The following is a 57,227-nucleotide window of genomic DNA, read 5'->3' as shown; positions in this document are numbered from 1 at the left end:
AATAGACGGGCGCGGCGCGCTCGACCGGTTTTCCCAGGGTGAGGCGCGTGGCGGCGTCGACCGCGCTGACCAGCGGGGCGACTTTGCCGGCATCGGCCTCGAAACCATGGCGGACGACGACGGGTTCGACATCGAACTCGCCGATCTTTGCCGCGCGCAGGTATTGTTCCAGGCTGCGGTGGACGGCGCCGATTTCCTGATTGGGGGCGAGGCCGACTTCCAGATAGAGCGCGCAGACTTCCGTGCCCGCACCAAAGGCATGGGGCACCCCGCCGCGCACGGCGGAGATCTGTGCCTTGGGATGGGCGGCGCCGCCTGCGGTCTCGTAGCGGCTCTCGGCCTCGAATTTGAGGCTCCAGTCAAGGATCGGCTGGATAGCCGCGCCCATGCGATAGATGGGGTTGGGATGCTGGGCGGCTTTCTTCGGAGATGTGAGGAGGGGCGTGAAGATCGCCTCGCCGTAGAGGCGTATACGGAAGACGGCGTAGCCGCAGCCGACCCAGGTGAGCCCATAATCGCAGCCTTCGGCGGCGATGGCATAATCGGGCGAGACGCCGCCATGGTTGAACACGTAATGCGTGCCGATATCCTTGCCCATGAAGTCGATGCCGCGCGCTTCCTCAATCGGCTCGGGGCCGATTTCGCCGGGGGAAGCGGTGAGATAGAGCCGGCCGGCAAGGTCGAAGCCGCATTGTTTCAGCGCCTTGGCCGCAAAGAGGAAGCACGTCATGGGGCCGCGATCATTCGCGATGGGGAAGCCGTGGAAGGCGCCGTCTTCCAGCCAGCATTCGTTCCATTCGCGCACGTCCAGGGTTTCCGGCCGGAATTTGTAGGCGTCTTCGTCCGGGTTCCAGGTCGGGCTTTCGGTATCCAGATGCGCCGTGTAGAGAAGGCTTTTTCCATCGCCCTTGCCGCCATAGGTGGCGATGATGTTCGGGCGCTCGGGCGTGGCGCCGACCTTGCGGGGCCGGAAGCCTTCCTTTGCCATCCACTGATAGACATATTCGGCGGCCTGCGCCTCTCCGCGCGCGGGGCTGGGGATGTTGCCCAGCTCCAGCGCCACCCGGGTCATCTCTTCCTTGTCGATGGCGGCGGCGAGGGCAGTGGCGTCTTCCTCCGTGACGAGATAGTTCGCCTCTGGCAGATTCGGGAACACGTTACTCATTGGGATACTTTCTTGTTTTTATTCGGCCCAGGCGGCGCAGATTTCGTCAGTGGAGACGAGCGTGGCGCAGTTCAGTGCCAGCGATTGCAGCGCGCTTTCATGGATGCCGGGATCGTAGGCCGCGCAGGCGTCTGTGGGCACGTAGACGAAATAATCGAGATGGAACGCGTCGCGCACGCTGCAATCGACGCAGCATTCGGTGGTCAGGCCGCAGACGATCACGGTATCAATGCCGCGGGCACGCAGGGCGGCGTCAAGGCTTGTGCCGAAGAAGCCACTGTAACGCAGTTTCCAGATGACGGTTTCGCCTGGCTGAGGCGTCGGGCCGACGAAAGCCGAGCCCGGCGCTCCGGCCCGGCAGATCGCCCCGCCGCTGTCTTCGCCGTCGCGGCGGCGGCGCCACTCGCCCCAGACCGGGGAGTCTGTGGCGGGCGTGGTGGCCAGGCCCACAAAGATCACCGGCGTGCCGGCGGCGCGGGCGGCATCCACCAGCCGCGTGGCAGCGCCGACGGCGGGCGCAGTGACGCTCATGTCCAGCCCCGCCTGGCCGAGCACGCCCTCGGGCGAGGCGAAATCGACCTGCATGTCCACCACGAGGACCGCCGTGCGTTCGGGCGCGATCCAGCCAGCGAGGGTGTCAGGATAGGCGGGTTTCGGTTTCACAGGCATTCCTCATCGCAAACACTCCCTTTTCTTCTCCTCTGCCGAGTACCGGTCCTGCAAGCCCAGCGGGAGGGCATTGGGGGAGGCAGCAGGACCGGTTCCCGGCAGGGAGCTCAATTTATCCGTTCTCAGAACTTCTTCTTGAAGGTGACGCGGTATTCCCGGCCGCGCCCCGGCAGGACAGCCATATCGGAATAGCTGTCGGTAACCGGCTGGAAGTAGAGTTCGTCAAAGACGTTGTCGACATTGAAGGCGACTTCATAGCCGTCGAATGCATAGAAGGCAGAGAGGTTTACGGTTTCATAGGCTGGCAGGATGATCGGATCGCGCAGCTTGCCGGCGGTTTCGGAGACGCTGGTGATGCCGCCGGTGACGCCGAACTGGCCCCACTCATAAGCGTCCGACACATAGGAGCCAAAGAGGCTGACCACGGTTTGCGGGACGAGGCGGTATTCGTAATCGCCGGGCTGGCCGATGGGCGAGGTGGCTAGGTTGTAGACGGCATAGGCTGCGCCATAGCCATCGATGGGGTTGAGGCCGGTGGCCCAGACGGGGACATAGCCGAAGCTGGCATCGGGGCCTTTTACGGTGGTTTTCTGGGTGTTGCCGGCGAAGGTGAAGGAGAGATTGTCGGTGGCGAGCCAGCGGGCTTCGAGCTCAATGCCCTTGGCCTCTGTGGCGACGACATTGTTGAACATCGAGAGGCGGGTGCGCGATTGTTCGTAGCCGGAGAGGCTGCCGACGAGCGTTCCGTTCAGAAGCTCGAACTTGACGCCGGCCTCGGTCAACTCGGAGTCGGAGATCCACTGATTGCTGCTGACAAGGCCGGGGGCGATGTCACCGGCCTGGCCAATTTCAAGGGCGGCGGTTTCGGCATAGGTGACATAGGGGAAGAGGCCGAAGGGCGCGTTCAGGCTGAGACTTGCGCTGTAGCTGAACTCTTCCTGCGTCGCATCGAACTCAATGTTGGCAGGGCAATAGCAGAGGGCGCCGGTGTCGATGGTGGTGACATCATACCAGTCATAGCGGCCGCCCAGCAGAAGGTTCACATGTTTGCCGAAGCTGATGTCGGTGAGGCCAAAGAGGCTCTTGTCGGTCCAGCTGGAGTCGACGGTCATGTCCCAGCCGATACCGATATTGCCGGGCTCTACCGAGAACGGATCATCCATGATGTCGTTGGGTGTGGCGCCATAGATGATGTCGCGGCGGTCAAGGGAGATGTAGCCGGAGTTGTAGGTTTCCTTCTTGACCGCGTCCTGGCGGCGATATCCGAAGCCGACCTTGTTGGTGGAGCGGATGAAGCTGTCTTCCGTGCCGGTGGAGAAGTCATAGCTGATGCGGCCTTCTGCGGCCCAGGCGTCATAATCGGCCGGGAAGCCGTAGCTGACGAAGCGCTGGTTTTCCATGTCGTCATAGAACAGCTCGACATTCAGCGCGCTCTCGCCGATTTCCTGTTTGGCCTTGAAATAGAGCGTGTTGGTCGTCGTCTTCGAGAAGTCGGCGTCCGAGATGAAAACCGTGCGGGGGCTGAGCTTTGCCGTGCCGACGCCTTCGGTGAGCTGGAAGCGGGGATTGACGGAAGGCGTGAAGCCGAAATAGCCGACCACGAAGCTGCCGCCGGCCTCGTCGGGCGTGATCCGGCCGTTTCCATCGGTATCAACGACAGTCGTGTTGCGGCCGGTGATATAGGTCTGGTTGTCGATCAGATCCTGGGTGACACGGTTCCAGCCCGGCGTCTGGACGTAGCCGTCCGAGTCGAAATACTGGCCGCTCATGGTGACGGTGAGCGTGTCGGTGACATCATATTCGCCCGACAGCTGGATCATCAGGTGTTCGGGGGAAATGCCTTTATAATAGGAGTCTGAATCTTCGTATTCGACATAGCCATAGACCCCGCCGCGCGTGCCAACAGGAATACCGACCTGGCCATTGGCATTGAACTTTCCATACGAACCGACGGTGACTTCAGCCTGGCCGGTGACTTCATCGCTGCCATTGGCGCGGCCAGTTTTGGGAATGATGTTGATCAGGCCGCCGACCTTGCCGGGGCCGAAAGCGGGCGTGGGCGGTCCACGGACGATGTCTACCTGGGACGCCGCGCCCAGAAGCGTCGGATAGGTGCCCCGGTTCTCGATCCGCTTGAAGCCATTGAAATAGCTTTCTGCCAGTGTGCCGCGCGCGTTCACAGCGCCTTTGACGCCGTAATAGCTGCCGGTGAAGGTGCCCGGCGCGATGGCGATCAGGTCGTCGACCTCCTCGATGCCATAGCGTTCCAGCGTCAGATCGCTGACAAGCGTGGCCGAGCGCGGCGTTTCCAGGAGGGACTTGCCCATGCCGAAGACGCTTTCGCTATTGGATTTCTCCAGGAGACCTACACGGTCGCTGACGACGACAACCGTGTCGAGAACAGCGGTTTCGTCGCCCACATCCTCCGTAGCCGGAGCAGGTCCATCTTCAGCCCAGGCACTGTTGGCAAGGGCAATGGCAGTCAGAACGCTTGTCAGGTAATACAGTGCTCGCATGTCTTGGACCCCTCATAGGCTGCGGCGGGTTGGCTATGAGGTCAGTTCAGGGAGGCGGGGGCGGAAAAACAGCCGCATCTGATATTTGAACTAACATTTCAGTTAACATGTTCAAAATATCGGCACGTCCGGCGCGGCGTCGCCCAGCAATCGTGCGGTGCAGCAATCTGCGGGACTATGGTTTCCGGCAAAGCACAAGGCCTGGCGGCGCTGCAGGAGCCCGCAAAGCCTCCCTCCGGAGACATACTTATAAAGGGCAATGCTCTGCGCACGGCAAAAGCGCTTCACCTGATTGGATATCAATCAAGTAAGTGACTGCCCGAAACCTGTGCGGTTTCTGCAGGCGGGCGCCCGAATTGCGGAAGGATCAGTCGGCGGTCTTGTCGCCCATCACCACGAGCATCGCCTTCATGGCGGCCGAGCCATCGCCCTTGGCAATGGCTTTGGCGGCGATGCGGTGGTTGGCGATGTCTTCCAGCCGGTCTTCATCCGGCCGCGTGGTCATTGAGTAGTACCAGTAGCGGGCGGCCTTGTTGTGGAGGTTGATGACGATCCGCGCGAGGCTGAGATTGTGGCTGGCAATGGCGACGGCGCGGTGGAATTTCTGGTCCATGGCGATGATGGCGCGAAAATCCCGGCGCTTGGCGGCGGCCTCGGCGCCGTCAAAGGCGGTGAGGATCTCCTCGATTTCGGCGCGGGAGGCGTGCTGGGCGGCGAGGAAGGCGGCCTGGGGCTCCAGCAGGCAGCGGACTTCGTAGGCCTGCTGCACTTCCTGCACATCAATGGAGGCAACGATGGTGCCTGAACGGGGGCGGCGCAGCACCATGCCTTCCAGGGACAGCCGGGCGAGCGCGTCGCGCACACCGGCGACGCCGAGATTGTATTGTTTGGCGAGACCGAGTTCGTCCAGCCGCGCGCTGGGGGGGAGGACACCGAGGATGATATCCAGCAGGATCTGTTCATACGCTTTCGACTTCTGAAGGTCCGGCGCCCAGTCCTCAGTGTGGCGGACGTCGCTGAATCCCTGCTGGTGAAACGGAACCATATCTTCCCTGGGCCTTGTTTTTGTTTGTGTGCCCATGTCGTCTGCTCCCTGGTGCCTGCGCATTATTTATGTTGGCAGGCTTTGTTATCGCATTGGTTGTGGCAAGCCCATCCTCAAATTGAGCGGTTTGGGCGTGTCTTATTCTGGGGAGATGCCTAGCTGCTGCGCAGAGACTTCGCCTGATGGCAACTTGGCGCACAGGGGGCAAAAGTCAAACATATCAGCTAACATCTCAGTGTTGCGTATCCCGTGTAAGGCTTGCAGCCTGCTGCCTGAAACCTCACGCGCCGGAGCGACCTGATGACACAAACCCCGACAAAAAACAGAAGCAATACAGGGATCAGCCGGCGCGAGGCGCTGCTGGGGCTGGGGGGTGGGTTTACGCTTCTGGGCGGCTGCGCGGCGACGCGGAAGGCGCCTGATATTGATGCAGTGTTCACCTCCGGCGTGGCGAGCGGCGACCCCACGGCGACCTCGATGGTGATCTGGACGCGGGCCTACAACCCGGATGTGGCGGCGATTCCGGTGGGATTTGAGGTGGCCGAAGACACCGGATTCCGCCGGATAGTGCGCAAGGGAACGGGGCTGGCGACCACAGCACGGGACTACACGCTGAAGGTGGATGTCGAATCACTCGCGCCCGGCAATCGCTACTTTTACCGCTTCCGCGCCGGACAGGCGGTGTCAGGCATTGGACAATTCCGGACACTTCCGGACAAATCCGGACAGAAAGTGCACCTGGCGGTCGCCTCCTGCGCCAATTTCGGCTCCGGCTTCTACAACGCCTACCGGACCATCGCGGAGACGCCCGGCATCGACGCCGTGATCCATCTGGGGGACTACATCTACGAATACGGGCCGGATGGGTATGACGGGGAGACCGGCCGCGCGCTGGGGCGGTTTGCCGAGCCCGCGCATGACGCCGTGACGCTGGAGGACTACCGCGCACGCTTTGCCGCCTACCGGCGCGACCCCGACCTTCAGGCCGCCCATGCCGCCGCCGCGTTCATCACCATCTGGGACGATCACGAGACGGCCAACAACAGCTGGATGGGCGGGGCGGCCAATCACAAGGAAGACACGCAGGGGAGCTGGGCGGCGCGCTGCGAGGCGGCGCTGCAGGCCTACTTCGAGTGGATGCCGATGCGCGATCCAACGCCCGGCGAGGCGGCCAGGTCGCTGACGCGGACCTATGAGTTTGGCGAGATCGCCTCGCTGATCCTGATCGAGTCGCGGCTGACGGGCCGGGGCGAGGCGCTGAGCCTCAGCGGGGTGAGCGATCCGGAGGCCTTCGAGGCCGGGCCGCTGGCAGACCCGGCCCGCACGATGCTGGGGGCGCCGCAGGAAGCGTGGCTGGCTGGCGAGCTGAAGCGCTCGGCCGCTGCCGGCACGGCCTGGCAGGTGCTGGGCAATCAGACCGTGATGGCGCCGATGCGGACACCCGACTACACCGCGCTCCTGCCGGAGGACATTCTGGAGGCCGTGCGCGAGAAGGGCGGCTATTCGGCCCGCTGGGTGGAGCGCTCGAAGCTCGGCCTGCCGGTGAACCTGGATTCCTGGGACGGGTATCCGGCGGCGCGCGAGCGGCTGCTCTCCTGCGCCATCGCGGCGCAGGCCAATCTGGTGGTGCTGTCGGGGGACAGCCATATGTTCTGGGCAAGCGACCTCTACCGGCAGAGCGACGGGGCGTTGGCGGGCGTTGAGTTTGCCACCGGCAGCATCACCTCACCGGGGGGATATGAGAATATCACCAGCGATCCGCGCATCTTCGAGATCGCGGCGCGCGCCATCCCCGAGAAGAACCGGGGCGTGCGCTTTGCCAATGTGAAGGACAAGGGCTTCGTGCTGCTGACGCTGACGCGGGAGCGCGCGCAGGCCGACTATATCGGGATGAGCACGGTGCGCTCGCGCGACTTTGAAGCACGCACCCTGGTGGTGGCGCGCGCAGAGCGCGGCGAAGACGGGCGGGCCGGCGAGCTGACACTTTCCGCAGGCTGATGACCCCGGCGCAGACTGCAGACAAAAAAAGAACCGGCCGCAGCGGTGTGAAGCTGCGGCCGGTTTACAGGAAGAAACCCCGTTAGAAGCGGTAGGTCAGGGCCGCGCCATAGGTGCGCGGCTTGCTGCCATAGCGCACGACGACGTTGGCGTTCGTCGTGACCTGCTGGGTGTAATACTCGTCCGTGAGGTTCTGACCCCAGATGGAGAATTCCCAGGTATCGTTCAGCGTGTAGAGGCCTATCGAACCATTGAGGACGCCGTAGGAGTCGATGTCATAGAGCGGATCATCCGGATCGCCGGCTGTGGACTCGCTCTGCCAGCGGCCGCTGAGCGAGCCGCGCACGCCATAGCGATCCGTAACCGGACGGTTGTACAGCAGGGCCAGGCTGAGGCTCGTCTCCGGGCTGTAGAGGAAGGGATCGCCCGCGCGGCTGGTCGGCAGACCGAAGCTGTCGGAGGTGTCGAATTCCTTGATCTCGGTTTGCAGCAGCGTGAGGCCGCCCATTGCGGTGAGGTTTTCGTTGATGAGCCAGGTCAGCTCCGTCTCGAAACCATAGGCTTCCGATTTGGGCACGTTCTGCAGACGCGAGAGGGCGCGGTAAATCGGGTCCGGGAAGAAGGAGGCTACCTGCTTGTCTTCATAGTCATAGAAGAAGAACGAGCTGTTGGCCTGGAGGCGCTGGTTGAAGAACTGGGCCTTCATGCCGACTTCATAGGCCAGCAGGCCTTCCTGGGTGGCCGGGGCGTTCTGCTCTGATTTGGAGGCGGCGTTCACCGGCGTGGAGGCCGACTTGTAGCCCTGGGTGACCGAGGCGAACAGCAGCATGTTGTCGCGCGGCGTCCAGTTGCCGACGATCCGCCAGCTGACATTATCTTCCTTGGTGCTGGAGGTGACCGGACCGAAGGTGTTGGAGGCAACGTCATAGGTGTTGCAGCCATTTTCCTGCAGCGCTGCCGGCGGAGCCGCAAGGCCGTAGATGCCGGTGAAGAAGACGCGGTTGAACACGTTGACGTTGGGCTGCATGGAGCCGTTCACGTCTGCCGAGCAGCCGGTATAGTTCTGCTTGTCTTCTGTGTAGCGCAGGCCCGTGGTGAGCGAGAATTCGGGCGAAATTTCCCAGTCGATATTGGCGAAGATGCTCTGCGTGGTCGTTTCAAAGTCGCCGCTGTCGCGGTAGGTCTGGAACGAGTTGAGCAGTTCGGCGGCCGTGTAGGGCAGGCCGGTTTCCGGATCGCGGTTCACGAAGGCAACGAGCGGACCAACAGTGGCCGGATCAAAGCCGAGCGCGGCGGGGTTGACGGTGAGGAGATAGGCCGCCGTCGAAATGAAGTTCGAGTTGGCGTTATCGCGCAGCATCGTGCGGTTGGTGTCGAGCGTCTCGTCCTTGCCGTAATAGGCGCCGACGAGCCAGTTGATGCGGTCGGTCTGGCCTTCAAGGCGCAGTTCCTGGCTGAACGACTTGATTTCGCCATCGATATCCTGGTTCAGGATCTGATAGGGCGCGCCGGAGAAGTCGAGGATCGCTTCCCGCTCCAGCTTGTTGTAGCCGGTGAGCGAGACCAGCGTCAGGTCGTTGTCGAAGGTGTAGTTGATGCCGGCCCGGAAGGCGTGGAAGGTGGAGTCTTCCTTGTTGTCATCCGTCATACCCGGAACGCCGGCAATGGTTGCTGCACGGACATTGTAAGGCACCCAGTCCGCATCCCTGGAGCTGCTGGGGCGGTTGTTCTGGAGGAAGGCGATCAGGCCCGGCGCGTTGAAGGCCGAAGTGGCCGATGGGCCGGTTGTGCCCGGCACGATGAAGGTCGGGTTGGTGCTGGGGGTGAGGCCGATGCCCTGAGCGGCAATCGTGTCGGACTTGTTGATCCAGCCATTGTAGCTGAGGTTCACGTCCAGCTTGTCCGTCGGCTGAAGGGCGAGAGCCGCGCGGAAGCCGAGCTTGTCGACGGTGCCGCGGTCTTCATCCGGGCGGGACATCGAGCGCTGCCAGCCCTTGTCGCTGTTCTCGCTGCGGATGGCAAAGCGGGCCTGGACGGTCTCGGAGATCGGCAGGTTGACCATGCCTTCGAGGTTCCAGGTGTCGTAATTGCCGATTTCGGCTTTCGCCATGGCCTGGAATTCGTCGACCGGCTTGTTGGTGACGACGTTGATCAGGCCGGCGGTGGTGTTGCGGCCGAAGAGGGTGCCCTGCGGGCCTTTCAGGACTTCGACGCGGGAAACGTCAAACACCGGGCCGGAGTTCATGAACGGGTAGGGGTAGGCGACCTCATCGACATAGGTGCCGACGGTGGAGGTGGCCGAGAGGTTGATCGTGTTGAAGCCGATGCCGCGCAGCGTGTAGGTCGGCACGCCCTGATAGGACTGGGATACCGAGAAGCCGGGCACGACGGTGGTGAGGTCTTCCACCGAATTGATGTTGAGCTGGTTCAGCGTGTCTTCGCTGAAGGCCTGGATCGCCATCGGAACGTCCTGGGCGGACTCTTCGCGGCGGGTGGCCGTGACGGTGATGGAGCCGAGTTTCAGGTCGGAGTCCGAGCTTGCCGGCTGGGCAGCGGCCGGAGGCGCGGCCTCGGGCGTGGCTTCCTGGGCAAGGGCAGGGGCCGACAGGGTGATCGCCAGCGCCGAGGCACCGCCGAATACAATACGACTAAAGGGTTTTTGACGTTTCATGGATTTCCTCCGCAACGTCTGCTCTGGGAGGGCGGCAGACTTCTGTAATGCTGCACGGTTCCCGTAAGGCGGGGCGGGATACAAGCTATCGAAAGTGATAGTGTGGCAGGGACCTCACACTCGCCTGAGGCGCGCGCGGAAGGCCCCCCTGTTCCGGGGGGAGACGGCAAGGCGCGCATCGGCTGGTGGGGGAGCGGTTTACTTCGGCAGCAGGGCAGCCTCTATGGCAGGGGTGGAAGAGGGACGCGTCCAGGCATGAGAGTGCAGGATCTGAATACGCCGCTGGTGCGGTTTGCCGTGCCGGCGGTGCTGGTGGTGGTGGTGACGGGGATGATGGCGGTGGCGGCGCTGCAACCGGCCACCGGCTGGAGTGACCATGTGCAGCAGTGGCGATCCCCCTTCGCGGTGGGGGCCGGGGTCTGGGTGTCGCTGCTGGTGGGCTTTGGCGCGTGCATGGTGTCGGCCTGGGTGTGGGCGCTGAAGCCGGCAGACCCTGCGGCGATCCTCTTTGCGGTGAGCGGGCTGACGACGCTGATGTTCTCGGCGGCGGCGGTGGTGTGGCTGTTTGCGATGCCCCTGAGTGATGCGGGCTATCTGCTGGCGGGGATCATCAACTGTATCGGCGCATCGGGCTTTGGCATCGTGATGATGTGCCTGTTCATGATCTATCCGGTGAAGCTGCCGGGCTGGCGCTGGATGATGGCGGCCACCGTGCTGGGCTTTGGCGGGGTGACCTATTGGGTGATGTTCGGGCCCTCGCCGGATTTCATGCTGGTGCATCCGATCACCTTCTGGGAGATGGTGGGCATCTTCGCGCTCGTGGGCTGGCAGATCTTTGCGACGCGGGATGATCCGGTGCAGCGCTCGATTGCGCTGTGGCTGGGCGCGGCGGTGGTGCTGGGGGCGGGCGGGTTTATCTCGACCGTGGCGTTTCCGCATACGTTCGGGTTTACGCCGCTGCTGGACGAGAACATCGCCTTTGGCTTTTTCCTGCTGATCTATGTGGCGCTGACGGTGGGGCTGATGCGGTTCCGCGTGTTCGGGCTGGGCGGCTGGGCGTTCCAGCTGATGTTCCACTTCCTGGCCGCGCTGGCGGTGCTGGCGCTGGATCTGGCGCTGATCGGCATCCTTTCCTTCGAGCCGGGGGCGGCGTTCTCCGTGGCGCTGCTGGCGGCGGCGGCGGTGTATCTGCCGATGCGCAGCCTTGCCTGGCGCAAGCTGACCGGGCAGGCACGCCCGGATGAGGCCGAGCTTTTCCGCGCGGTGATCGACATTGCGCTGCGCCCGAGCGGTGAGGAGCGGGCCGGGCGCTGGCGCAAGCTGATGCGGGACATTTTCGGGCCTCTGGAAGTGAAGCCGGTGGAAGAGGCAGTGGCGCGCGTGCGGGTGGAGGATGAGGGCACGCTGATGGTGTTGCCGGGTGTTGCCGACTCTCCGCCCCTGAGCCTGCGCTACAAGAATGGCGGGCGCGGGCTTTATTCGCCCAAGGATGTGACGCTGGCGGCGCAGATCGTGAAGCTGATGCGCTATGCCGAGGAGAACCGGAACGCCTATGACCGCGGCGTTTCGGAGGAACGCGCGCGGATTGCGCGGGACATTCATGACAATATTGGCGCGCAGCTGCTGCGGGCGCTGCACTCGCGCGAGACCGGGCGCAAGGACGCGATGATCCGCGAGACGCTGACCGACATTCGCGACGTGATCAACAATGCCCAGGGCGCCGAGGCACCGATGGAAGATGTGCTGGCCGACCTGCGGGCAGAAACGGCAGACCGGCTGGAGCCGCATGGCATCACGCTTGGCTGGACGCTGCAGGCGGCGCCGGGCGCGCTGCTTTCGCGGCAGAAGGTTCACGCCCTGCGGGCGCTGATCCGCGAGGCAGTGAGCAACACGATCAAGCATGCCGGGGCGCGCGCTGTGGATGTGACGATCCGGCTGGATGCGGACTGGTTGCACCTGAAGGTGGCCGATGACGGCAAGGGCCTGCCCACGCAGACAGCCTCGCTGGGCAATGGCCTTGGCAACATGAAGATCCGTGTGGAGAGCTTCGGGGGCGAAATGACGCTGGAGAGCGAGACGGGAACTTGCCTGGCGGCGCGCATTCCGGTGTTCGAGATGGTGGCGGAGTAGGCAGTCAGCTCCGGTCGGTCGTCAGGCCCATGCGGGTGGCATGCCAGGAGGCTTCGGCGCGGGAGGATATGCCGAGCTTGCGGTAGATGCCCTTGATATAGCTGGCCACCGTATTCTCGCTGAGGTCCAGCGCGCGGGCGACTTCGCCATTGCGCATGCCGCGCCCGATCAGGGCCAGCACATCGCGCTCGCGGGCGGTGAGATCATCATCGGGGGCGGCCGGGCCGGTAAGGCGGAAATGATCCATGATGCGCCGGGCAATCGACGGCGACAGCGCCGGGACCCCATCTGCAATCTGACGAAGCTGACGCACCAGCGTATCCTGCGGCTGGTCTTTGAGGAGATAACCGTTTGCCCCGGCAGACAGCGCGCCGACAATCCAGGCGTCATCGCCCATGACGGTGGTGACCACGCAGATCGTCTCGGGGCTTTCCTGCTTCACCTTGCGCAGCACATCGAGGCCGGAACCATCGGGGAGGCCCAGGTCCAGCATCGCAAGGTCAAACCGTGCCCCGGTGGCGGCGGTGATGCCGCCGCGCACGCTGCCTTCCTCATGCAGGGAGCAGCCGGGAAAGGCCTCGCGCGCGATCTCGCAAAGCCAGGTGCGGGTCTCCGCAACGTCTTCAAGGATCAGGAGGCTTTTCAAGGGTTCGTCCTTTCCTCGCCGTGTGGGGCATTCGTTCTGTTATGGGGCGCTGAGGAGATAGTGTCATATTATCTTCAATACGCCGCGTTGCCGACCCACCGGAACAGGGGGGCGGACATTTCCCGCCGAAGCGTGGCATTTCCCGGCATCTGGTAACAGGAAAGCCGGGCATGACCGATGTGAGAGAAAACAGCCGTCTGGGGCACCTTTTCCGGTCAAGCCCCTTCAGCCGCGACCGGGCCTGTTGGCTGGACGGGCATGTGCTGCGCTGGCGCAGCGGCGTGGAGAGCGGGGCGCTGAACCTGAGCGAGGTGGCCAGTGTGCAGCTGATCCTGCCGCCGGCGGGGCAGGGCACGGCGCGCTGCATCCTTCGCACGGCGGAGGGTGCCTGGCATCGCTTCTCGGATGATTACTGGTTTGGCTGGAACAGGGTGGAGCGCCATCGCTGGGGCACACGGGAGCACCGGCGGGGGAGTTTTCTGGGGCTTGTGGCGGCGCTGGCAAGGCGGGCGCGGAAGGCCAATGCGGCTGTGGCGCTGACATGCGGGCCTGGCCGGGGGCGCCCATTTGCGCCGGAGGAACTGGACCGGATGCGCGGATTTGCAGGTGAGCCGCATGGTCCTCCCCCCGAACAGGGGGAAGACGGAAAACCCAGCGCTGCCTAGACCTTATCCTGGTCCACAGGTCCGGGGGGACGCACGTGGCCCGAGTTGACGCCTGCTTCAGATGACACTCTGCCTTCTGCGGGGCTTGGGGGACGCCTCTCTCGGACCCTTGGCTCCGCAGGTTTTTCGCAGCGAGGGGTGGGATAAGGGCGCGTCAGTTCAGCGCGCAGGGGCTGTTTCCGATTCCCGGATTTGACGCAGGTGCCGGGCTCTGAGAGACAGGCGCCATGCGCGGCATGGGGTTTCTCTCGGGCGGATTGCGGGCACTGGCGGGGATGCTGCTGGTGCTGGCGGTGGCCATGCGCGTGGCGGTGCCGGCGGGGTACATGCTGGCGGAGGACGCCTCCGGGCAGATCCGCATCGAGCTTTGCACGGAGCAGGGTGTGGTGAGCCGCACGCTGGACCTGGCCACTGGAAACTATGTGGAGCCCGGCGAGGACACTCCCTCAGATGACGCGCAGAACGGGCCGAAGGCCTGCGTTTTTGCCGCCGGGGCGCAGATCGCCGTGCCGGCGGTAGACATGCCGGACCTGCAGCAGCTGCGGGTGATCCGCCAGGCGGGGCTGCATCATCCGGCAGCGTTTGAGCTGGCGAGCCGGCTGGCGGCGCCGCCGCCTTATCCGACCGGGCCACCGGTTTTTCTCTGAGCTGATCCGCAGCTGCGCGCGCTCCCGCTGGCGGCGCAGCAAGACCTTGCGCGCGTGCCTGCGCGCGGCCTGACTTCAGAGACAAACCAAGTGAAAACTGAAATGAAAACAAAGCGCCCGGCGACGGCGCGGATGCGCCACCGGCAGATTGGCTGGGTGGCGGCCTTTGTGGCGATGGCCTGGGCGCTGACCGGCTTTCTGCATCCTGTGATGAGCTGGACGGCGCCGCGCCCGGCCGTGCAGACCCCGCCCAGCGGCGGACAAATCCGGACACTTCCGGACATTCCCGGACAGTTCCTGGACAAATCCGGACAGATCCGGACAGTTCAGGTCAGGTTGGTGACCATTGGCGGACGCCCCTACTGGATGGCGACCGACCCTGAGGTGGCGCGCAAGATGGTGGCTGATGCCGTCACGGGAGATCCGGCCCCGGAGGCCGAGGAGGCCCATGCGATTGCCCTGGCCCGGCACTATGCTGCCTTGCCGGAGGCGGGGGTCCGGTCCGTGGAGATCATCGACCGGTTCAACACCGAGTATCCGCAGATCAACCGGCTGCTGCCGGTGTGGCGGGTGGCGTTTGATACGCCCGAGGGGCTGGCGGTGTATGTCGACACCGGGGCCGACCGGCTGGCGGCGGTGACCGATGGGCGGCGGCGGGCCCTGCTCTTTGTGTTCCAGAATGTGCATACGCTGAAGTTCCTGAGCTTTGCCGAGCCGTTGCGGGTGGCGGTGCTGGCAGGCCTGATCCTCAGCGTGATCGCGACGAGCCTGATCGGGGCGGCGCTGCTGCTGAAGGCGAAGGGGCGGGGCCTGCGCAAGGCGCACACGCTGGCGGCCTGGGCGGCGCTGCCGCTGATCCTCATGTTCACGCTGTCGGGGATGTTTCACCTGCTGGTGACGATGGGGCCAGGTCAGGCGCTGCCGCCGCCGGGGGTGTTCAGCCTGGCCGAACTGGAAGCGCCAAGGCCGGGGGCGGGATCGCTCTACGGGCTGACGGCGACGGCGGGGGCGGATGGCAAGCCGCTCTGGCGGATCGAGACGGGCGGGGGCATTGCGTATCAGGGGCAGGCGGAAGGCTATACCGACGCGGACCGGGCACGGGCGATTGCCGGGGCGGGGCCGGAGGCGGCGGTGTCTCTGGTGACGCGGTTTGGCCGGGACTACAGCTTTGCCAACAAGCGCCTGCCGGTGATGCGGGTGGAGGGCGCAGACGGGCCGGTGTTTGTGGATGTGCGCGAGGGGCTGGTGGCGGCGGCGCCGCGCAGGAGCGCGCTGCAGAAGGCCGAGGGCTGGAGTTTCGACACGCTGCACAAATGGGAATTCCTGCGGCCGATCGGCACGCGCAACCGGGACTATCTGCTGATGGCGGCGGTGGGGGTGATTTTCCTGACGGCGGGCCTCGGCCTGGCGCTTCTGCCGAGGCGGCGGCGGAAGCAGCCCAGCGGTTGATTTTGCTTGCTTGCCTCTGGGTCATCTAGGGCCGATTACGTATTCACCTGCCTTCCTCCCAGGGCAAAATTTGCACGTGATTTGATGGCTCCGCGGCAAGTGGACGGGGCCCAGGGAGGAATGCATGGCGGATACGGCGGCAGTCAAAGAACGCAAACCCAAGGCTAAGACCGAACATTTCGATGTGCTGATCGTCGGCGCGGGGATTTCCGGCGTCGGGGCGGCGTACCATCTCAAAACGCAGATGCCGAAGAAGAAGTTCGTGGTGCTCGAAGCGTATGAGACCTTTGGCGGCACCTGGCATATGCACCGCTATCCCGGCATTCGTTCGGACTCGGATCTTTATACCTTCGGCTACCGCTTCAAGCCCTGGGTGGGCCCGCCGATTGCCAGCCGGGAAGAGATCCTGAAATACATGCAGGAAGTGATCGAAGAGAACGATCTGGCCCAGCATATCCGCTATCGCCACAAGATCCGCTCGGCCAGCTGGTCGACCGCGAAGAAAAAGTGGACGGTGAAGGCGGAGAATCTCGAGACCGGGGACGTGCTGACCTTCACGGCAAACTTCCTGTGGATGTGCCAGGGCTATTACAACCACGCGCAGGGCTATACGCCCGAATGGCCGGGCATGGCCGATTTCAAGGGGCAGATCATTCACCCGCAGACCTGGCCGGAAGACCTGGACCTGACGGGCAAGAAGGTGATCTGCATCGGCTCTGGCGCGACGGCGGCGACCGTGGTGCCGGCGATTGCGGGCCAGTGTGAGCATGTGACGCTGCTGCAGCGCTCGCCCACCTATTTCATCCCGGCACGGAATGAAAACGTGCTGGCCGACGAGCTGCGGATGCTGGGCGTGGACGAGGCATGGATCCATGAGATCGTGCGCCGGAAATACAATCACGATCAGGCCGAGTTTACCCGCCGCTCCTTCGAGGACGCCGAAGCGCTGCGCCAGGAATTGCTGGACGGGGTGAAGGCGTGCCTGCCGGAAGACTTCGACATGAGCCATTTCACCCCGGCCTACCGGCCCTGGCAGCAGCGCATCGCGTTCGTTCCGGAGGCGGACCTTTTTGAAGGGATCAAGGCGGGCAAGGCGAGCGTAGTGACCGACCATATCGACCGGTTCACCGAGAAGGGCATCCTGCTGAAATCCGGCACGGAGCTGGAAGCGGATGTCATCATCACGGCGACGGGCTTTGATCTTTCCGTTCTGGGCAACATTCCGTTCGAGGTGGACGGCAAGCCGGTGAACTGGTCTGACACGATCACCTATCGCGGGATGATGTTTACCGGCGTGCCCAACCTTGTGTGGGTGTTCGGCTATTTCCGGGCGAGCTGGACGCTGCGGGTGGACATGATGGGCGATCTTGTCTGCCGCCTGCTGAAGCATATGGACGAGAAGAAGGTGAAGCAGGTGGAGGTGGCCCTGCGGCCGCAGGACCATAATATGGAAATCCTGCCCTGGATCGACGGTGACAACTTCAACCCCGGCTATCTGACCCGCTCGATGCATCTGATGCCGAAACGCGGCACCGCGCGCGAGTGGCAGCACACGCAGGACTACTGGCGCGAGAAGGACGAGTTTCCCAAGATCGACCTCGACGGAGAAGAATTCCGTTACAGTTGAAGTCAGTGCAGGGATGAAACCGCGACCGGCCAGCCTGATCGATTCAGAGTAGAAATTACCTTTAACTTAAGGTAATGATCCTTCCGGTGGGAGGGACGCTATGACTGTGGGCGACTACTACGCGCTGGCGTGTATCGGGCTGGGGGCGTTCCTCTGTATCGTCGGTGCCTTTGCCATTCTGAACAAGATGGGAATTGCCGGAAGATTCTCGGCAAAGGTTCCGTGGCTCGGGGAGATGAGCGCGCCCGCATCCTCGATGATATTGGTCGCGGGTATATTCGTTCTGATCGTGCCGCCGCATTTGAACCCGCAGCTCTTTGTCTCCGACAAAGAAACTTATGAACTGTCTGAGTTCACACCAGGAGAAGGGGATGCAGGGGATATCAATCCCTCCCTCGTCATTGATGCATTCTGGGCATTGCCTGACGAAATAGCCAACTTCCCCGTGTCCGCTAATGTGCTCAGCCGGGGAGAGATGGGGGGCACATTGAGCTCTTTTCTGGATTCCGAATTGCAGGGCCGCTTCGGGAAATTCCAATCAACAGAAACGGGCTCAGTCAGTCTACCACTCTCGCGGAGTTGCGGGATTTGGACAACCGATTGGTACTCCAGCGGCGCAAACGTACGAAATCCCTGTCCAGAAGATTGCACGAGCGGTGTACCGGTCGCCAGCGATTTTCGCTTGAGCGGCTACCCTCCACATCTGGAAAGGCAGATCACCTTCCAATGCTTTAAATCCCAAACCAATTTAACGGTGCCAGTGCGCGCTTTGCAGCGAGCGTTGCAGACAGAAGGACCTTGAACCAGTCCGACACCACCTCTGAGCACACCTGCTCTTGCCGGGGAGCGCCAACCCCGGCATGACAGGCGCAAATGACCGATACCAGCGTCCCTTCCCAGCAGGAGTCTGACGGGCTTGATCCCGTGCTGCTCAAGGATCTCATCGATGCCATCGATGAGCGCGATACGCGCTGGCTGTCGCGCACGCTCAAGCGGATGCACCCGGCGGACGCCGCCGACGCGCTGGAAACGCTGCCCTATGACACGTTCGAGGAGGCCGTGGGCCTGCTCGGCGAGGATCTGCCGTCTGAAATCCTGATCGAGCTGCGCGATGCCTATCGTGAGGGCGCCGTCGACGTGCTGCCCGACGAGGCGGTGGCGCAGGCGCTGGATGAACTCGATTCCGATGACGCGACGACCATCCTTGAGGACCTTGAGGAAGACCGCCGCGAGCGCATTCTGGAAGACCTGGCGCCGGTGGACCGGGCCGAACTGGAGCGCAGCCTTGCCTATGAGGAGGAGTCGGCCGGGCGCCTGATGCAGACCGAATTCGTGGCGGTGCCCGAATTCTGGACCGTGGGCGAGACCATCGATTATGCCCGCGGGCGCGGCGAGGAATTGCCCGAAACCTTCTACGAAATCTATGTGATCGACCCGGCGCACCGGCTTCTGGGGATCGTGCAGCTCGCCGCGCTGCTGCGCCAGCCGCGCGAGACGGCGATGGAAGACATCATGGATGACCCCATGACGACCCTGACGCCGGACCTTGACCAGGAAGAAGTAGCGTTCCGCTTCCAGAAATACTCGCTGGCGTCTGCGCCGGTGACCGATAGTGCCGGGCGGCTGGTGGGCATGATCACCGTGGATGACATGGTGGATGTCATTCAGGAAGAACATGCCGAAGACCTGCTGGCGCTGTCCAACGTGTCGTCGGCGGACTCCTCCGATACCGTGTTCGATACGGTGCGCGCGCGCTTGCCCTGGCTGGGGGTGAACCTTGCCACGGCCTTTGTGTCTGCGTCTGTCATCTCGGTGTTCGAGGCGACCATCGAGGAGATCGTCGCCCTTGCCATCCTGATGCCGGTTGTGGCGTCGACTGCCGGTAATGCCGGCAGCCAGGGGCTGGCCGTGGCGGTGCGTGCCATTGCGACCCGCCAGCTGGAAGGCGACGCGGCCCGGCGGGCGGTGCTGCGCGAAGTGCTGACGGCGATCTTCAACGGGTTGATGATCGGCAGCAGTGTCGGGCTGATCTCGTTCATCTGGTTCCGGGACGTGCAGCTGGGCATTGTGATTGCCACCGCGATGCTGGGCACCTTCCTGTGGTCGGGGCTGGCGGGGACGCTGGTGCCGCTGACGCTGAAACGGTTGGGGGCAGATCCGGCGGTGGCGTCGTCCGTCTTCGTGCTGACCACGACGGATGTGATGGCTTTCTTCACCTTCCTGGGCCTTGCCAGCATCGTCCTCCTGTAAATTGGCCATAATCACGCCGAATCTCACCTTTCAGGCGAAAAGGCGCGCCTTTTGCAGGGCGCCCCTGTAGGCATTTTGCCAGTTGTACCAGAATGGGAGCAACGGACTTTGGGTGGTCCGCTTCGCACATCTGCCAGAGGACTCGGGCTGATCAAGGGCTTCGAGGGCTTCCGGCCGCGCGCCAGCCGGCTGCCGGATGGGCGCTGGATCGTGGGCTATGGCCACACGCGCACGGCGCGGCCTGGCCTGACCGTGAGCCCGAGGGACGCCGAACTGGTGCTGGCCCATTTCGATCTGCCGCCCATCGAGCAGCTTATCCAGGATGAAGTGCTCGCCCCGCTGACCCAGAATGAATTCGACGCGCTGGTGTCCTTTGCCTGGAATATCGGGCCGGGGGCGTTCCAGTCGTCCAGCGTCCTGTCAAACCTCAATGAGGGCGACCGGCTGGCAGCGGCCTCCGACATGTGGCTGTGGCGCCGGGGGCGGGTGAACGGCGAGGTGAAGACCATCGACGCGCTGGTACGCCGGCGGGCGGCGGAGATTTCGCTGTTCCTGACACATCCTTCCGGGCCGGCAGCGGTGCCGGGCGCGCTGATCCGGCCGATACCGGAAGATGGTGGGCAGCCTTTCCCCCATCCGCCGGAGCGGGCCGTGATCATCGAAGCGCGGGCAGAGGATGAGCGCGCGCCCGCGCGGGCGCGCGGAACGCAGTCCGGGCCGCAAGCCGCCGCGCGGGCGGTGAGCGAGCGGATTGCGCGGATCCTGGGCGAGAGCCCGCTGCCACCGCCCTCGCGGCCAACCCGGCCGCTGGAGCCAGGCGAAGAAGGCCCGAGCGTGGAAGAGATTACCCGTGCCATTGCCGATCTGGCAGGGCCGGCGGAGGACGAGCCGCTGCCGCAGCCGCCCGGCGTGGTCAAAGGACCGCCGGATGGCATCGAGCGGCGGCGCGCGGCGCGGCCTGCGCCTGCCGCGCCTCTGCCAGAGGTGCCCGCGAGCCCGCCGCCCGTCATTCCGCCGCCACCGCCACCCGCGCCGGAGTCGCCGCTGCCCCCGGCGGAGGGCGTGATCGTCGACGATCTGGCGCCTGTGGAAATCGATCCGAATGGCATCCAGCGGGCGCTGGAAGAGAATGGCGGCGCGCCCCGCCGGACCGGCGCCGAGGCGCTGGGCCGGTGGGTGCCGTATGCGCTGCTGTCGGGCCTCGGCCTGGTGAGCCTGGTGCTGGGCGTGCGGGAGCTGGTGGATATGGCCGCCGAGCCGGCGCTGTATGAAGGCGAGACCTGGCTGGGGCCGCTGCTCTCGCTGGGCGGCGGGTTCCTGTTCGTGGTGGCCACGTATTACCTTTACCGGGCGATGACGCAGGACGACTGAACCGGTGACAGGCGGGCAGGCCCTTGCTAGGAAAGGGCCATGCTGACGAACACATATCCCACTCTGAACTTCGATCTCGGTGAAACTGCGGACATGATCCGCGAGACCGTGAAAAACTTTGCCCAGAATGAAATCGCGCCGCGCGCCGCCGAAATCGACCGGACGGACAAGTTTCCGCGCGACCTTCTGCCGAAGATGGGGGAGCTTGGCCTCCTCGGCATCACGGTGGAGGAGGAATGGGGCGGCACTGGGCTTGGCTATCTCGAGCATGTCGTGGCGATGGAGGAAATCTCCCGCGCCTCGGCCTCGGTGGGGCTCTCCTATGGGGCGCACTCAAACCTCTGCGTCAACCAGCTGCGCCGCTGGGGCAATGACAGCCAGAAGGCCCGCTACCTGCCCAAGCTGATCTCCGGCGAGCATCTCGGCAGCCTCGCGATGAGCGAGAGCGGGGCGGGATCGGATGTCGTCTCGATGAAGCTGCGCGCCGACAAGAAGGGTGACCGCTATGTGCTCAACGGCACCAAGATGTGGATCACCAATGCTCCGGATGCGGACACTCTGGTGGTCTATGCCAAGACCGATCCCAATGGCGGCTCGAAGGGCATCACGGCGTTCCTGATCGAGCGCGGCTTCAAGGGATTTTCGGTGGCGCAGAAGCTCGACAAGCTGGGCATGCGCGGCTCGGAAACCGGTGAGCTGGTGTTTGAAGATTGCGAAGTGCCCGAAGAGAATGTGATGGGGCCGGTGGGCGCCGGGGCGCGCATCCTGATGAGCGGGCTCGACTATGAGCGCGCGGTGCTCTCGGCCGGGCCGACGGGCATCATGCAGGCGTGCCTGGATGTCGTGATCCCCTACATTCACGATCGCAAACAGTTTGGCCAGTCGATCGGTGAGTTCCAGCTGGTGCAGGGCAAGCTGGCGGACATGTATGTGCAGATGAATGCGGCCAAGGCTTATGTCTATGCCGTCGCCAAGGCGTGTGACCGGGGCGAGACGGCGCGGAAGGACGCGGCCGGCGCTATTCTGTATGCGGCGGAAACCGCAACGAAGCTGGCGCTCGACGCGATCCAGCTGCTTGGCGGGAACGGCTATATCAACGAATACCCGACCGGCCGCCTCCTGCGCGATGCCAAGCTCTACGAGATCGGCGCGGGCACCAGCGAGATCCGCCGCTGGCTGATCGGCCGGGAGCTCTTTTCGGAGACGGCGTGAGGCGCGCGCGCCCTGGCGCGTTCAGCGTGGCGGGCATTGCCGCCGCCATTCTTGTTGTCCTGATGGGCGCGGCGCTGACGCTGGCGCGGACCGAGGCGATGGAGCGGGCCGGCGAGCTGGCCGGGCAGAGCGAGCTGGCGCGCACGCCGCAGGGCGCGGTGGAATATGCCATCCGGGGCGAGGGGCCGCCGGTGCTGGTGATCCATGGCGCGGGCGGCGGGTTTGATCAGGGGCTGCTCTTGGCAGAGGCCGTGGGCGGGCCGGGGCGTCGCTGGATTTCCGTGTCGCGCTTTGGGTATCTGAGAAGTCCGTTGCCGGAGGATGCTTCGACTGCGGCGCAGGCCGATGCGTTGGCAGCCCTGCTGACAGAGCTGAAGATTGAGCGGGTGGACGTGCTGGCAATGTCGGGCGGGGCGCCGCCGGCGCTGCAACTGGCGGCGCGGCATCCCGAACGAGTGGGCGCTATGGTGCTGCTGTCGCCTGCGCCGTTTACGCCCTTTGGCGGTGATGTGGAGGGGCGGCCTGTTCCGGCGGCTGTCTATACCGCGATTGCGGGCAGCGATGTTGGATTCTGGGTGATGAAGCGGCTGGCGCCGGGCATGCTGCGATCTGCCTTCGATGCGCGGCCCGAGCTGCTGGAGGCGGCGCCGGAGGATACCGGTTTCGTTGGCCGGCTGGTCGAAGGGTTTCAGCCTGCGTCCGGCAGGCTGGCAGGGCTGCGCAACGAGATAGCCGCCGTCGATCCGCAGGCGGCGTATGATCTGGAAACGATTCGCGCGCCGGTGCTGGTGGTGCATGCGGCCGATGACCGGCTCAACCCTGTGGCCATCAGCGAGACGATTGCGGCGCGCATCAGCGGCGCGGAGTTCATCCGCTACGACACCGGCGGGCATCTGCTGCTTGGCCATCATGGCGATCTGCGGGAGGCGATTCCGGAATTTCTGGCGGGGGCCGCCGGGGAATGAGGGGGCGGCCATGGAGGGGGCGGGGATGAACTACCTGGCGGCATTTCTGGGCCTTCTGCTGGCGGGCTGCGCCCATCCGGCGGAGGCTCTACCCATTGCCGAAGGAGACCCCCAATGTGTGACAGATCGCGCCGCGTTGATGGCGCTGGACTATTGGGAATTCGATCAGGGGGCAGACGGTATCCGGGCGGTTTTGGCAAAGCCGGGGTGTGAGCTTGCGGCGGCTGATCTTTACCGGGACTATCACGCGGCGCTGCGTGCCAGGGGCGCGCCTGTGATGATCACCCTGCCGAATGGCGAGGAATGGCCGATGAGTGAGACCGGGGAGATGTCCATTCTTTACTGGCATGAGGGCCAGCTGAGGGCGTTTGCGGGGGATGCGGCAGGCGCAGCTTCGCTGTTCGAGCAGTCGCTGAAAACGCCTGAGGTGAGCCATTCTGGATGGGATGAGTATGTGCGCGGCAGCATAGCCTTCCTGCGCGGTGATCTGCAGGCGCTTATGGCGGCACGCGAGACGATGGCGGGCAAGGTGGCGCCCGGCTATGGCGACATAAATCTGGGCGTGCTGGATGGGCTGATCGCCTGTTTCGGGCGCAGCTATAAGGAGGCTTACGGCGCGCCGGAGTGTAACCGGCGGCCGGCAGCGGCGGCGCCTTGAAGCCCTATTTGTATTTGTCCGGATTGGCGGCGATGATCTGTTCCAGCTTGGGCTGTCCTTCGACGATGCCCTTGGTGAGCTGTCCGGTGATGACGCCGCCCAGGAAAAGCGGCGCGCTGGCCTTGCCGGACCAGCGCATTTCGCAGCCGCCTTCGGCGGGCACGATGCGGTAATCCTCCACAGCGGCGGAGACGGGCAGGGTGGAGCGCTCAAACCGGAAGGCCATGCGGCGGCCTTCTTCCCAGGCGAAGAAGGTTTCCTCCACCTTTTGCGGGCCGATCTCGACCGTGCGGGTGGTGCCGGGGCCCCAGGGTTTGGGGCTGGTCCAGGTAACTTTTGTGATGGGCAGCCAGAGTGTCCATGTCTCGGCATCGAGCAGGGCGTTCCAGACCATTTCCGGCGGGAAGGGATAGCGGTGCACCGCGCTGCCCTGTTTGGCAGTGGCGAGGTATTCCTCGCCGACGGATTTATGGACTTTCAGCGGCTTGGCCATGGCTTGCTCTCCGGGTGTTGCCGGGATGAGTATAGGCGCGCTGGTCTGGCCGTCTACGGACGGGCGGGCCGTTTGGCAGGGTCACGCCGCGTCACGCCGCAGCGTCAGCCTGCCGCCAGGAGCGCCTCTGTCTCCTCCGCCGGGACAGAAAGGATCTGGCTGATGACAGTGATCATCGTGCGCTCATCGATCGGCTTGGAGACATAGCCGTCAAAGCCCTTGGAGAGGTATTTCTCGCGGTCGCCATGCATCGAGTCAGCGGTCAGGGCGATGACCGGCACGAGGCGGTTGAGGCTGCCCGAGGTGCGCAGCCGTTTCAGGGCTTCGTCGCCATCGAGGCCCGGCATATGGATGTCCATCAGCACGATGTCGAAGGTTTCGCGGTTCATGATCTCGAGGGCTTCATTGCCGTCGCAGGCTTCGCGGATGACGATGCCATAATACTCCAGGAAGGAGCGGGCGACGCGGCGGTTGATGCCGTTATCGTCGACCACCAGCGCGCGGCAGCCCGTCAGCCCGGTGCGCGGGGTGCGCACGGGCATGTGGACCATGTTGGTGGTGTCGCCGACGCTCATGGTGGAGGCCTGCGCCATGAATTTCAGTGTAAAGACGGACCCGCGGCCGACCTGGCTGACGGCGGTGACATCCCCGCCCATCATGCGGGCAAGGCGGCGGGTGATCGAGAGGCCGAGGCCCGTGCCGCCGAACTTGCGGGTGGTGGAGCCGTCTTCCTGGGCGAAGCTTTCAAAGATGCGGTCGAGCTTGTCGGCCGCAATGCCGACGCCGGTATCGGAGACGTGGATGACGACGCGGTGGGCGCCCTCTTCCTGCGGCTCGGTCGTGACCACGACCATCACTTCGCCTTCGCTGGTGAACTTCACCGCGTTGGAAATGAGATTGCCGACACATTGGCGCACACGCACCGGATCGAAGATCAGGCGCGAGGGTACGCTGGGGTCGACGAAGAGGCGGATAGTGATGCCTTTTTCCTGCGCGGTGGCTTCGTGCAGCTTGAACAGGCCGCTGAGCTTGTGGCGCAGATCGCCGGGCACGGGGGAGAGGTCCATCCGGCCGGCTTCGATCTTGGAGAGGTCGAGAATGTCGTTCAGCAGCACCATCAGCGTGTTGCCACTGTCGAGGATGACCCCGACCTGTTCGGCCTGTGTGGTGGTCAGCTTGCTGTGGGCGAGCACCTGCGCCATGCCCAGAACACCGTTCAGCGGTGTACGGATCTCATGGCTCATATTGGCGAGGAATTCGGATTTGAGGCGCGTGGCCTGTTCGGCGCGGTGGAGGGCATCGCGCAGCTCATGGGCCCGGCGGCGTTCCTCGCGCACATCGCGGATATAGGTGATGAACACCATCGTATCTTCGCTGCCCCAACGGGCGCTGGATGTGGAGGCCTGGACACGGATCTTTTCGCCGCTCTGCGTGAAGGCTTCGGCATCGGACACATGGCGGATCAGCTTGCCGTTTTCGATGTCGGTGACGACCTTGTTGCCAAGGGATTTCTGCGGCTCGAATGACTTCACGCCGAACAGGATGCCGACATCCTTGCCGAGCAGTTCTTCCTCGGTATAGCCGAGCAGTTCGCAGATGGCGCGGTTGACATAATGAATGCGGCTGACGCGGTCCGTGATGACGATGCCATGGATGGCATAGTCACAGGCGGCGCGGGCGAGTTCGAAACGCTTCTGTGCGGCGTCGCGCTCCTCGGCGAGGTCGGTCACTTCATGGGAGCAGGCGAGGGCGCCGTTTTCCGTCGGGGTGATGACGGTTTTCATCACCTTGCCGAGCATCTTCGCGGCCCGGCCCAGACCTGTCATGTAGGTGATCGGCTCGCCGGTCTCGATGACCTTGATGACGTTCTTCGACATTTCCGACTCCCGATAGGCGGGGTCGAACTCGAAGACGCGCATGCCCACGATGCTGCCGCCACCGGGCAGGATCGACTCGTTCATGAGGCGGTTGGCGTCGATCCATTCCAGATCAACGATTGCGCCATTCTCGTCCCGCACGGGAGCAATTTCACAGACGACAACTGGCAGCAGGTCGAACAGACGTGCATCCATTGAGCGAATCCTTGAACCATCCATTTTGTTGGAGGACGATCCGCCCACAAGCTTAACGGAGCGTTGATATTTCACGCTTTTGGGCCGCGTTGTTTGCCTCAGGCAGGACAGCACAGGTTGAGAATTTCGTGGCCCTTCAGGGCCTCCATCGCCGCCTTGTAGCCCGCCTCGACGGAGGCGTCATAGGCTTTCCAGTCCCGCAATTCGATGTCGGGCAGTTCGGGCAGGATCAGGATGTCGGCCTTGTCGCGCGGGGTGAGGCGGTCGTCGCGGATGGTGGCGGCGCGCATCAGGAGGCCGGCAATCGGGGGCGGAGACGAGAAGCCGCGCTTGAACACCCACTGCCAGAAGCTTTCGGGGTGGACGAATTCTTCCCGGTTCAGGCCATCGCGGATGGCCGAGACATCCGAGCCGATGACGAAGCCCTGGTGCAGTTCCCGCATCGGTTCGACCGGGAAATTGTCGAGCACGGCGCCGTCGACAAGGATGTCTTCCCCATCGACCAGAGGCGGCAGGATGCCGGGCAGGGAGATGGTGGCGCGCAGGGCCGTGCGCAGCAGGCCGCAGCGGTGCAGCTTGGCCTGGCCATCGGTTAGGTTGGTGGAGAGGGCGAAGAAGGGGATCTGCAGATCGCCGATGTCGATCTCGCCGAAATGTTCCTGCAGGCGCTGGTTGACGCGCTTGCCCTTCACCATGCCGACCACCGGCAGGGTGTAGTCACCCAGCGGATTGGTTTCCACGAAGGCCTTGCGGATGCGCCAGTCGATCTCCTCGTCGCTCCAGCCGATGGCCACGCAGGCGGCGACCACGGCGCCCATGGAGGCCCCGCCGGCAAAGTCGATCGGAATGCCCAGTTCACGGATGGCGCGGATGGCGCCGATATGGCTGTAGGCGCGGGCGCCGCCGCCGGAGAGGACAAGGCCGACAGAGCGGCCCGTCATGATGCGGGCCAGGCGCATGGCATCGGCGCCATTGTCGCCCTGCCAGTGGAAGAGGCGCTTGGCGCCGGCCGCCTGCAGCCATTCCTGCGGACGGGAGGCGCGGCGCTCGGCGCCCGGATGGATCAGGACCACGTCAATCAGTTTGAGGCGCTGGGCGGGGGAGGTGTCCTCCGGCATCAGCGGGGTAGACGGGCGCGCATCGGAGCGGGCGAGCACCCAGATCCGGTCTGCCTGGCGCGTGGACAGGCGGAACCAGGGCGTGTCGCCGATGGCGGCGGTCAGGATGACGGCGTCATACTCGATTTCGAGATTGTCGAAGAAGGCTGCGGGTTTTTCACTGCCCTGGGCCTCGTCCACGATCACGGCGCGTTTGCCGAACCGGGCGAGGGCGGTTTTCAGCGCGCGGGCGCGCAGGCCAAGGTCGATGGTCGGCGAGGTGGAGAGGAGGGTGTAGACTTTCGGCGCGGCCTCTCCGGTGCGCTGATCGCCCCGGCCAAGACGGCGCAGGATGATGCGGATCATGCCTTCCAGCAGTTCGGGCTCGGACTTTACCAGCAGCTTCCAGCCCGCCCGCGACAGGGCGATGACTTCAGAATCGCGCAGGGCATAGACTGAGCCCGAATGGGGCTTGTCATGGCCTTCGCCGTCTCCATTGGTCCCGACTCCGCCGAGGAACAGCGCCATCTCGCCGACAGGCTCGCCGGGGCGGATATGGCCGACGAACTCGCCCTTCGCCCCGAAGGCGCCGAGCGCGCCGGAAAGCACGAAATAGATGGAATCAGCCGGTTCCCCCGCCAGGAACAGGGGCTGGCCGGCGGGCAGGGCAAACCAGCGGGCCTCCTTGCCGGCAGAGCGCATAGCCCGCTGGGAGACGTCCTTCAGAAGAGGGATCGTCTTCAGATCGGGGGTGATTTCCTTGCGTAGGAGGCCGAACATGCCGGTGTTACCTGATCCCTCGAGAGGTGAGCTGCAAGACCTCTAGCACAAAAGAGTTTACCAACGGGTGACAGCCGGAAGCCGGGCGGTTAATCCTGCCGCAACGAAAAGTAAGGGAGGGCCCATGCCGGTCCTAAAGTCTGCGCTGGATGTTTCCGGCGCCAAATTCGCTGCAAATCGCGCCGCCATGGAAAAACTGGTCGCCGAATTGCGGGCAAAGACGGCAGAGGCTGCCCTGGGCGGCCCGGAAGAGAGCCGCCGGCGCCACACCGAGCGTGGCAAGCTGCTGCCCCGGGAACGGGTGGAGCGGCTGATCGACCCCGGCAGCGCGTTTCTGGAGATCGGCGCGCTGGCGGCCAATGGGATGTATGAGGGCGAGGCGCCGGGCGCGGGCCTGATCACGGGCATTGGCCGGGTCGAAGGGTGGGAATGCCTGATCGTCTGCAATGACGCGACCGTGAAGGGCGGGGCCTATTTCCCCATCACCGTGAAGAAACACCTGCGGGCGCAGGAAGTGGCAATGGAAAACCATCTGCCCTGCATCTACCTCGTTGATAGCGGCGGGGCGAACCTGCCCCACCAGTCTGAAGTGTTTCCGGACCGGGAGCATTTCGGCCGCATCTTCTACAATCAGGCGCAGATGAGCGCGAAGGGCATTCCCCAGATCGCCGCCGTGATGGGCAGCTGCACGGCGGGGGGCGCTTATGTGCCCGCGATGAGCGATGAAACCGTGATCGTGCGCAAGCAGGGGACGATCTTCCTGGGCGGCCCGCCCCTGGTGAAGGCGGCGACGGGGGAGGAGATTTCAGCCGAAGATCTGGGCGGGGCCGATGTGCACGCCCGCCGCTCCGGCGTGGCGGACCATTACGCGGCGCACGACGCCCATGCGCTGTCGATCGTGCGCTCGATTGTCCGCACACTGGCAAAGCCGAAGCCGCAGCCGTTTGAAATTCAGGCTCCCGCAGAGCCGCTGTATGATCCGCGCGAGATGCATGGCCTTGTGCCGCAGGATGTGCGCGAGCCCTATGACGCGCGCGAGGTGATTGCGCGCACGGTGGACGGGTCGGAGTTTCACGAGTTCAAGAAGCTCTATGGGGAAACCCTCGTCTGCGGCTTTGCGCATATCTATGGCATGCCGGTGGCGATCCTGGCCAATAACGGCATCCTGTTCTCGGAGAGTGCGCAGAAGGCAGCCCATTTCATCGAGCTGGCCGACCAGCGCCGCATTCCGCTCGTCTTCCTGCAGAATATCACCGGCTTCATGGTCGGCTCCAAATACGAGGCAGGCGGCATCGCCAAGGACGGCGCCAAGATGGTGACGGCGGTGGCGACCGCGAGTGTGCCGAAATTCACCGTGGTGACTGGCGGCAGCTTTGGCGCGGGCAATTATGGCATGTGCGGGCGGGCCTATTCCCCGCGCTTCCTCTTCATGTGGCCGAATGCGCGCATTTCCGTCATGGGCGGCGAGCAGGCAGCCAGCGTGCTCGCCACCGTCAAGCGCGACGGCATCGAGCGGCGCGGCGGCCAGTGGAGCGCGGAGGAAGAGCAGGGCTTCAAACAGCCGATCCGCGATCTCTATGAGGCCGAAGGGAACCCGTATTTCTCCACCGCGCGCCTCTGGGATGATGGCATCATCGACCCGGCCGACACACGCCGCGTGCTGGGCCTGGCGCTATCGGCGAGCCTCAATGCGCCGTTTGGCGAGCGCGGGTTTGGCGTGTTCCGGATGTAAGCAAACCCCTCGCCGCATGGCTGCGGGAGGGGCGCTTGGGATGGGGCGGGTGTCTGCTGGGCTCAGAGCTGTACGTGCTTGCTCTTGCCGAGATCGGGCTGCTCGTCCTTGATATTTGCCTTGGCGACTTCGAAGAATACGCCGAGGGCGGACTTGTCCGATGCCCAGAGGGCGGCGTCATGCGGCACGAATTTCAGCATCATGAGTTTGGGGTCTTCCATGCCACCGGGATACCAGGCGTCGACCATCGGCCCCCAGAATTTTTCGATGGTGGCTTTGTCATGGTGCGGAAGAAGTTCACCGCGTACGCAGGCCTGATAGTCGCTGTCGATGTGGCACATATGGACGATGCCGGGCGATTTCAGCACGGTTTGACCAAGCTCGCTGGTGTTGTCCGAATAGAAGTAGATGATGCCGGCTTCTTCATCCACCTGCGGCGCCATGGGCTGCATGTGCTGATCGTGTTCGGGCGAGCCGAGCATGACACAACGCGAGCCCTTGATCTCTTCCAGCAGCTGGCGCTGCGGGTTCTGTTCGAATTTTTTCAGATTGGCCATGTCATTCTCCTTGGGGTCTGCCAGCCCAACGCGGAGCGGGGGCGCATGTTCCCTTGGGCGTGCGGCGGGGGCGAATGCGCCGGGCTCCGGAAACCCGTATAGGGACACCTACCTATCAACCTGCGCGGATTTTGAGGGTAGCCATGGAGACCAGAGGAGGCGCAGTCATGACCCAGACCATCTGCATCATCGACGGACATCCTGATCCAGACCCGGCCCGCCTTTGCCGCGCGCTGGCGGACTCCTATGCCGAAGGCGCCATTTCGGCAGGATATGATGTGACCCGGATCAACATCTGGGAACTGAAGATCCCGCATCTGGAAAAGAACGAGGATTTCCGCACCCCGCCTTCTGAGCCCATCCTGAGCGAGCGGCAGAAGATCACGGCCGCCGATCATATTGTCATCCTGTTTCCGCTCTGGCTGGGCGGGATGCCGTCAAAGCTGCGCTCTTTCTTCGAGCAGGCTGCGCGCGGCGGGTTTTTCGTGGCGGATCCGGAGAAGGAGGGTAGCTGGCCGCGCAAGATGATGGCAGGCAAATCGGCGCGCGTGGTGATCACCATGGGGATGCCGGGATCGGTCTACCGCGTGCTCATGGATGCCGGCAGCCTGAAAGCGCTGGAACGTGGCATTCTCGGCCTTTCCGGCTTCCGCCCGGTGCACCATACGATCCTGGGCGGGGCAGGCGATATCTCGTCCGAACGCTTTCACGCCTGGAAAAGCCAGATGTGGGAACTGGGCCATTCGGCCGCCTAGGCCGCACATGTGTTAAGCCTGCCACAAAATGGCCTTGAGACTGACAGGCTTTTAACGGATCGATATCCCCGTTCACGCGTCCTTCAGACAAGGCGCCGGCCAACCCGGCGTCAGTCAAAGGAGTGCAACACATGATCCGCGTAACCCTGATTTCCGCTGCCGCTCTTGTTGGTGCCATGGGCGCCTATGCCGGTGAAAAGTCGACATTTGCTGATGTCGACACCAATGCCGACGGCGTGATCAGCGCTTCGGAGTTCATCGCTCACAAGACCGCTGATGGCAAATACACTGAAGTTGAAGCTGCTGCGAAGTTTGAAGAAGCCGCCGGCATGGATGGCCAGATCACCGAAGCCGACTGGGAAGCCATGAAGGCTGAGCGCAAGGCTGAGAAAACCGACACCACCGGCGATACCAGCTGGTAACTCCGGACCAGTCTGAAGATCCCATCCGTCTCGATCTTCAGGCCAGGCATGACCTTTCCGCGTCATGACAGGGCCTGCCTCCTCCGCGAGGCAGGCCTTCGGCGTGGGCGGGGCGCAGATTCTCCCCAGTAAAACACTGGTTGTTCCCGGCAGGCACTGGACATTTCCCATTGTCTGAAGTCGATGGGGGCAGCGGCCTCCTGCGCCGCCGGTATGCTGCGCAAGAGTTTGTTGAATATGCCAGAGACGGCGAACCGATTTGATTTGATCCGGCTGGCCTTCGCCGCCGGGGTTTTTGTCTATCATGGGGTCGCCATAGGCGCGGCGCTGCCCTTCGGGCCGCTGGAGCGCGCCCTTTCCCATTTCGCCGAGCTGTCGATCCAGGGGTTTTTCATCGTCTCTGGCCTGCTGGTGGCCGGATCGCTTGAGCGTTCCTCCAGCCTGCGCGACTATGCCGGCAAGCGGGCCCGCCGTCTCTATCCGGCCTATGCGGCGGTGATCCTGGTGCCGGCTGTGATCAGCCTGGCGATGACGCAGGATGTTCAGGGCGTAGGCAGTTATCTCGGCGCCAATCTGGTCTTCCTGAATTTCCTCTCGCCGACGCTTCCGGGACTGTTCGAGGGGAACCGGTTTCCGGAAGTGAACGGGGCGCTGTGGACGCTGAAGATAGAAGTGATGTTCTATATCGCCTTGCCGGTTATCCTCCTTGTGCTGAAGAGATTTGGCGCCTTCTGGTGGGTTCTGATCTTGGCACTGTATGCGGCGGGCGAGGCCTGGGCGTATTATGTGCCGCAGCTGGCGCCGGGTGGGTATGGGCCTGAGCTGGGGCGGCAGCTGCCCGGCCAGATGGCCTTTTTCGCCATGGGTATCGCGCTTTGGAAGGCATCGCCCGGCATACAGCGGCGCTGGGCGGCGCTGGCGCTCTGCGGTACGGCTCTGCTGGGGGCGAGCATTCTCTATCCGCTTCTCGAACCGCTGAGGGCCTTCGCGCTGGCGGGCGTCATTGGCGCGGTCGCCTGGGCGCCGGGGCCGAAGCTCAACGCCGCCCGGTATGGGGATGTCAGCTATGGCCTCTATATCACCCATTTTCCGATCCTTCAGGCCCTCGCCGCAGCCGGGCTGGCGGCGAGCCTCGGGCTGGCTGCCTATCTCGCCCTTGCGACAGCGCTGACCCTCGCGGTGAGCTTTGCGCTGTGGCACCTTGTGGAGAAGCCCGCCTTGCGCCCGACAAGCCACTATCGCAGGGTGGCCAAAGATAATTGAAACAGGGAATACCCCATGCGTGACGCAGAATATGATCTGATCCGGTTTGAAGCGACGGAAGAGGGCCTGGCGGTCGTCACGCTGAACCGGCCTGATGTGCACAATGCCTTCAATGCCGAGCTGATTGCCGAGCTGACGGATGTGTTCACGATGATCTCGGAACAGCCGAGCATTCGCATGATGATCCTGCGCGGCGAAGGGCCTTCATTTTCGGCCGGGGCAGACCTCAACTGGATGAAGCGCGCGGCGCTGCATTCGCGCGAGGATAACGAGACCGATGCCATCCGTTTGGCTGAAATGCTGCGCCGCCTCTATGAGATGCCGCAGATGACGCTGGCGCTGGTGCATGGCGCGGCCATGGGCGGGGGCGCGGGCCTTGTGGCGGCGTGCGATGTGGCGATTGCCAAGGCGGGCACGCAGTTCCGTTTTTCCGAAGTGCGCCTCGGCCTTACCCCGGCCACCATCAGCCCCTTCGTGGTGCAGGCCATCGGCCCGCGCTGGGCGAAGGCGCTGTTTGTCACGGCCGATGGTTTTGATGCGGCGTATGCGGAGAAAATCGGCCTGGTGCATTATGTGGCCGAAGACGACGTGAAGATGGCCGAGCTGCAGGAGCATATCGCCCGGCTGGTCTTCTCGGCGGCGCCGGGCGCGGTGGCCGATGCCAAGCGCCTTGTAGTGGATGTGACGGGCATGGAAATCGACAACGCCCTGATGCACACCACCGCCAAGCGGATTGCCGCGCGCCGTGTTTCCGAAGAGGGGAAAGAGGGCATTGCCGCTTTCCTTGAAAAGCGCACGCCCTCCTGGAAAAGCTGACGGGGTGGCCGCGTCAGTCCGGAGAGAGGTCTACATTGAGGCCGAAATTGCCCAGGGTGACTTCTACCGCCGTGACCGGATTGACCCCGGTTAATGCTTCTATCTGCCCTCGGAATATATACGCCAGCAGCGCGAACATGATGATGTAGACGATAAACTGCATCACCGATTTCAGAATGAAAGCGCCGGCACTGCCGACGACGAGGCCGATGGCGCCCATGATCAGCGCGCCCTGGACGGGCGAAATGCCTTCCGTGACGAGGCCCTGATTATAGCCGAGATAAGCGCCGATGCCGCCGCCGATGACGCCTGCCAGGCTGGCGAGCCCGGTTCCGGAATTGTAGGCCATGGGGTCCCCTTTGGTTTCAGACTGATTAAGCATTACGCGATTGCGCGGGCCTCACAAAGCCTGAAATTTACCGCCGTCCGGCACCCCGCCGGCCATGTTGCCGCCCCGGTTGGCGGCGAAGGGAGTTGTCATGATCCCAGATGGAACTTCCCATGCCGCGCGGCTTCGCGCCCGCCTTCATGCGGCGCGGGAGGGCCTGCGGGCCCGGTATGTGAAGGGGCCATGGAGCCTGGGCGTCTTCGAATTTGTCAGTTTCGGCATCAAGCAGGCCTGGGCGTGCCTGTTCGGCGGGGCGATGCTGGCACTGCTGCTGGCGACACATTTCTTCTATCCCGAAGGCGCGGCGCTCTCGCGCTATGATTTCCTGGTGATCGCGGCCGTCGTCCTGCAGGCGGGGCTGTTGCTCAGCGGCCTGGAGACATGGGAAGAGGCGCGGGTGATCTTCGTGTTCCATGTGGTCGGCACCATCGTGGAGCTGTTCAAGACCAGCGCCGGCAGCTGGATCTATCCTGAGGAGAGCTTCCTGCGGATTGGCGCGGTGCCGCTGTTTTCCGGCTTCATGTATGCGGCGGTTGGCTCCTATCTGGCGCGCGTCTGGCGCATCTTCGAGTTCCGTTTCACGCGCTTTCCCCCGCTCTGGCTGCAGGGGCTGTTGGCGCTGGCGATCTATGTGAACTTTTTTGCCCATCACTGGACGGTGGACATCCGCTACGGCCTCTTCGCCGCCACGGCGCTGATCTATCTGCGCACGCTGGTCTGGTTCCGGCCGGATGAAATCCACAGGCCGATGCCGCTGCTGATCGGCTTTTTCCTGGTGGCAGTGTTCATCTGGTTTGCGGAGAACCTTGGAACATTTGCCCGCGCATGGGCCTATCCGGGGCAAGAAAATGGCTGGGAAATGGTGTCTTTATCGAAGCTCGGATCATGGTATCTGCTGATGATCATCAGTTTCGTCCTGGTTGCCAGCGTGCACCGGGGCCGGGGGAACAGCGATGCTAGAGGAACTAATTAAAGTACTGCCGTTGCTGGCCACCATACTCGCAGGCTTTTTTGCATTTATGAAATGGCTAGACGTCCGCCAAAGAGAAATTGCCGATAAAGAATTTGAGCGGGTATCACGCTTGGTGATGATCATAACAGGCCAATATCCTGATGGCAGCAAAGCAAGGACTGTAGATCAAATTCTGGCAGTTTGGATGCTCAAGGAGTATCCGCGCTATCATGATGCCATCCGGCGCGCGCTTCAACGAGATTGGGACCCGAGTTGGGTTTCAGAAAACTTTGTGCGCCAAATTGTGCCCGAAATAAATGCGATGTTATCGCAGTTGGAGAAACGGAAGTGACCATTACAAAACTTCTCGTCGCTAACCGGGGCGAGATTGCTGCCCGGATTTTCCGCACCTGCCGGGAGATCGGCATCGAGACCGTCGCCGTCTTCTCCGAGGCTGACCGCGCCGCCAAGCATGTGCGCGAAGCCGATGAGGCTGTCTGTATCGGACCTGCGCCCGCGCCTGAGAGCTATCTGCGCGGCGATGCCATCATCGCGGCCGCCAAAGATACAGGCGCCGACGCCATCCATCCGGGCTATGGCTTCCTCTCCGAGAACGCGGCCTTTGCCGAGGCGGTGGTTGCCGCCGGGCTGATCTGGGTTGGCCCGCCGGCGGCCGCCATCCGCGCGATGGGGCCGAAGGATGAGGCCAAGCGCCTTGCCGAGGAGGCCGGCGTGCCCGTGCTGCCTGGCTATCGCGGCGAGGCGCAGGATATCGGCACACTGAAGAAAGCCGCCGCGAAGATCGGCTATCCGCTGCTCATCAAGGCGGTGGCCGGCGGCGGCGGGCGCGGCATCCGGCAGGTGTCGAAAGAGGCCGAGCTGGAAGCTGAACTCGTCAGCGCCGTGCGCGAAGCCGAGAGCGCCTTTGGCGATGGCCGCGTGATGCTGGAGAAGCTGGTCCAGCAACCGCGCCATATCGAGGTGCAGGTGTTTGGCGACGCGCATGGCAATGTCGTCCACCTGTTCGAGCGCGATTGCTCACTGCAGCGGCGGCGGCAGAAGGTGCTCGAAGAAGCGCCCGCGCCGGACATGCCCGAGGATGTCCGCAAGGCGATGACGGAGGCGTCGGTAAAGCTCGCCAGGGCGGTTGGCTATCAGGGCGCCGGGACGGTGGAATTCATCGTGGACGGATCAAGGCCCCTGGCGCTCGATACATTCTGGTTCCTGGAGATGAACACGCGGCTGCAGGTGGAGCATCCGGTCACGGAGATGGTGACGGGGCAGGATCTGGTGGAGTGGCAACTCATCGTCGCCTCCGGCGGCACGCTGCCGCTGGCGCAGGATGAGATCGAGCTTAACGGCCACGCCATCGAGGCGCGCATCTGCGCCGAAGACCCGGCCGAAGGCTTCCGCCCCGGCGCAGGCGTGATCCTGGAATTCGGCCTTCTGGAAGAGCCCGATGGCGAGATCATCCGCTGGGATACCGGCTTTGAAACCGGCGACCGGGTGCCGTCCAATTACGATTCCATGATCGCCAAGCTGATCGTGTACGGAGAGGACCGGGAAGAGGCGCTTGAGCGTCTGACGGATACGCTCGCGCATACGCAACTGGCGGGCGTTCCGTCGAATGCCGGCTTCCTGCGCCGCTGCGCGCTGTCAGAAGAGTTCCAGACGGGCACACATCATGTGAACTGGATCGGCGAGAATATGGACGCGCTGACAGCGGTGCCGCCGGAGCATCTGGAGGCCTCTCTGAATGCGGTCGCCAGCCTTGTGCTGGATGAAGCGCCGGGGCTGTCGCCCTGGTCGATCCGGGATGGCTTCCGCCTCAACGCCGCGCCGCGCCGCACGGTCATCCTGGCCGCCGATGGCGAGGCCGAGATGGTGGAGGCGGGCATTCCGATGCCGGAGGATGTGCCATTCCCTCTGGTGACGGATCTTTCTCCTCGCCGTTACGCCGTTACCTGCGGGGGAGATACGTTCCTCGTGACCATCCCCGAATACAGCGCGGACGCGGACGCGGCGCTGGGCGGCAATGCCGTCAAGGCGCCGATGCCGGGCAAGGTGCTGACGCTGACGGCGAAGGCAGGGGATGCGGTGACACGCGGCGATACGCTGGCAGTGCTCGAAGCGATGAAGATGGAACACGCCCTCGCCGCGCCGCGTGACGGCGTGATCGAGGCGGTCCATGCGGCAGCGGGCCAGCAGGTGGCGGAGGGTGACCTACTGGTTTCGCTGGTGGAGGAATAGAGCCTAGCTCAGTTCCAGCCCTTCCAGCGCGCCTTTTTCCCGCCAGGCCTTCAGGATACGGAAATAGGCGTTGGGGCCTTCGCCATAGGAATTGTTCTGCGCGGCGCGGTCGCTCGGCTTGCCTTCATTGTTGTAATAGCCCGGCGTGCATTCCTCCAGGAATTGCTGGCGCATCACGGCCTTCTCGACGATCTGCTGCACCCAGGCGGCTTCGCCCTCGGGGCTCGCCTCGAAGGTGCCGGCCTGCCGGGCGGAGACTTCCGAGAGGATATAGGCGATCTGCTCGGCCTGCTCGTCCAGAAGGTGGGGATAGTTGGCGGTGAAGCCCGCCTGGCCGGGGCCCATCAGGAACATGTTGGGGAAGCCATTGACGGCGAGGCCATGCAGGCTGCGCATACCGTCAGCCCAATGATCTTTCAGATGCACACCGCCCTTGCCGACAGGATCATAGCCCGCGCGGCGGGTGTAATCCGTGCCCACTTCAAAGCCGGTGGCATAGACGAGGCAATCGACCTTGTATTCGACGCCATCGACAATAATCGAATCTTCCGTGATCCGCTCAACGCCCCGGCCGCCGGTGTCCACCAGCGTCACATTCGGGCGGTTGAAGGCATTGAGATACGCGTCGTGGAAGCAGGGCCGCTTGCAGAACTGGCGATACCAGGGCTTCAGCTTGGCGGCGGTTTCCGGGTCCTTGATCACCTCATCGACGCGGGCGCGCACCTGTTCCATCTTCTTGAAATCCGCCAGCTCGGCGAGCTCTGCCAGGCGTTCGGGCGAGAGACCCTTCTTGTCGCCGGAACTGGCGATGAAGAGGATGTTGCGGATAATGTCCGTCCACCCATCCTGCACCAGGTCTTCAGGCTCGTAGCCGCCGGAGACGAGGGTGTTGAAATTCTCCATGCGGCGGCGCTGCCAGCCGGGCTGAAGGCTCCCCGCCCAGTCCGGATCGGTCGGCCGGTCATTGCGCACATCGATGGAAGAGGGCGTGCGCTGGAACACGTAGAGATGCTTGGCGCCTTCGGCCAGATGCGGCACGCATTGCACGGCGGTTGCCCCGGTGCCGATGATGCCGACCACCTTGTCTTTCAGCTTCGTCAGGCCGCCCGTGCTGTCTCCGCCCGTATACTGATAATCCCAGCGACTGGTGTGGAAGCTGTGGCCCTTGAAGCTTTCCACGCCCGGAATGCCGGGCAGCTTCGGCCGGTTGAGCGGGCCGTTCGACATGATGACGAACTGCGCGGTGAAGCGGTCATCCCGGTCGGTCAGGATGATCCAGGCCTTGCGGTCCTCGTCCCATTCCATGCCGGTGATGCCGGTGCCGAGGAGGGCGTTTTCATAGAGATTGAAATGCTTGGCAATGCGCGCTGAGTGTTCGAGGATTTCCGGCGCCTTGGTGTATTTCTCCTTCGGCATGTAGCCGGTTTCTTCCAGAAGCGGCAGGTAGATATAGCTCTCGATATCGCAGGCCGCGCCGGGATAGCGGTTCCAGTACCAGGTGCCGCCGAAGTCTCCGCCTTTCTCGATCATGCGGATGTCCTTGAACCCCGCCTTGCGCAGCCGCGCCGCAGACAGGAGCCCGCCAAAGCCCCCGCCGATCACGGCGATCTCGACATGATCTGTCGCCGGCGCGCGCGCCACCCGCTCCGTATACGGGTCTTCCAGATAATGGGCGAACTGGCCGGCAACATTCACATATTGCTCATTCCCGTCCTTGCGCAGGCGCTTGTCGCGCTCGGCGCGATACCGCTCGCGCAGCTGGTTGGGGTCAAATCCCAGATCAAGGGCGGCGTCATCGGCCATGTGCAGTTCCTCCCAGGTACGGATGCGGGATCTCTGCCCGTCATTTCTCGTCCAATGCGGGAAATCTAACCGCGAATTTCAGCCGCTAACAGCCGTCACCCCGCGTCAGCCACCAAAGCCCGTCAGCGCCCGCAGCACCACGAAAATCAGGATGCCTGCGCCGATAAACAGCCAGGTATTGCTGCCATCTGATGTGCCTTTGGGGTTTTCCGGCGTGCGGCCCAGAAGGCGATCAAGCTCGCGCTGCTTGCGCACTTCCTGAGGTGTTTCATGCCAGTCGACGGCCTCGCGCACCCGGCGCAGCCAGGCGTTCATGTGCCGCTCGGCCGGGTGGCTGGAGGGCTGGCGCACCCAGCCGAATTGGGCGTCGAGATCGTCAAACACGCGCAGGGTCAGCCAGGCCGGCAGCTGCACATTTCCCGATTGTGCGTAATAGCCGGTTGCATGGCAGAGATAGTTGCGCACCTGCCATTGCAGGGCGCGGTATTCATCGATGCCTTCCAGGTCGGGCGCATTGAAGAGGGCATCGAGATCGGCGCGGGACGGCGGGCCCCAGGGAGAGACCAGCGCCTCGTGCAGCTTCTGCATGGCCGCGTCGATGCGCCGGTCAAAATCGGAGGGGACGTATTCTTCTTCCTCTTCATCGAAATCGGCGTCGGGGTCGTCTTCAGTGTTCATGGCCGGCGCGGGCGCGCGGGCGTCCGTATCCGCCGGCTGTTCTGTCAGCGTTTCACTTTGTCCGCCCTCTGACGGAGCAGGATGGGCCTCCGGTTCAGCTTCTGTGTCCTCGTCATATTCTTCATACTCGCCCGGATATTCCGCCCGCCACCGCGCCTCCTGCCGCGCGCGCTCGAAGGCTTCGCGCAGCGCCATGAACGCCGCCCGGTCATCCTCCGGCCGGGTGACCTTCAGGCGCTCCGCATACGCCTTGCGGATGTCGGCATCGGTGGCGGTTTTCCGGTCGAGGCCGAGCAGGCTGAAGGGATCAGAAGACATCCTCGCCCTCGAAGCGGCTCAGGATTTCCTCGATCTGGGCGCGGGCGTCCTGGATCTGGCGCTTGTCGTGGGTGTGCAGCACCGCCTCGAACTGGGCAAGGATGTGGCCGACATGCTGGCGCTGGTCACCCAGGCTGTTTTCATAGGCCGCGCGCAGGCGGGCGATGATGGCGGCGTTTTCCTGCTCGTCGCGGGGATGGATCTTCAGTGCGGCAAGTTCCTTGAGCCGCTTGTCGATCTCGGCGCGGGTCAGCGTACCGGGCGTGCCTTCGATCACGAGGCGGAGGGTTTTCTTGGTGGCCACCGGCGTGGCCTCCACCTCCAGGATGCCGGAGGTGTCATAGGTGTAGCGCACCTCCACCGTCTTGTCGGCCTTCAGGTCTGCCGGCAGGGGCACGCGCAGTTGGCCGATGCGGACATTATCGCGCACGAACGGGCTTTCGCCCTGATAGATCATCAGATTGATCTCGCGCTGGTGCTGTTCCAGCGGGCTGATTTCATTGGCGCGGCTGGCGGGCACGACCGTATTGCGTTCGATCAGTGGCGAGAAATGGCCCGCCTCCCACTGGTTCGGCCCCAGCGGCACGGAGACTTCATAGCCGAGCGTGAAGGGGCACACGTCTGTCATCACCACATCGTCCAGCGCGGCATGGCGGGCGGCGAGCCCGGCCTGCACCGCGGCGCCGAGGGCGACAACATGATCGGGATCGATCGAGTGTTCCGGGAAACGCTTGAACAGGCGCGTGATCAGCCCGCGCACGGCCTGCATCCGGGTGGCGCCGCCCACGGTGATGATGCGGTGCAGGTCGTCGGCCCGCAGGCTCGCATCGGAAATGGCGCGCTGGATGGGCATGCGCAACCGCTTCAGCAGCTCATCTGTGATCTCGTCAAACTTCTCGCGCGTGATGGAGACAGGGCGGGCCTCGCCCTTGATGATGTAGTCGCCGGTGGCCTCGGCCTTTTCCGAGAGCTGGTGTTTCAGCCGGTTGGCGAGGGCGCGCAGGCGGGCGCCTTCCTCGCGGCTGACATCCTTGGGCTGGATGCCAAGCTGGCGGCCGAGTTCTGCGGCCAGCGCGTCGGTGAAATCCTCCCCGCCGAGGAAGGCGTCGCCGGCAGAGGCGCGCACTTCCATCACGCCGGAGAACATCTCCAGGATCGACACGTCGAATGTGCCCCCGCCGAGATCGACCACGAGGAAGGTCGATTCGGCTTCGCGGTCCTGCAGGCCGTAGGCGAGGGCGGCCGCCGTCGGCTCGTTGACGAGGCGGTTGACCTTCAGCCCGGCAAATTCGGCAGCCGTGATGGTGGCCTTGCGCTGGATGTCGTTGAAATAGGCGGGCACGGAGATGACGGCTTCTTCCACCTTCTGGCCGAGATGGGCTTCGGCATCTGCCCGCAGGCTGCCGAGAACCAGGGCGGAGAGTTCTTCCGGGCGGAAGGATTTCTTGCCCAGCTTCACCTCATGATTGGTGCCCATATAGCGCTTGAAGCGGGCGGTGGTGAGGTCTGGATGGGTCAGCAGCCGGTCGCGGGCGGCGCGGCCCACCAGCATGGCGCCATCATCACCATAGCCGACCGCTGAAGGCGTCATCACCTCGCCCAGCGCATTGGGAACCAGCTTTGGGCCATCAGCTTCGAAGACCGCCACAAGGGAATTGGTTGTGCCAAGGTCGATGCCGATAATGGCCTTGCCGGACATATGGTGCTGCCCCCATGATAATGCCTTCTGCACCCTTAGCGCGTCCGCAGGCTCAGTCCAGCCGTCCTTTCACGCCGGTGCCATGCCTCTGTTACAAAACTGCCCTATGGCGGGGGGAGATGCAGAAGAAGAAGGAGGCCGCCCCGATGGCGATGATGGACGACAGCGAGAACAAGACCGTAAACCCCCGCATTGCCGCAGGCGCTGCCACGATTGGCGATGTGATCGGCGAGCGCCTGTCGCGGCGCGGCTTTCTGGGCGGGCTGGGGGCGGTTTCGGGCCTCGCGCTTGTGGGCTGCGCCACCGGGCGCGAGGGGGCGATGGCGCTGGCAGAAGCGCCTGCCGAGGCAGGCACAGAGCCGGCTTTCCGCTTTGCCGAGATCATGCGCGGGATGGACGAGACCCATCATGTGGCCGAGGGCTACCGCGCGGATCTGCTGATCCGCTGGGGTGACCCGCTGTTTGCCGACAGCCCGGCCTTTGACCCGATGAACCAGACCGCCGCGGCCCAGCGCCGTCAGTTTGGCTACAATAACGACTTCCTCGGCCTGGTGCCGCTGGAGGCAGATGCCGGCGGCGCCGAGCGGGCGCTGCTGTGCGTCAATCACGAATATACCTCGACCAACATCATGCTGCCGGGCGTGACGGCGGGCTATCCGGCCTCGATGACCCAGGCGCTGTGCGAAACCGAGATGGCCGCGCATGGCGGCACGATCGTGGAAATCCGCAAGGAAGACGGCGCCTGGAAGCCGGTGGTCGGATCGCCCTATAACCGCCGGATCACGGCAGACACGACACCGATGCGGATGACCGGACCGGCCGCGGGCAGCGCGCGCCTTCAGACCACGGAAGACCCTACCGGCACGCTGGTTTCCGGCACCGTGAACAATTGCGCCGGCGGCATCACGCCCTGGGGCACCTTCCTGATGGCGGAGGAAAACTTCAACGGCAACTTCCTCGGAACCTTGCCGGAAGGCCACCGCGAGGCGGAGAACCACAAGCGCTATGGCGTGCCGTCTGGCTGGTATCAGTGGGGCCGCTTCTTTGACCGGTATGATGTAGGCAAGGAGCCCAACGAGCCCAACCGCTTTGGCTGGATCGTCGAGCTGGACCCGATGGACCCGTCCTCGATGCCGAAGAAGCGTACGGCGCTGGGCCGGGTGAAGCATGAGGGCGCCGAAAACGTGATCGCGCCCGATGGCCGGGTTGTGGTCTATACTGGCGACGATCAGCGCTTTGATTATGTCTACAAGTTTGTGACCAAAGGAAAATTCGTGGCCGGAGACCGGGCGGCGAATATGGACCTTCTGGACGAGGGCACGCTGTATGTGGCGCGGTTTGATGCTGACGGGACGGTGGCGTGGCTGCCGCTGGTCCATGGAACCGGTCCGCTGACGGAGGAAAACGGCTTTGCTTCGCAGGCCGATGTTCTGATTGAAACGCGGCGCGCGGCTGATGTTCTGGGCGCCACGCCGATGGACCGGCCGGAGGACGTTGAGCCCGATCCGAAGACCGGCCGGGTGTATGTGATGCTGACCAACAATGACCGCCGCACGGACGCGCAGGTGGACGCAGCCAACCCGCGCGCCTCAAACCGGTTTGGCCATATCATCGAGATCATCGAGCCGGAGGGGGATTTCACCTCTGAAACCTCGCGCTGGGAAATGCTGGTGCGCTGCGGGGACCCGTCCGTTGCGCCCGTGGGCGCGCTGTGGAACCCTCTGACCACGGAGAATGGCTGGTTTTCGAGTCCCGACAACTGCGCCATCGACCCGCAGGGGCGTCTCTGGGTTTCCACCGATGGCAACGAGAATTCCGGCGCCGCCGATGGCCTCTGGGCGCTGGAAACCGACGGCGCGCGGCGCGGCACCGGGCGGCATTTCTTCCGCTGTCCCGTGGGCGCAGAGCTGTGCGGGCCGCGTTTCAATGAAGCGGGCGACGCGCTGTTCCTGGCGGTTCAGCATCCCGGCGACACCGACGGGGCGAGCTTTGAGGCGCCGGGCACGCGCTGGCCGGACTTCCAGCCTGCCATGCCGCCGCGCCCCAGCGTGATGGTCATTACACGGAATGGCGGCGGCCCGATCGGGGGATAAGGCCGCGCCTGTCCCTCAGTTTTATTGCCGCAGCAGCACGCGGTGGCCGCCCTCGCGCGTGAGTTCGAGGGCGCCATCGGCGGTGAGGCGCCAGGCCATTTCGCCCTGCAGGGCTTTGCTGAACTTTGCCTCCTGAGCGTTCAGCGCTGGTGCCACGCAGGCCCGGCGCGTCATCGCCAGCGGCGAGAAGGTGAGCGTGGTGCCAGTGGCGGTGTAGCTGCCCGAGAGGCTGTTGCAGCCGGTGGAGCCGGTGACCCTGCCGTTTTCCGTGAAGGTCAGGGTAAGGACGGTATTGTCGATCACGCCGCCGCGGTTGAGGTCTTCCACCGTCCAGGTGCCGCCGCCGAGCACGGCGGGGTCGCCCTCTATCCCTTCGCCCTCTGCCGGCAGAGGCCGGGCGGTGAAGGAGATGCCTTTTTCCCCGCGAATGACGAGGTTTCCGAAGCCGTCGATCCGGCCCTCGGTCTTGCCCGAAAGGATCGCGCCGAAGGCGGATTCCTGCGCCATCACGCCGTCTGCCATGCAGGCCATCTTGGTCATGCCGACGCCGGAAAAGGCGATCTGCGCGCCGGTCTGGACATAGGCGCCGAAGAAGCGGTTGCAGCCCGTGGTGCCGTTGATCTGGCCGTCTTGCGTGAAGGTGATCTGCGGTTCGCTGCCCGCCACGATCGCCGTGCCGCCCATTGTCTCGACCTGCCAGCGTGTGCCCGCCAGCGGCTTGAGGCCAGCTGGGGAGAGTTCGATCTGCGTGCCGTTTCCGGCGGTGAGCACCACCTTGCCGTCTGCGCCGGGGGCAAAGGTGGCCGTGCCCTTGAGGGCAGCATAAAGCGCGCCTTCCTGCGCGCCGGCCCTCTGATCGAGGCAGGCCATCATGGTGGAGATGATGTCTCCGAAGGTGATCTTGCCGTCCGTTTCGCCGAAACTGCCGCCATAGGTGTTGCAGCCGCCAAAGCCGCCGACGCGGCCATCTTCGCCGAATTTGACGGTCATCGGGCGCTGGCCGGAGACCGGCTGGCCGCCAATGGCGGTCACGCGGTACTCCTTGCCGGTCAGTTTCAGCGCGGCGGGCGCTTCCGGCGGCGGGGCAGGGGGCACGGGCGCAGGCGCGGGGGCGACTTTCACCATCACCAGCGTTCCGGCGTCTACGGCGCCGCTGACCGCCTCAACCTGATGGACGGTATCAGTGGCCCATAAAAGTTTGCCGTCCGGCCCGGTGACAGTGGCGCGCAGGGTGTAGGTGAAGCGCGGGTCGAGGGGGTCATTAACGCGAAGAATAAATTTTTTCGGCACGCCGCCATCATCCAGGCTGTCAGACCAGTCGGCGAGGGAGATGGCCGGGGCATCGGCGCGGGAGGTGTCGGACAGCTCCACCTTGAGGACGGAGCCTTTCGGGGCGGCCATCCGTTCCCGATAGGTTGCAGAGCCGGTGACGGTCAGCACGGCGGCCGCCTCCTGGGGCGACAGGGCGGCGGGCGGCGTCTGACAGGCGCTGAGCACGGGCGCCGCCGCGATGAGAAAAAGCGGGATAAGCGCGCGGGTGTAAAACTTTCTCTGTGCCATTCAGGCCTCCCTTCAGATCAATGTGCCAGCGCTGCGGCTTGCTTCCCATGCCCGCCGCTGCGGCAGATCCCGGGATGGGATGGCATCAGCAAGGCCGCATTATGGCGGGCATATTGGTATCTTACCTTACGATACGCCCAGCCGGATGCGGAAGGCCGTTTCCATGCCTGTGGAAGCTGCTAATCTCCCCTTGAGGGTAACAGACTGGCGCATACTGGGGAGGTATCGCCGATGCAGACACACAGATCGCTCGACCTGCAGCGGGGCCGATGGTTTTCGGCATTGCCGGAGGCGTTGCAGGAAGAAGTTCTTCAAAATTCCACGCGGCACAAGTTGCGGCGGGGCAAGCCTCTCGCGCGGCAGGGGGATCCGCCCATCGGCATCTTCGGGCTGGTGAGCGGGGAAGCCCAGATTATCGGCACAACGCGGGCCGGGCTCGACATCCTGGTGGCGGTGCACCGGCCGGGCGACTGGACGGGCTTTCTCGCCTGCGTTGACGGGGGCCCCTACACCTTTTCGGTGATTGCCAGCCAGACTTGCGAGGTGCTGCATCTGCCGCTGGCGGCGGTGCAGCGGATGTTCCTGTCAGACGCAGAGAACTTCCGCCGGTTCGTATTGCCGGAGATGGCGTCGATCCGGGCGATCTATACCCATGTTGTGGAAAGCCTTGCCTTTACACCGCTGCAGCGGCTGGCGCGGCGCCTGCTGGACCTGACGAGCGAGCCGCATGGCGGGCGGGTGAACTCCTCCTTCATCAGCCCGGTGACGCAGGATCAGATCGCCATGTCGATCATGGCCTCCCGCCAGTGGACCAACCGTCTTCTGCAGTATCTGGAACAGGCGGACATGATCCGCATCTCGCGCAGCCGGATCGACATTCTCGACCGCGCGCGGCTGAATCAGCTGGCGCTGCATGGCGAGAGCGGGTTCACGCTGGGGGAGGCGGCGCCGGGGCAGGCCTCGCTGGTCTGAGCCGGCGAGGCCTGGGGCCGGAAGGGTCAGTGGGCCTCGGTGATCTCGGCGATTTCGCCGAGGGTCTGGCCGCCGCAGGTGATGGTGACGCGGCTGTAGCTGCTGCCGGCGAGGGGGCCGGTATAGTGGACCTCCTCGGTGGCGATGGCCATCGTGGCGGGCTCAGTGGGGGCAACCGGAATGAGCTCCAGATTGAGCGCCGGGGTCATCGAGCGGTCCATCGGGCCGACGTTCCAGGTGAAGGTGTAACCCCCTGATCTGACATCAACTTTTCCGATGACATGGACGGTGGGCGAGGCGTCGGGGCCGGGCATCCGGTCGATCCAGGCTTCCCAGTCCCGCGAGTCCAGAACCGCGCAGTCTGCGGCCGGGGCAGCTTCGGGGGCGACGGCAAGATCGTCTTCTGCAGCCGGAACCGGCGGGGGCTCTGCCGCCGGTGTGGTCTGATCGGCAGCGGGGGTGCAGGCGGCGAGGATAATTCCGCTGGCGGCGGCCAGGGCGAGGAGGCGGAGGCTGGTCATGTGATTTCCCTTATGTTTCAGGCGGTCCGGTATCGCCTTAACTGGGCGGGTAACGTGTCATTTTGAGGACAGTTCCGGACAGATCCGGACAAATCCGGTCAGCCCCGTGCCACCCCCGCGCCGCCCCAGGGCCGTCACCGCGTCACGGTTTTCCGTTCCAGCCCGCCCGCAGCGGGAAGGGAGTAGAGCGTGCCATCCTCGCCGACATCGATCCTGCCGGCATAGGCCGCGCCGGTGCCCTTCAGGAAGACGGGGTAGAGCAGCTTCGAGGGCAGGGGCGGGACGATATGGTAGATCACCAGACGCTCCACCCCGGCGGCTTCAGCGGCGCGGGCCGCGTCCACCGGGGAGGCGTGATAGTCGAGGATATCGGCAAACACCTTTGACAGCGGGGCGGCGCCCGCCTCGCCGGCGGCCTGCGACATGGCGGCGACCATCTCCGGGTTCAGCGCTTCGTGGAAGAGGATGTCGGCGCCTTCGGCCACGCGGACGAGATTGTCCGAATACACCGTATCGCCGCTGATGACGGCAGAGCGGCCCTTGTAATCGATGCGGAAGCCATAGGCTGGCTCGACCGGGGAATGGTTGACGAGGAAGGCGGTGATCTGAAGGCCGCCCTCGTCCAGCAGCACGGCGCGGGCGCCGGGGCCGGCGGGCAGATCGATCACCTCCGGGGCAAGGCCATAACCGGCCGGATTGGCAACAGCGGGGCCATGATGGGCCATGCGATAGGTGCTGTCGATCCGGTAGGCGGCGTTGAAGCCATCGGTGATTTCGGCAACGCCCGGCGGGCCGGCAACGGGCAGCGGCGTTGACCGGCTGCCGCCGACCCAGGCGCCGACCATGAGCTCGCCGAGGCCATCGAAATGGTCCGAGTGCAGATGGCTGAGATAGAGTTTTTCGGTGCGGCCTGTGGGGAAACCCATGCGCGTGAGCCGCCGGATGGAGCCGCCGCCGACATCGAAGAGGAAGGCCCGGTCGCCCGCCAGAACGCCGATACAGGGCCCGGCGCGGGCGGGGTCTGGCAGGGGCGAGCCGCTGCCGCAGAGATAGAGGTGGAGGCCATCGGGGAGGCTGGCGGAGGGGTCTTGCCCGACATTTTCAGCGATGGCGCGGCGGAAGGCGGCCTCGCCGATCTGGACGGCGAAGACCTGCCGCGCGGCCAGCAGGGCGAGCAGGAGAGCGCCGAGCGCGATCAGGCCCCAATGCCACAGTTTCATGCGTGCCTCCCCGGCGATTTTATGGGGGAGTTGGATCATTTGGCGCGGGTTGTGTCAATTGTTTGTTTTTTGGGGGGCGGGGTGGTGTTTTTGCGGAGGGCGCCCCCACCCTAACCCTCCCCCATGTCTGGGGGAGGGGATGTGTTGTGCGTGGGGAGAGGTTTGCTTTCCAGCTGCGCAACTTGACCCCCTCCCCATTCATGGGGAGGGCTGGGGTGGGGTTGGGGCTGGTGTGCGGGGCTGCTAAGCTGCCGTCATGATTGAGCATGCGTCCGTCGAGCTGGCTTGCGGAGCCGATGTATTGCTTAGCCTGCAGAGCGGCATTCGTGCCTTTGCGAGCGATCGGGACAGCACGGTCTGGCTTCAAATGTCGGATGGGCAATATCTGCGCGTTTCCTGCAGGTCTGTTGATCTTGCCTGGAAATTCGAAGTGTTCCCGCTCCGCGTGGAGCGGCAGAGTGATCTCGTGGACGCCTTGCGGAAGTTTCGCGGCAGCGCACGCGACCATGAGCTAAGGGCGCTGGCGGAAGCAGCCTTCGGTGCCGAGGGTGCCGTGCCAGAAACCGATGCCACCGCTTTGCCGGAAGACCTGACCGAGTGGCCTTTTGCGGCGTGGAATCTGGACGTGTTGCGCAGGCGCGAAGGCTTGTGCGGCCTTTCTGGAGAAATGCTGCATGCGGCGGAGGTTGCTGTTGGATTGCTGTTCACCGATCCGCAGGGACGCCAGTTGCTGATCGCCTCGGACACTTTTCCGTTGAGCCTCGTGTTAACGCAGGATGCGGGCCGGATTGAAGGCGAGATCGCCAACTGTGTTCGTGTGCCGGTGCCGGATTATGTCTCGCGGTATCTGGGTAGCTGAATTTTCGTAAGTCGCGCCATGCGGAGGGCGCCCCCACCCTGACCCTCCCCCATGTCTGGGGGAGGGGACGTGTTGTGCATGGGGATAGGTATGCTTTCCAACTGCACGATCTGACCCCCTCCCCATTTATGGGGTGGGGCGGCGTCCGGCAGAAGCCGGGTCTGCTCGATATAGCGCAGCCGTGCCAGGATGGTTTCCATCACGCCGTCGATATTGTCGTACACGTCCGAATTCGGGATGCGGAGGGTTTCATAGCCGCGCGCGGCGAACCAGGCGTCGCGGGCGGCGTCCTGTCCGGGGGTGTGGGTGTCGCCGTCGATCTCGAGGACGAGATTCATCCGGTGGCTGATGAAATCGGCAAACCAGGGGCAGCAGGGGGCCTGGCGGCGGAAATGCCAGAGTTTGAACAGGGGGCTGCGCAGATGCCACCAGACCGCCTTTTCCGCCGGGGGCATGTGGCGGCGCAGCTCGCGGGCGCGGTGGATTTTGCGGGGGTTTGGCATGGGGTGAACATATAGGGAACGGGTGGGTTTGGGAAGGGGGGTTTTTGGGGTTTTTGGGAAAGAGCGGAGAGGGGCCCCACCCCATCCCTCCCCATAAATGGGGAGGGGGTCAGGGTGTGCGGTTGGAGAGGTTGGTTTGCGGCGGGGTGGGACAGGCCCCCTCCCCATTTATGGGGAGGGATGGGGTGGGGTGGGGCGGGGCGGGAAAAATAGGCTGGGTTCGGGCGGGGTTTTCGCTGCTGTTTTGCCCGCGCGCGCAGGCGGTTTGGGCTTGCCAATCCGGCTGGGTACGGAGGGGATGTAGATTGCCCCCATGATGAAGGATCTGATGACATTGAAGCCCCAACGCCGGTTGCGGCCGGGGAGTGGGCGGGAGCGGCGGCTGTTGCGGCTGGTGTGGCTGGCGGGGTGGCGGGTGGCGGAGATTGCCGCGCTGACCGGGGAGGGCGAGCGCACGATCCGGCGGCGGCTGGCGGCGTTTGACCTGATGGGCGAGGAGGCGCGCGGCGAGATGGCGCGGCTGCTGGTGGCGGTGCAGCAGGACTGTGTGGCCGACGCGCTGGCGGCGGGCGGCGAGGTGAAGGAGGCCGTGGTGACGCATCAGAAGATGGCCGGGACGGCGCGCGTGATGCAGGCGGCGGAGAAGGAACAGGATAGTCAGAAGACGGAATATCAGGAAGAGGAATATAAGGAAGATGCAATCGACAGGCTGGTCGCCATGGACCTCGCATTGGAAGAAGCGGCATTGGGAAGCCCTGAGGGCGATGGGGAAAGAGGGGCTTTCGCCGTCGAAACGAAATCTCTTGAACCGGTTTCCCTTCCTGCTCGAGCGCCGGGATACGCAGGCGCCGCCGCTGGGCCTTCAGCGCACATGGTTGCTTTCGGGGGGCCGTGGCGCAGGCAAGACGCGGGCGGGGGCCGAATGGGTGCGCTGGGCGGTGCTCGCGGCGGGGTATCGCCGGGTGGCGCTGGTGGGGCAGAGCCTTGCGGCGGTGCGCGAGGTGATGATCGAGGGGCCGAGCGGCCTGCTGGCGACCTCCTCGGAGATTGACCGGCCGGTGTGGCAGCCTTCGCGCCACCGGCTTGAATGGAAGAATGGCGCGGTGGCCTATGCCTTTTCGGCCGAAGACCCCGAGAGCCTGCGGGGGCCGCAATTTGACCTTGCCTGGTGTGATGAGGCGGGCGCCTGGGGGAAGGGCGAGGCGGTGTGGGACAATCTTCAGCTGGCCCTGCGGCTTGGCCCCTGCCCGCTGGCCATGGTGACGACCACGCCGCGCGCCACGGCGCTGATCCGCAGGCTGAAGACTGACCCCGGCACGGTGGAGACGCGGACGGCGACGGCGGAGAATGCGGCCAATCTCTCGCCCGGTTTCCTCGGCTGGATGACAGCGGCCTATGGCGGCACGGCGATGGGGCGGCAGGAGCTGGAGGGGCATTTCATTGATGATCCGGAAGGGGCGCTGTTCCTCCGCTCACAGATTGACGCGCTGCGCGTGGCGGCCCCGCCTGTGATGCTGGACGACTGTATCGTGGCGGTGGACCCGTGCATTTCGGCAAGGCCGGGGGCGGATGCGTGCGGCATCATCCTGGCCGGCGTGAAGGACGGGCATGGCTATGTGATGGGGGACGCCTCGGCGCCGGGGCTCGCCCCGCATGTGTGGGCCGGGCGGGCGGCCGCGCTGGCGGCGGCGGCGGGGGCAAGCTGTATCGTGGCGGAGGCAAACCAGGGCGGGGACATGGTGGCCGAGATGCTGCGCCTGACAGGGACGGGGGTGCCGGTGCGGCTGGTGACCGCGCGGCTCGGCAAGCGGGGGCGGGCGGGGCCGGTGGCGGCGATGTATGCGCAGGGGCGGGTGAGCCATGCGGGGCATTTCGACATGCTGGAGGATCAGATGTGCCGGTTTGGAACGGCGGAGGCGGCGGGCTCTCCGGACCGGGTGGACGCGCTGGTCTGGGCGCTGTGGGCGCTGATGGGCGAGGGGCAGGGGCCGCGAGTGCGGGTGCTTTGAGGGCGGGACTTGGTTTGCGGCGGGGTGTTTGTGGAGAGATGCCCCACCCTATCCCTCCCCATAGTCATGGGGAGGGGACCTGTTGCGTTTGGGGAGAGGTTGCGTTTCGGCGCAGGGCGACCTGCCCCCTCCCCATGACGATGGGGAGGGATGGGTTGGGGTGGCTTTCGGCTTGGTGAGCGGAGCGGTTTTGTGGAGAGGTCCCCCACCCGCTGCTCGGGCAATCGCAATGCGATTGCTTATCCTCGCAGCCCCCCAAGTCTGGGGGAGGGGACGTGTTGTGCTGTTGGAGAGGGGGCTTAAAGGCGCCGCATGTTGACTTTTCCGGCAACGCGCGCCAATGGGTGCCATGTCAAAACACACGAAACCAGAAACAGTTATCGAAGCGCTCGAGGCGCTTTATGCGCAGGCGGTTGACGCCCTTTCCAACGCCCTCAACACCTTCCTGCATGATGGCACGCCGCCCGATCCGCGTCTGCGGGACGAGGGCGCCTTCTGCTATCCGCAGCTGCGGATCGTTTATGACCCCGAAGGGCCGCCGCCGCCGATTTCGCGCGCCTTCGGGAAATTCTCCGAGGCCGGCATCTATATCACCACCATCACCCGGCCGGAATTCTTCCGCGACTATCTGATGGAAGTGCTGACCCCGCTGATGCGGGATTATGATGTCGATGTGTATGTCGAGCGGTCTGCCTCTGAAATTCCGTATGCGTATGTGTGGGACCCCTCGCAGGCGGCGGGCCTCGAAGAGATTGCCCCGGCCGAGCTGGTGCGCTGGTTTCCCTCGCCGAAGCTGACGCTGATTGGCGACGAGGTGGCCGATGGGGAGCCGTTCGAGGCGGGCGAGGAGCGGCCGCTGGCGCTTTTCGATGCGCAGCGGGTGGATTTCTCGCTGAAGCGCCTGCAGCATTATACCGGTACGCCGGTGGAGCATTTCCAGCATTATGTGCTGTTCACGAACTATCACCGCTATGTGGACGCCTTCTGCGACTGGGCGCTGGAGCAGCTCGGCGGGGAGACGCGGTATACCTCGCTCTCCGTACCCGGAGGGCTGGAGATTTCCCATCCCGACGAGCATAGCCGGGCGGCGATTGACGGCTCGCCCTGGCGGCGGTTCCAGATGCCGGCCTATCATTTGCGCGCGGCGAATGGCGCAGGCATCACGCTGGTGAATATCGGTGTGGGGCCATCCAACGCCAAGACGATTACCGATCACCTCGCCGTGCTGCGCCCGCAGGTGTGGCTGATGGTGGGGCATTGCGGGGGCCTGCGGCACAGCCAGTCCATCGGGGATTATGTGCTGGCGCATGCCTATATGCGCGAGGATCATGTACTGGACGCCGTTCTGCCGCCAGAAATTCCGGTTCCTCCGATTGCGGAGGTTCAGGTGGCGCTGCAGCAGGCGGCCGCGAAGGTGACCGGGGAAAAGGGCGAGGCGCTGAAAAAACGCCTGCGCACAGGTACGGTGGTGACCACGGACGACCGGAACTGGGAGCTGCGGTTTACCGCCTCTGCCCGCCGCTTCAACAAGAGCCGGGCTGTGGCGATCGACATGGAGAGCGCGACGATTGCGGCCAATGGCTTTCGGCTCAGGGTGCCCTACGGGACGCTGCTGTGCGTTTCCGACAAGCCGCTGCATGGCGAGATCAAGCTGCCCGGCGCGGCCAACCGTTTCTATGAGCGGGCGATTGGCGAGCATATTCGCATCGGCATCGAAACGCTGGAGCGCCTCAGCGAAGACGGCGGCGCGGCGCTGCACAGCCGCAAGCTGCGCGCCTTTGACGAGCCGCCGTTCCGGTGAGCGGGGGCGGCATCAACTGGCCTGCCCTGAAGGCCGCAGCCCTTGCCGCGCAGGGGCGGGCGTATGTGCCGTATTCGGAGTATCGGGTCGGGGCGGCGCTGCTGACTTCTGCGGGCGAGATCGTGGCCGGGTGCAATGTGGAGAACGCCACCTATGGCGCCACCTGCTGCGCCGAGCGCACGGCGGTGTTCAGCGCGGTGGCGGCGGGGCATACCTCGTTCCGGGCGATTGCGGTGGCCACGCACGGGGCGGACGCGGGCACGCCGTGTGGCATCTGCCGGCAGGTGCTGGCGGAGTTTTCTGAGGACGGCGCGCTGGAAGTGTTGTGCTTCACGCCGGAGGGGGCGGAGGCGCGCTACACGCTGGCGGAACTGTTGCCGCATGCGTTTGCGCTGAAATAGCTGGATACCAAGGACGACGCTTGCATTCTGAACAACTTTAAGTTCTCTTTGCCGTATGACGGGTAGAGGGGAACTATAGTGTGGGGCTTGTTGATTGAATGGCTAAATGCCAACCTTCTGGGCGTTGCGACAACTGCATTTGGCACTGCGCTGCTTGCCCTGTTTAAGCCCGTTCGGGTTTGGGCTGAAAAAATGGTGTGGGGCAGCTGCAAGTGGCTTTGGGCGGCGATCAGCGCCTTGCCGAGCCACTTGAGATTGTACAGGTTCGTTCTTTCACGAAAGCCATTCTGGTCGTTCGGGAATGGCAGGAAACAGAAAAACCTGAACGGGCCTACCGTCATTACCGTGATGAATTTCAAGGGTGGCGTCGGAAAGACCACCATAGCGGCAAATCTTGCCGCATCGTTGGCCGGAAAATTTGAGAAACGGGTCCTGTTGGTTGATTTGGACTATCAGGGATCGTTGACCGATCTTTTGCGCCGATCAACGATCGATGCAACGGGTGAGAACCTGGCTGCCACCTGGCTGCACTCAAAGTTTCCTGTTCGGGCTTTTGAAGAGCTGATCATAACCAATACCAATGTTCCAAATGTTGCCTTGATATCAGCCGAATACGGATTAACAGAGACTGAGGATAACGAACTCCTCAGGTGGCTGATGGGGCTTTCGGGGGATGATGTCAGGAGTCGACTGTTAAGGCGGCTGAAGCGGGCCAGCTTGGAAATCGAGACGCGATACGACTATATCATTATGGATGCGCCGCCCAGGATGAGTCTCGCTGCTGCAAATGCCCTCAAGGCAAGTGACTACGTGCTTATACCTGCAAAGCTTCAGTTTCTTGCGGTTAGTCCTGTGCAGAAAATGCTGGATTATCTGGCGACTTTCAAAAAGATAATCCGTGCAAGGTTTACGATACTCGGCGTTGTCTGCAATATGACCGAAGGTGCTCAGCCTGTTGGTAACGAAGGCAGTTATCTCGAGCAGGTACAAAGTGCCATTGCGACGCACGCTGACAAGCCGATTGTGTTTGAAACACTGGTTCCTGACAGGAAGGATATCGGGCGCCCTGAAGGCGCTACGCTTGGCTATATGCTGAGGGGGCGGGATGGCGAGTGGGTAAGAACTACCTTCGATGCGTTGAGCCGGCAAATCCTGGATAGAATTGATGTGCTAAAGTCTTCGCCGAATCGGCCCTGATATGGTAATATATGCCTATATGGAGGCGTTCTATGGATAAGCTTCAAGTTGCAGACATAATATCGGCCCTCAAGCGGATTGAAGCTGTAACCCCGGGTGCTGCTAGCCGAGCGCCACGTTCTGCATTGTCGGGGACTGCCAACTTTCTTGAACAATATTCGGCCCTTACGGTGGAGGCGCTTGAAGGACAGCTTCAGCTATCCAAGCCAAAGAAGAGCCCCAAAAAACCTGCCACACCGTTGAGGGAACAACTCGTTCGCAAGTATGCTGACCAACTGAGTTCTGCCGGGACTGATCTTCCGGTGTTTGAAGAGGTGATTGCGCGCCTTAGCGCTGACAAAACCGCGAGAGCTCAGGAAGTAAAGGCCATAGCAAAAGAGTATGGTGCTTCTTTCACCTCTACCGGCAGAACTGATGGCATAAATGCCATCCGCCAGAAGTTCGATGAGCGCTGGAAGCTTGCGAACAGGTCGGTTTTGAAAGCCTCCTGACAGAGGCGCGCTTGCCCCGGCGTGAGCGGGGTTGGACACAGGATTGTCACTGGACGGGCGCGCGGGTGCGGGTTACCCCCGAGGCATGACTGATACGACGACAAAACCCCGCCTCCTGAAGTTTGAAACCATCCGCAATTTCCGCGATTTTGGCGGCTATGACAGCCGCTATGGCGGGCGGGTGAAGATGGGGCGGCTCTACCGCTCCGGCCACCATGCCGAAGCCTCCGAGGCGGAACTGCAGAAGATGGCCGCGCTGGGCATCCATGTGCAGGCCGACCTGCGCCGCCCGGACGAGCGGGAGAAGTTCAAGACGCGCTTTGCCGCGCCGGTGACGATTACCCATGATGGCGGGCGCGAGACCGACGCGCCGCATATCCGCTTTCTCTCCCGGATGGAGGTGAGCGCGGAGGACGCCGACCAGTGGATGGTGGAATATTACGAAGCTGCGCCGTTCAAGGAGCATCATACCGAGATGTTCACCGGCTGGTTTGGCCATCTGGCGGCGCTGGACGGGGACGCGGCGGGGCTGGTGAACTGCGCGGCGGGCAAGGACCGCACGGGCATTCTCTGCGCGCTGACGCATCATATCCTGGGCGTGAGCGAGGCCGATATCCGCGAGGATTATGACCTGACGAACACGGCCGTGGACGTGGCCGCGCGCCTGCCGGAAGCGGCGGCGTATTTCAACGATATGCTGGGCAAGGAATATCCGGCCGAAGTGTTCCGCCCGTTCATGGGCGTGCATCTGCGCTATCTGGAGAAGGCGTTTGCGACGATCAATGCGCGCGCCGGATCGATCGATGGCTATCTTGTCGACACGCTGAAAGTGGACGAGAAGATGCAGGCGGAAATCCGTGGGCGGTTGATCGAGCGCTGAGCGCGGATGGTGGGTTACGCCTTCGGCTAACCCACCCTACGGGGCTGAGCGCTTGAGGCGCGCGGCGTTGGTGCATTGCGGCCTGTGGCCTTAATGCACCCTACTGGGATTTCTTACATTTTTCAGGGATCTTTTTGCGGTGGACGTCTCCACCCGTCATTCGGGCAATCGCAGGGCGATTGCTGATCCTCATGACCCCCCGCGTGCGGGGGAGGGGATGGCGTTGCGTTGTGGGGAGGGGGAGGTGACTGCCCGCAGAGTGGGGGAATTTTGCGGGGAAGGGGCGCCCCTGTTGAGGGGGGGCTGGACGCTGAGGGTCAGCCGGTTTGCGCAGGCTCTGGCGGCAGGTCCGGGATGGTTCCGTCCTGTCTCGTCGCGCCGGCCTCTAGAAGCGCCTTTGCCCCGCGCCAGCAGGCATGCTTGAATCCCGGTTCGTTTTCTTCCTCGAACATGCCGAGGCAGAGCTCCAGGCTGTTGAGGCCGGCCTCTTTCCAAATGCGGTGGATATTAGCGCCACCGGCAATGAGATGGGCGACACATTGTACGTGACCATTTCCTGCAGCGGCTATGAGGGGGAAAAAGTCGTTGTTTTCGCTTTCCTTGTTTGGATCTGCGCCTTTGGCCAGGAGGGCCGTGACGATGTCCCCATGGCCATTTTGCGAGGCCATCAGCAGCGGGAAGGTGCCGGTGCTTTCGTTTTCCATGTTCGGGTCAGCGCCATTCGCCAGGAGGGCCGCCACGACGTCCCCATGGCCCTGCTGCGCGGCCATCAGCAGCGGGAAGATACCGTCTTTTTGGTCAATCTTGTTTGGGTCAGCGCCTTTGGCCAAGAGGGCCGCCACGATTTCCCGATGGCCATTCTGCGCGGTCATCAGCAGGGGGAAGTTGCCGGTGCTTTGGTTTTCCTTGTTCGGGTCAGCGCCATTCGCCAGGAGGGCTGCAACGATGTCCCCATGGCGCT

Annotated in this window: 49 protein-coding genes (1 of these 49 running past the window's edge); 30 read left to right on the top strand and 19 right to left on the bottom strand. The window is 63.9% G+C overall.

The annotated features are described in order from the left end of the window. The 4 genes from C0456_RS12990 to C0456_RS12975 all read right to left on the bottom strand — a co-directional run. Nucleotides 1–1,165, bottom strand: the 5' portion of a protein-coding gene (locus C0456_RS12990) for a peptidase M20 (protein ID WP_291052760.1). Its footprint begins 209 nt before the window's first position; only the first 1,165 of its 1,374 coding nucleotides appear in the window; it begins with the start codon at nucleotides 1,163–1,165; the stop codon falls past the left edge of the window. Nucleotides 1,166–1,183: 18 nt separating this feature from the next. Next, a complete protein-coding gene (locus C0456_RS12985) occupies nucleotides 1,184–1,834 on the bottom strand; it encodes an isochorismatase family cysteine hydrolase (protein WP_291052758.1) in 651 nt (216 codons plus the stop codon). Between the two features lie 122 nt (nucleotides 1,835–1,956). Beyond that, nucleotides 1,957–4,350: a TonB-dependent siderophore receptor gene (locus C0456_RS12980; RefSeq protein WP_291052755.1), complete on the bottom strand. Its 2,394-nt coding sequence runs from the start codon at nucleotides 4,348–4,350 to the stop codon at nucleotides 1,957–1,959. A gap of 367 nt (nucleotides 4,351–4,717) precedes the next feature. Then, complete coding sequence (locus tag C0456_RS12975; protein WP_291052752.1) at nucleotides 4,718–5,395, bottom strand: GntR family transcriptional regulator; 678 nt, start codon at nucleotides 5,393–5,395, stop codon at nucleotides 4,718–4,720. 300 nt (nucleotides 5,396–5,695) lie between these two features. Between C0456_RS12975 and C0456_RS12970 the strand changes: the two genes are divergently transcribed. Continuing rightward, nucleotides 5,696–7,393 carry an alkaline phosphatase D family protein gene (locus tag C0456_RS12970; RefSeq protein ID WP_291052749.1) on the top strand — a complete coding sequence of 566 codons (1,698 nt, stop codon included), beginning with the start codon at nucleotides 5,696–5,698 and terminating at the stop codon, nucleotides 7,391–7,393. Between the two features lie 82 nt (nucleotides 7,394–7,475). Here C0456_RS12970 and C0456_RS12965 read toward each other — a convergent pair whose 3' ends face one another. Beyond that, nucleotides 7,476–10,064: a TonB-dependent receptor gene (locus C0456_RS12965; RefSeq protein ID WP_291052747.1), complete on the bottom strand. Its 2,589-nt coding sequence runs from the start codon at nucleotides 10,062–10,064 to the stop codon at nucleotides 7,476–7,478. Between the two features lie 255 nt (nucleotides 10,065–10,319). On the opposite strand from C0456_RS12965, the gene C0456_RS12960 reads away from it, so the two are divergent. Further along, on the top strand, nucleotides 10,320–12,194 hold the full coding sequence (locus tag C0456_RS12960) for an ATP-binding protein (protein WP_291052744.1): 1,875 nt from the start codon (nucleotides 10,320–10,322) through the stop codon (nucleotides 12,192–12,194). Between the two features lie 4 nt (nucleotides 12,195–12,198). Here C0456_RS12960 and C0456_RS12955 read toward each other — a convergent pair whose 3' ends face one another. Further along, complete coding sequence (locus C0456_RS12955; RefSeq protein ID WP_291052742.1) at nucleotides 12,199–12,840, bottom strand: response regulator transcription factor; 642 nt, start codon at nucleotides 12,838–12,840, stop codon at nucleotides 12,199–12,201. A 170-nt stretch (nucleotides 12,841–13,010) separates the two neighbouring features. On the opposite strand from C0456_RS12955, the gene C0456_RS12950 reads away from it, so the two are divergent. From C0456_RS12950 to C0456_RS12905, 10 genes are all read left to right on the top strand, one after another. After that, complete coding sequence (locus C0456_RS12950; RefSeq protein ID WP_291052740.1) at nucleotides 13,011–13,505, top strand: hypothetical protein; 495 nt, start codon at nucleotides 13,011–13,013, stop codon at nucleotides 13,503–13,505. 227 nt (nucleotides 13,506–13,732) lie between these two features. Continuing rightward, nucleotides 13,733–14,152, top strand: a complete 420-nt coding sequence (locus tag C0456_RS12945) for a hypothetical protein (protein ID WP_291052737.1) — start codon at nucleotides 13,733–13,735, stop codon at nucleotides 14,150–14,152. 102 nt (nucleotides 14,153–14,254) lie between these two features. Beyond that, nucleotides 14,255–15,601 (top strand): hypothetical protein, encoded by a 1,347-nt coding sequence (locus tag C0456_RS12940; protein WP_291052735.1) that lies wholly within the window; start codon nucleotides 14,255–14,257, stop codon nucleotides 15,599–15,601. Between the two features lie 124 nt (nucleotides 15,602–15,725). After that, on the top strand, nucleotides 15,726–17,228 hold the full coding sequence (locus C0456_RS12935) for an NAD(P)/FAD-dependent oxidoreductase (protein ID WP_291052733.1): 1,503 nt from the start codon (nucleotides 15,726–15,728) through the stop codon (nucleotides 17,226–17,228). Nucleotides 17,229–17,328: 100 nt separating this feature from the next. Further along, nucleotides 17,329–18,030: a hypothetical protein gene (locus tag C0456_RS12930; RefSeq protein ID WP_291052730.1), complete on the top strand. Its 702-nt coding sequence runs from the start codon at nucleotides 17,329–17,331 to the stop codon at nucleotides 18,028–18,030. Between the two features lie 71 nt (nucleotides 18,031–18,101). Continuing rightward, nucleotides 18,102–19,478 carry a magnesium transporter gene (mgtE, locus tag C0456_RS12925; protein ID WP_291052728.1) on the top strand — a complete coding sequence of 459 codons (1,377 nt, stop codon included), beginning with the start codon at nucleotides 18,102–18,104 and terminating at the stop codon, nucleotides 19,476–19,478. A 108-nt stretch (nucleotides 19,479–19,586) separates the two neighbouring features. Continuing rightward, a complete protein-coding gene (locus C0456_RS12920) occupies nucleotides 19,587–20,849 on the top strand; it encodes a lysozyme (RefSeq protein WP_291052726.1) in 1,263 nt (420 codons plus the stop codon). A gap of 39 nt (nucleotides 20,850–20,888) precedes the next feature. Next, nucleotides 20,889–22,061: an isovaleryl-CoA dehydrogenase gene (locus tag C0456_RS12915; protein ID WP_291052724.1), complete on the top strand. Its 1,173-nt coding sequence runs from the start codon at nucleotides 20,889–20,891 to the stop codon at nucleotides 22,059–22,061. Then, the gene (locus C0456_RS12910; RefSeq protein ID WP_291052721.1) at nucleotides 22,058–23,026 is read left to right on the top strand and encodes an alpha/beta fold hydrolase; all 969 of its coding nucleotides are present in this window, start codon (nucleotides 22,058–22,060) and stop codon (nucleotides 23,024–23,026) included. Before C0456_RS12915 ends, C0456_RS12910 begins: the two co-directional genes overlap by 4 nt. A 25-nt stretch (nucleotides 23,027–23,051) precedes the next feature. Further along, nucleotides 23,052–23,684, top strand: coding sequence for a hypothetical protein (locus C0456_RS12905; RefSeq protein ID WP_291052718.1), 633 nt, complete (start codon nucleotides 23,052–23,054; stop codon nucleotides 23,682–23,684). A 4-nt stretch (nucleotides 23,685–23,688) separates the two neighbouring features. On the opposite strand, the gene C0456_RS12900 is transcribed toward C0456_RS12905, so the two are convergent. From C0456_RS12900 to C0456_RS12890, 3 genes are all read right to left on the bottom strand, one after another. After that, a complete protein-coding gene (locus tag C0456_RS12900) occupies nucleotides 23,689–24,177 on the bottom strand; it encodes an SRPBCC family protein (RefSeq protein WP_291052715.1) in 489 nt (162 codons plus the stop codon). Between the two features lie 104 nt (nucleotides 24,178–24,281). Beyond that, nucleotides 24,282–26,249, bottom strand: a complete 1,968-nt coding sequence (locus C0456_RS12895; RefSeq protein ID WP_291052712.1) for an ATP-binding protein — start codon at nucleotides 26,247–26,249, stop codon at nucleotides 24,282–24,284. Nucleotides 26,250–26,347: 98 nt separating this feature from the next. Beyond that, the gene (locus C0456_RS12890; RefSeq protein ID WP_291052710.1) at nucleotides 26,348–28,126 is read right to left on the bottom strand and encodes a patatin-like phospholipase family protein; all 1,779 of its coding nucleotides are present in this window, start codon (nucleotides 28,124–28,126) and stop codon (nucleotides 26,348–26,350) included. Between the two features lie 124 nt (nucleotides 28,127–28,250). On the opposite strand from C0456_RS12890, the gene C0456_RS12885 reads away from it, so the two are divergent. After that, nucleotides 28,251–29,858, top strand: a complete 1,608-nt coding sequence (locus C0456_RS12885) for a carboxyl transferase domain-containing protein (RefSeq protein WP_291052707.1) — start codon at nucleotides 28,251–28,253, stop codon at nucleotides 29,856–29,858. A gap of 62 nt (nucleotides 29,859–29,920) precedes the next feature. Here C0456_RS12885 and C0456_RS12880 read toward each other — a convergent pair whose 3' ends face one another. Further along, nucleotides 29,921–30,415: a pyridoxamine 5'-phosphate oxidase family protein gene (locus C0456_RS12880; protein WP_291052705.1), complete on the bottom strand. Its 495-nt coding sequence runs from the start codon at nucleotides 30,413–30,415 to the stop codon at nucleotides 29,921–29,923. Between the two features lie 167 nt (nucleotides 30,416–30,582). On the opposite strand from C0456_RS12880, the gene C0456_RS12875 reads away from it, so the two are divergent. The 4 genes from C0456_RS12875 to C0456_RS12860 all read left to right on the top strand — a co-directional run bounded on the left by C0456_RS12875 (nucleotide 30,583) and on the right by C0456_RS12860 (nucleotide 33,671). Continuing rightward, nucleotides 30,583–31,170 (top strand): NAD(P)H-dependent oxidoreductase, encoded by a 588-nt coding sequence (locus C0456_RS12875; protein WP_291052703.1) that lies wholly within the window; start codon nucleotides 30,583–30,585, stop codon nucleotides 31,168–31,170. Between the two features lie 131 nt (nucleotides 31,171–31,301). Next, complete coding sequence (locus C0456_RS12870; RefSeq protein WP_291052700.1) at nucleotides 31,302–31,592, top strand: hypothetical protein; 291 nt, start codon at nucleotides 31,302–31,304, stop codon at nucleotides 31,590–31,592. A 264-nt stretch (nucleotides 31,593–31,856) separates the two neighbouring features. After that, nucleotides 31,857–32,855 (top strand): acyltransferase, encoded by a 999-nt coding sequence (locus C0456_RS12865; RefSeq protein ID WP_291052697.1) that lies wholly within the window; start codon nucleotides 31,857–31,859, stop codon nucleotides 32,853–32,855. A gap of 15 nt (nucleotides 32,856–32,870) precedes the next feature. After that, nucleotides 32,871–33,671 carry an enoyl-CoA hydratase-related protein gene (locus C0456_RS12860; RefSeq protein WP_291052695.1) on the top strand — a complete coding sequence of 267 codons (801 nt, stop codon included), beginning with the start codon at nucleotides 32,871–32,873 and terminating at the stop codon, nucleotides 33,669–33,671. A 13-nt stretch (nucleotides 33,672–33,684) separates the two neighbouring features. On the opposite strand, the gene C0456_RS12855 is transcribed toward C0456_RS12860, so the two are convergent. Next, a complete protein-coding gene (locus tag C0456_RS12855; protein WP_291052692.1) occupies nucleotides 33,685–34,020 on the bottom strand; it encodes a hypothetical protein in 336 nt (111 codons plus the stop codon). Nucleotides 34,021–34,150: 130 nt separating this feature from the next. On the opposite strand from C0456_RS12855, the gene C0456_RS12850 reads away from it, so the two are divergent. From C0456_RS12850 to C0456_RS12840, 3 genes are read left to right on the top strand one after another with little or no spacing between them, the layout of a single operon-like run. After that, nucleotides 34,151–35,032, top strand: a complete 882-nt coding sequence (locus tag C0456_RS12850) for a DUF817 domain-containing protein (RefSeq protein WP_291052690.1) — start codon at nucleotides 34,151–34,153, stop codon at nucleotides 35,030–35,032. Then, the gene (locus C0456_RS12845; RefSeq protein WP_291052688.1) at nucleotides 35,013–35,363 is read left to right on the top strand and encodes a hypothetical protein; all 351 of its coding nucleotides are present in this window, start codon (nucleotides 35,013–35,015) and stop codon (nucleotides 35,361–35,363) included. The genes C0456_RS12850 and C0456_RS12845 overlap by 20 nt, the downstream gene beginning before the upstream one ends. Next, the gene (locus tag C0456_RS12840) at nucleotides 35,360–37,261 is read left to right on the top strand and encodes a biotin carboxylase N-terminal domain-containing protein (protein WP_291052685.1); all 1,902 of its coding nucleotides are present in this window, start codon (nucleotides 35,360–35,362) and stop codon (nucleotides 37,259–37,261) included. The genes C0456_RS12845 and C0456_RS12840 overlap by 4 nt, the downstream gene beginning before the upstream one ends. A 3-nt stretch (nucleotides 37,262–37,264) precedes the next feature. Here C0456_RS12840 and C0456_RS12835 read toward each other — a convergent pair whose 3' ends face one another. The 3 genes from C0456_RS12835 to C0456_RS12825 all read right to left on the bottom strand — a co-directional run bounded on the left by C0456_RS12835 (nucleotide 37,265) and on the right by C0456_RS12825 (nucleotide 41,759). Continuing rightward, nucleotides 37,265–39,064 carry an NAD(P)/FAD-dependent oxidoreductase gene (locus tag C0456_RS12835; protein WP_291052682.1) on the bottom strand — a complete coding sequence of 600 codons (1,800 nt, stop codon included), beginning with the start codon at nucleotides 39,062–39,064 and terminating at the stop codon, nucleotides 37,265–37,267. 105 nt (nucleotides 39,065–39,169) lie between these two features. Continuing rightward, nucleotides 39,170–40,060: a J domain-containing protein gene (locus tag C0456_RS12830; RefSeq protein WP_291052679.1), complete on the bottom strand. Its 891-nt coding sequence runs from the start codon at nucleotides 40,058–40,060 to the stop codon at nucleotides 39,170–39,172. After that, nucleotides 40,050–41,759 carry a molecular chaperone HscC gene (locus C0456_RS12825; protein WP_291052677.1) on the bottom strand — a complete coding sequence of 570 codons (1,710 nt, stop codon included), beginning with the start codon at nucleotides 41,757–41,759 and terminating at the stop codon, nucleotides 40,050–40,052. The genes C0456_RS12830 and C0456_RS12825 overlap by 11 nt, the downstream gene beginning before the upstream one ends. Nucleotides 41,760–41,911: 152 nt before the next feature. Here C0456_RS12825 and C0456_RS12820 point away from each other — a divergent pair, with 152 nt between their 5' ends. Beyond that, nucleotides 41,912–43,852 (top strand): PhoX family phosphatase, encoded by a 1,941-nt coding sequence (locus tag C0456_RS12820; RefSeq protein ID WP_367179271.1) that lies wholly within the window; start codon nucleotides 41,912–41,914, stop codon nucleotides 43,850–43,852. Nucleotides 43,853–43,873: 21 nt separating this feature from the next. Here C0456_RS12820 and C0456_RS12815 read toward each other — a convergent pair whose 3' ends face one another. Then, nucleotides 43,874–45,412 (bottom strand): META domain-containing protein, encoded by a 1,539-nt coding sequence (locus tag C0456_RS12815; protein WP_291052671.1) that lies wholly within the window; start codon nucleotides 45,410–45,412, stop codon nucleotides 43,874–43,876. A 231-nt stretch (nucleotides 45,413–45,643) separates the two neighbouring features. Here C0456_RS12815 and C0456_RS12810 point away from each other — a divergent pair, with 231 nt between their 5' ends. Beyond that, nucleotides 45,644–46,384 (top strand): Crp/Fnr family transcriptional regulator, encoded by a 741-nt coding sequence (locus tag C0456_RS12810; protein WP_291052669.1) that lies wholly within the window; start codon nucleotides 45,644–45,646, stop codon nucleotides 46,382–46,384. A gap of 26 nt (nucleotides 46,385–46,410) precedes the next feature. Here the strand turns inward: C0456_RS12810 and C0456_RS12805 are convergent, their stop codons facing one another. Both C0456_RS12805 and C0456_RS12800 read right to left on the bottom strand, forming a co-directional pair. Then, a complete protein-coding gene (locus C0456_RS12805; protein WP_291052667.1) occupies nucleotides 46,411–46,905 on the bottom strand; it encodes a hypothetical protein in 495 nt (164 codons plus the stop codon). Nucleotides 46,906–47,039: 134 nt separating this feature from the next. After that, nucleotides 47,040–48,125 carry an MBL fold metallo-hydrolase gene (locus tag C0456_RS12800; protein WP_291052664.1) on the bottom strand — a complete coding sequence of 362 codons (1,086 nt, stop codon included), beginning with the start codon at nucleotides 48,123–48,125 and terminating at the stop codon, nucleotides 47,040–47,042. Between the two features lie 256 nt (nucleotides 48,126–48,381). Between C0456_RS12800 and C0456_RS12795 the strand changes: the two genes are divergently transcribed. Further along, nucleotides 48,382–48,984, top strand: a complete 603-nt coding sequence (locus tag C0456_RS12795; RefSeq protein WP_291052662.1) for a hypothetical protein — start codon at nucleotides 48,382–48,384, stop codon at nucleotides 48,982–48,984. On the opposite strand, the gene C0456_RS12790 is transcribed toward C0456_RS12795, so the two are convergent. Next, a complete protein-coding gene (locus C0456_RS12790) occupies nucleotides 48,957–49,487 on the bottom strand; it encodes an endonuclease domain-containing protein (protein WP_291052659.1) in 531 nt (176 codons plus the stop codon). The two genes, C0456_RS12795 and C0456_RS12790, sit on opposite strands and share 28 nt — an antisense overlap. Nucleotides 49,488–49,815: 328 nt before the next feature. Between C0456_RS12790 and C0456_RS12785 the strand changes: the two genes are divergently transcribed. The 7 genes from C0456_RS12785 to C0456_RS12755 all read left to right on the top strand — a co-directional run bounded on the left by C0456_RS12785 (nucleotide 49,816) and on the right by C0456_RS12755 (nucleotide 56,266). Further along, entirely contained in the window at nucleotides 49,816–50,538 is a 723-nt protein-coding gene (locus tag C0456_RS12785) for a hypothetical protein (protein WP_291052656.1), read from the top strand. Next, nucleotides 50,426–51,496, top strand: a complete 1,071-nt coding sequence (locus C0456_RS12780) for a terminase family protein (protein WP_291052787.1) — start codon at nucleotides 50,426–50,428, stop codon at nucleotides 51,494–51,496. Before C0456_RS12785 ends, C0456_RS12780 begins: the two co-directional genes overlap by 113 nt. Before the next feature lie 340 nt (nucleotides 51,497–51,836). Next, entirely contained in the window at nucleotides 51,837–53,297 is a 1,461-nt protein-coding gene (locus C0456_RS12775; protein WP_291052654.1) for an AMP nucleosidase, read from the top strand. Beyond that, complete coding sequence (cdd, locus tag C0456_RS12770; RefSeq protein ID WP_291052651.1) at nucleotides 53,294–53,698, top strand: cytidine deaminase; 405 nt, start codon at nucleotides 53,294–53,296, stop codon at nucleotides 53,696–53,698. Before C0456_RS12775 ends, cdd begins: the two co-directional genes overlap by 4 nt. Nucleotides 53,699–53,776: 78 nt before the next feature. Further along, the gene (locus tag C0456_RS12765) at nucleotides 53,777–54,895 is read left to right on the top strand and encodes a ParA family protein (RefSeq protein ID WP_291052648.1); all 1,119 of its coding nucleotides are present in this window, start codon (nucleotides 53,777–53,779) and stop codon (nucleotides 54,893–54,895) included. Nucleotides 54,896–54,927: 32 nt separating this feature from the next. After that, the gene (locus tag C0456_RS12760; protein WP_291052646.1) at nucleotides 54,928–55,386 is read left to right on the top strand and encodes a hypothetical protein; all 459 of its coding nucleotides are present in this window, start codon (nucleotides 54,928–54,930) and stop codon (nucleotides 55,384–55,386) included. Nucleotides 55,387–55,471: 85 nt separating this feature from the next. Then, the gene (locus C0456_RS12755; protein ID WP_291052643.1) at nucleotides 55,472–56,266 is read left to right on the top strand and encodes a tyrosine-protein phosphatase; all 795 of its coding nucleotides are present in this window, start codon (nucleotides 55,472–55,474) and stop codon (nucleotides 56,264–56,266) included. 317 nt (nucleotides 56,267–56,583) lie between these two features. Here the strand turns inward: C0456_RS12755 and C0456_RS12750 are convergent. Beyond that, the coding region (locus C0456_RS12750; RefSeq protein WP_291052641.1) for an ankyrin repeat domain-containing protein at nucleotides 56,584–57,227 on the bottom strand (644 nt) is incomplete at its 5' end.

This window comes from Hyphomonas sp., from assembly GCF_013823385.1.
Taxonomy (GTDB): Bacteria; Pseudomonadota; Alphaproteobacteria; order Caulobacterales; family Hyphomonadaceae; genus Hyphomonas.
The sequence above is the reverse complement of the archived record's forward strand: the minus strand, read 5'-3'. Positions and strand labels throughout refer to the sequence as shown.

Bases quoted from the DNA above. Each gene is read 5' to 3' on its own strand.
- C0456_RS12985 (WP_291052758.1), bottom strand. From the start codon at position 1,834: ATGCCTGTGAAACCGAAACCCGCCTATCCTGACACCCTCGCTGGCTGG.
- C0456_RS12980 (WP_291052755.1), bottom strand. From the start codon at position 4,350: ATGCGAGCACTGTATTACCTGACAAGCGTTCTGACTGCCATTGCCCTT.
- C0456_RS12975 (WP_291052752.1), bottom strand. From the start codon at position 5,395: ATGGTTCCGTTTCACCAGCAGGGATTCAGCGACGTCCGCCACACTGAG.
- C0456_RS12970 (WP_291052749.1), top strand. From the start codon at position 5,696: ATGACACAAACCCCGACAAAAAACAGAAGCAATACAGGGATCAGCCGG.
- C0456_RS12965 (WP_291052747.1), bottom strand. From the start codon at position 10,064: ATGAAACGTCAAAAACCCTTTAGTCGTATTGTATTCGGCGGTGCCTCG.
- C0456_RS12960 (WP_291052744.1), top strand. From the start codon at position 10,320: ATGAGAGTGCAGGATCTGAATACGCCGCTGGTGCGGTTTGCCGTGCCG.
- C0456_RS12950 (WP_291052740.1), top strand. From the start codon at position 13,011: ATGACCGATGTGAGAGAAAACAGCCGTCTGGGGCACCTTTTCCGGTCA.
- C0456_RS12945 (WP_291052737.1), top strand. From the start codon at position 13,733: ATGCGCGGCATGGGGTTTCTCTCGGGCGGATTGCGGGCACTGGCGGGG.
- C0456_RS12940 (WP_291052735.1), top strand. From the start codon at position 14,255: ATGAAAACAAAGCGCCCGGCGACGGCGCGGATGCGCCACCGGCAGATT.
- C0456_RS12935 (WP_291052733.1), top strand. From the start codon at position 15,726: ATGGCGGATACGGCGGCAGTCAAAGAACGCAAACCCAAGGCTAAGACC.
- C0456_RS12930 (WP_291052730.1), top strand. From the start codon at position 17,329: ATGACTGTGGGCGACTACTACGCGCTGGCGTGTATCGGGCTGGGGGCG.
- mgtE (WP_291052728.1), top strand. From the start codon at position 18,102: ATGACCGATACCAGCGTCCCTTCCCAGCAGGAGTCTGACGGGCTTGAT.
- C0456_RS12915 (WP_291052724.1), top strand. From the start codon at position 20,889: ATGCTGACGAACACATATCCCACTCTGAACTTCGATCTCGGTGAAACT.
- C0456_RS12905 (WP_291052718.1), top strand. From the start codon at position 23,052: ATGAACTACCTGGCGGCATTTCTGGGCCTTCTGCTGGCGGGCTGCGCC.
- C0456_RS12900 (WP_291052715.1), bottom strand. From the start codon at position 24,177: ATGGCCAAGCCGCTGAAAGTCCATAAATCCGTCGGCGAGGAATACCTC.
- C0456_RS12895 (WP_291052712.1), bottom strand. From the start codon at position 26,249: ATGGATGCACGTCTGTTCGACCTGCTGCCAGTTGTCGTCTGTGAAATT.
- C0456_RS12890 (WP_291052710.1), bottom strand. From the start codon at position 28,126: ATGTTCGGCCTCCTACGCAAGGAAATCACCCCCGATCTGAAGACGATC.
- C0456_RS12885 (WP_291052707.1), top strand. From the start codon at position 28,251: ATGCCGGTCCTAAAGTCTGCGCTGGATGTTTCCGGCGCCAAATTCGCT.
- C0456_RS12880 (WP_291052705.1), bottom strand. From the start codon at position 30,415: ATGGCCAATCTGAAAAAATTCGAACAGAACCCGCAGCGCCAGCTGCTG.
- C0456_RS12875 (WP_291052703.1), top strand. From the start codon at position 30,583: ATGACCCAGACCATCTGCATCATCGACGGACATCCTGATCCAGACCCG.
- C0456_RS12870 (WP_291052700.1), top strand. From the start codon at position 31,302: ATGATCCGCGTAACCCTGATTTCCGCTGCCGCTCTTGTTGGTGCCATG.
- C0456_RS12860 (WP_291052695.1), top strand. From the start codon at position 32,871: ATGCGTGACGCAGAATATGATCTGATCCGGTTTGAAGCGACGGAAGAG.
- C0456_RS12855 (WP_291052692.1), bottom strand. From the start codon at position 34,020: ATGGCCTACAATTCCGGAACCGGGCTCGCCAGCCTGGCAGGCGTCATC.
- C0456_RS12850 (WP_291052690.1), top strand. From the start codon at position 34,151: ATGATCCCAGATGGAACTTCCCATGCCGCGCGGCTTCGCGCCCGCCTT.
- C0456_RS12845 (WP_291052688.1), top strand. From the start codon at position 35,013: ATGCTAGAGGAACTAATTAAAGTACTGCCGTTGCTGGCCACCATACTC.
- C0456_RS12835 (WP_291052682.1), bottom strand. From the start codon at position 39,064: ATGGCCGATGACGCCGCCCTTGATCTGGGATTTGACCCCAACCAGCTG.
- C0456_RS12830 (WP_291052679.1), bottom strand. From the start codon at position 40,060: ATGTCTTCTGATCCCTTCAGCCTGCTCGGCCTCGACCGGAAAACCGCC.
- C0456_RS12825 (WP_291052677.1), bottom strand. From the start codon at position 41,759: ATGTCCGGCAAGGCCATTATCGGCATCGACCTTGGCACAACCAATTCC.
- C0456_RS12820 (WP_367179271.1), top strand. From the start codon at position 41,912: ATGATGGACGACAGCGAGAACAAGACCGTAAACCCCCGCATTGCCGCA.
- C0456_RS12815 (WP_291052671.1), bottom strand. From the start codon at position 45,412: ATGGCACAGAGAAAGTTTTACACCCGCGCGCTTATCCCGCTTTTTCTC.
- C0456_RS12810 (WP_291052669.1), top strand. From the start codon at position 45,644: ATGCAGACACACAGATCGCTCGACCTGCAGCGGGGCCGATGGTTTTCG.
- C0456_RS12805 (WP_291052667.1), bottom strand. From the start codon at position 46,905: ATGACCAGCCTCCGCCTCCTCGCCCTGGCCGCCGCCAGCGGAATTATC.
- C0456_RS12800 (WP_291052664.1), bottom strand. From the start codon at position 48,125: ATGAAACTGTGGCATTGGGGCCTGATCGCGCTCGGCGCTCTCCTGCTC.
- C0456_RS12795 (WP_291052662.1), top strand. From the start codon at position 48,382: ATGATTGAGCATGCGTCCGTCGAGCTGGCTTGCGGAGCCGATGTATTG.
- C0456_RS12790 (WP_291052659.1), bottom strand. From the start codon at position 49,487: ATGCCAAACCCCCGCAAAATCCACCGCGCCCGCGAGCTGCGCCGCCAC.
- C0456_RS12785 (WP_291052656.1), top strand. From the start codon at position 49,816: ATGACATTGAAGCCCCAACGCCGGTTGCGGCCGGGGAGTGGGCGGGAG.
- C0456_RS12775 (WP_291052654.1), top strand. From the start codon at position 51,837: ATGGGTGCCATGTCAAAACACACGAAACCAGAAACAGTTATCGAAGCG.
- C0456_RS12760 (WP_291052646.1), top strand. From the start codon at position 54,928: ATGGATAAGCTTCAAGTTGCAGACATAATATCGGCCCTCAAGCGGATT.
- C0456_RS12755 (WP_291052643.1), top strand. From the start codon at position 55,472: ATGACTGATACGACGACAAAACCCCGCCTCCTGAAGTTTGAAACCATC.